Raw genomic sequence first — 56,427 nt, 5'->3', positions numbered from 1 at the left:
TCCAACATCGACGAGGTCATCACGGAGCAGACGAAGATCGTCTCCTTCACGCTGGTCTCGAACATCATGGGCACCATCAACCCGGTCGAGACGATCATCCGCCGCGCCCAGGAGGTCGGCGCGCTGGTCTGCATCGACGCCTCGCAGGCCGCCCCGCACATGGTGCTGGACGTGCAGGCGCTCCAGGCCGACTTCGTGGCCTTCACCGGCCACAAGATGTGCGGCCCGACCGGCATCGGTGTGCTGTGGGGCCGCCAGGAGCTGCTGGAGGACCTCCCGCCGTTCCTCGGTGGCGGCGAGATGATCGAGACCGTCTCGATGCACTCCTCGACCTATGCGCCCGCGCCGCACAAGTTCGAAGCCGGTACGCCCCCGATCGCCCAGGCCGTCGGCCTCGGCGCGGCCGTGGACTACCTCGCCTCGATCGGCATGGACAACATCGCCGCGCATGAGCACGCGATCACCGAGTACGCCGTCAAGCGGCTGCTGGAGGTCCCCGACCTGCGCATCATCGGCCCGAGCACGGCCGAGGACCGCGGGGCGACGCTCTCCTTCACGCTCGGCGACATCCATCCGCACGACGTCGGCCAGGTGCTGGACGAGCAGGGCATCGCGGTCCGCGTGGGTCACCACTGCGCACGGCCGGTCTGCCTGCGCTACGGAATTCCTGCGACCACGCGAGCGTCGTTCTATCTGTACTCCACCCCCGCCGAGGTCGACACCTTGGTCGAGGGCCTGGAGCACGTCCGCAACTTCTTCGGTTAAACAGACACAGCCGGTTACCAAGCACAGCGGATGAGGACGAGGACTGACTGAGCCGTGAAGCTGGATTCCATGTACCAGGACGTCATCCTGGACCACTACAAGCACCCGCACGGGCGCGGTCTTCGGGACGGCGACGCCGAGGTGCACCATGTCAACCCCACGTGCGGTGACGAGATCACGCTGCGCGTGCGGCTCGACGGCGCGACGATTGAGGATGTGTCCTACGAGGGCCAGGGCTGCTCCATCAGCCAGGCCAGTGCGTCGGTGCTCAACGACCTCCTCGTCGGCAAGGAGCTCGGTGAGGCGCAGAAGATCCAGGAGACGTTCCTGGAGCTGATGCAGTCCAAGGGCCAGATCGAGCCGGATGACGCCATGGAGGAGGTACTGGAGGACGCGGTGGCGTTCGCCGGTGTCTCGAAGTACCCCGCGCGAGTGAAGTGCGCGCTGCTCAGCTGGATGGCCTGGAAGGACGCCACGGCCAAGGCCCTCTCCGAGGAGGCGAAGACCGCATGACCGACACCCCGACCACCACCAAGCCGGCTTCCGAGGAGGAGGTCCGCGAGGCGCTCTACGACGTCGTCGACCCCGAGCTGGGCATCGATGTCGTCAACCTGGGGCTGATCTACGGCGTCCACGTCGATGACGCCAACATCGCCACCATCGACATGACGCTGACCTCCGCGGCCTGCCCGCTGACCGACGTCATCGAGGACCAGGCGAAGTCCGCCACGGACGGCATCGTCAACGAGCTGAAGATCAACTGGGTCTGGATGCCCCCGTGGGGCCCGGACAAGATCACTGACGACGGCCGCGAGCAGCTGCGCGCGCTGGGCTTCAACGTCTGAGACGTCGCCACCCGCAAGACCCGCCGATACGGCCGTGCCCACCGGATATCCCGGAGGGCGCGGCCGTATCGCTGTGCCGGGGCCCGGTGGGTCCCGCCGCGGGACGGACCCACGAAAGTTATGTACGGCCGTACGCAACGTTGTGTACGCTCGTCCACATGGTCTACGTGACGCTTGCCTGCGCGATCCTCTCCGAGATCCTCGCGACCACCGCGATGAAGTACAGCGACGGCTTCAGCAGACTGTGGCCGTCGCTGGCCACCGCGCTGGGTTATCTGCTCGCCTTTGCGCTGCTGGCCCAGACGCTCAAAACGATGAGCGTCGGCACCGCGTACGCCATCTGGTCCGGCGCCGGAACGGCGGTGATCGCGATGATCGGGATGGTCTTCCTGGGGGAGAGCGCCACTGCGCTGAAGCTCCTCGGGGTGCTGCTGGTCATCGCCGGGGTCGTGGTGCTGAATCTGGACGGGGCGCACTGATGGCCCGGCGCTACGATCCGGACCGGCGGCAGCGGATCATCGATGCGGCGATCGCCGTGGTCGGTGAGCGCGGGATCGCCGGGCTCAGCCACCGCGCCGTGGCCGCCGCGGCGGATGTGCCGCTCGGCTCGACCACCTACCACTTCGCGACCCTGGACGACCTGCTGGTCGCCGCGTTGCGGCAGTCCAACGTCGTGTGCCTGGACGACTTCGCACGCTGGGTCGACGGCATCGATCCGGCGGCACCGCTCGCCGAGAAGGTCGCGAGGCTGGTCGAGGACACGCTCACCGGTGACCGCAGGCGGATGGAGCTGGAGTACGAGCTGTATCTGGCGGCGCTGCGGCACGAGGCGGTGCGGCCGATCGCCGCCGAATGCCTGGACGAGATGGTGCGGCTGCTCGGACAGCGGATCGGCGATCTGCGCACGGCGCGGACGGTGGTGGCCCTCGTCGACGGGCTGGTGTTGCAGCATCTGCTGACCGGGCAGCCCTTCGACCCCGAGGCGGTGCGGGCCGGGCTGGCCGGGGTGCTGGACTGAGCCGTCCGGCAGCGGGCCGTCTTCCGGGCCCGGCGGGCGGGGTGGCGCGACCCGTGCGGAGGGGGGCCCGGTCGTTGAGACCGGTTCGCCTCGGCGGGCGCCCTCCGGTTAGGTTTCGGACATGACCGATGCTGCTGTTTCCGCTTCCCTCCCCCAGGCCCTGAACGGGCTGGGAGGTGCCCCCATCCCCGGCGCCGTCGCCGCCGGGCTCGCCACCGTCACCTCCGACGGCACCGTTCTCGACACCTGGTTCCCGGCGCCCGAGCTGGTCGCCGTGACGGCCGAGGGCCCCGGCCCGGCCGGCACCGAGCGCCTCGACGACGCGCGCGCCACCGAACTCCTGGGCGCCACCGTGCTCAAGGCGATCGGTCCCGACCCGGTCCGTGATGTCGAGGTCGTCGCCGTGCGTACGGTCATCGCCTCCCTCGACGACAAGCCGCTGGACGCGCACGACGCCTACCTGCGTCTCCACCTGCTCAGCCACCGGCTGGTCAAGCCGCACGGGCAGAACCTGGAGGGCATGTTCGGCCTGCTGGCCAACGTCGCCTGGACCTCGCTGGGCCCGGTGGCCGTCGACCAGGTGGAGACGGTGCGGCTGAACGCCCGCGCCGAGGGGCTGCACCTGATGGTCACCAGCATCGACAAGTTCCCGCGGATGACCGACTATGTCGCGCCCACCGGGGTGCGGATCGCGGACGCCGACCGGGTGCGCCTGGGCGCGCACCTCGCGGCCGGCACCACCGTCATGCACGAGGGCTTCGTCAACTTCAACGCCGGGACGCTGGGCACCTCCATGGTCGAGGGCCGGATCAGCGCGGGCGTGGTCATCGGCGACGGCTCCGACATCGGTGGCGGCGCCTCCACCATGGGCACCCTCTCCGGCGGCGGCAAGCAGATCATCTCGATCGGCGAGCGCTGCCTGCTGGGCGCCGAGTCGGGCATCGGGATCGCGCTCGGCGACGAGTGTGTCGTCGAGGCGGGCCTGTACGTCACCGCCGGCACCCGTGTCACGCTGCCCGACGGCCAGATCGTCAAGGCCCTGGAGCTCTCCGGCGCGGACAACATCCTCTTCCGCCGCAACTCCACCACCGGCACCGTCGAGGCCCGCCCGAACAAGGCGACCTGGGGCGGCCTCAACGAGGTGCTGCACAGCCACAACTGAGCGCACGGCCGTCACCGGGCGCACAGCGGCAAGTGAGAGCTCAGCCGCGGCTGAGCGCACCGGCACGGCCGGCCGTGCGCAAGTGACCGTGCGCAACTGACCGTGCACGGCCGAGTGTTCACGGTGGCGGCAGCGGCCCGGCGGGAGAACCGCCGGGCCGCTGCCCTTTTCCGCTTCCGCGCAGCCCCTGTGCCCGGCCCGGCCGGACGCCGATAGGCTTTGCGTTATGCGTGATCTTGTAGCGGGGATGCGGTATCTGGGCAAGGGGCAGCGCTGGGTCGCCCAGCACGGCCGGTGGTGGGGATTCGGGCTGATTCCGGCGTTGATCGCGCTGGTGCTGTACGCCGGGGTGCTCACCGTGCTCGCCCTCTGGTCCGGCGATATCGCCGCCTGGGCGACGCCGTTCGCCGACGACTGGGGCTCGCCGTGGCAGGGGCTGCTGCGCGGGGTGTTCGTGGGGCTGCTGTTCGCCGGCGGGCTGATGCTGTCGGTGCTGACGTTCACCGCCGTCACCCTGCTCATCGGCGACCCCTTCTACGAGTCGCTGTCGGAGAAGGTCGAGGAGTCCGAGGGGTACTGCCCGCCGTCCCCGGACCGCCCGCTGTGGCAGGAGATCTGGATCGCCCTGCGGGACAGCGTCCATGTGCTGCTGCGGGCCGCCGGTTTCGGGATCCTGCTGTTCGCCCTCGGGTTCGTGCCGTTCCTCGGCCAGACCGTGATCCCGGTCCTCGGCTTCTGTGTCTCCGGCTTCTTCCTCGCCGTCGAGCTGACCTCGGTGGCCATGCAGCGCCGGGACATTCCGGTGCGCGAGCGGCTGCGGCTGCTGCGGGGCCGCAAGGCGCTCGCGATCGGCTTCGGCACCCCGGTCGTGCTGCTGTTCCTGATCCCCTTCGTCGCGGTGGCGCTGATGCCGGGCGCGGTGGCCGGCGCGACGCTGCTGGTACGGGACCTGGTGGACGAGGAGGAGCCGCCCGCGCCGGACCGGGGCGAGGGCCCGTACGGGCAGGACCGGGCCGGGGCGCCGTACGGGCAGCCGGGCGGCTTCGGGCCGGCGCCCGGCCCGTTCCCCGCTAGCCAGGGACAGCCGCAGGCACCGCAGTACCCACATCCGCCGTCCGGTCCAGAGTCGTCCGCAGCGCGTCCGCCAGCCGGCTGGTGAGCTGGGCGTCCGCCGCCAGCAGCGGACCGCGGACCGGTCCCGCGGGCAGGCCGAGGTGGTTGAGCAGCGCCTTCGCGGTGACCGTGCCGGGGTGCTCGCCGCCGGTCACCGCCTCGATGAGCGGGAGCAGCGCGAGCTGACGGCGGGTTGCCTCGGCCGTGTCGCCGGCGTCGAAGGCGTCCAGTACGGCACGTACCGCCCGCGGCGCGGCATTGCCGGCGGTGCTGACACAGCCGCTGCCGCCGAGCGCGCGGAGCGGGAGGATCTGCTCGTCGCAGCCCGCGTAGTAGGCCAGGCCGGTCGAGGCCAGGACCTTCGCGGACTTCAGCGGGTCGTAGGCGCAGTCCTTGACCCCCGCGATCCGTGGATGGGCGGCCAGTCGCAGCAGCGTCGCGGCGGTCAGTGCGGTGCCGGTGCGGCCCGGGATGTCGTAGAGCATCACCGGCAGTCCGGTGGCGTCCGCGACCGTCCGCAGGTGGTGGGCGACGGCCTCCTGGGCGGGCCGCGAGTAGTAGGGCGTGACCACCAACAGGCCGTGGGCGCCCGCCCGTTCGGCGCTGCGGGCCAGTGCGACGGAGTGTTGGGTGTCGCTGGTGCCGACCCCCGCGGTGATCCGTGCCCGGTCGCCGACGGCCTCGGCCACGGCCCGCACCAGGGCTTCCTTCTCGGCGTCCGAGGTGGTCGGGGACTCCCCGGTGGTGCCGCTCAGCACCAGTGCGTCGCAGCCGCCGTCGTCGACGAGATGGGTGGCGAGCCGCTGCGCGCCGTCGGTGTCGAGCGCTCCGTCGGCGGTGAATGGGGTGATCATGGCGATGGCGGTACGGCCGAAGGGCGGTGCGGCCACCGGGGGTGCCAGGGGGGTGGTCATGGTCTCCATGCCAGGAGTCTGAGGGCGCCTCATATTTCACGTCCACTTAGTTGTACTGGCTGATTTGTTAAGCAGCGCTACGTCCAGCGCGGGGCCGGAACGTGAAGCGGCCGCCGCGCCTTCCGGTGCGACGGCCGCTCGGGCATCACAGGCCCATCACGCGCCAGTCAGGCCATTCCGCGAACGCTTCAGGTCCTGGGTCCGCTCGGCGGCGGACTCCTCCGACGACTTCGGCTTCCGCTGGTCGGTGCGCCGCTCGGCGGCACGGTCCTTGTTGCCCGACTTACGGTTCTGGGACTTCGGCATGATGACTCCCTAATGTCTCGCCGAATGTTTCTTACGATCCCAGTACCGCACCCCCTGCGGCAGTTGGCCCCCTGGCGTGGGCCGGACGGGTGACGGGAGCGTCACACGCGGTGACGTGCCGCGGAGGCTACGGCTTGATGCGCAGCACCTGCGGATCGTGGTCGCTGGCCTGGTCCGCGTACTCGGCGTTGATGTGCACGATGTCGTAGTCGGCCCGGGTCAGCCGCCGGCTGGTGAGCATGTGGTCCAGCACCTGCGAGTTGCCGTTGTAGACATAGCCGTAGCGCTCCGCGGCGGGCAGCCGGCCGACCTGGTCGGTGAGCACACCCCCGGCGGTGAGGCTCTTCAACGCGGGGGAGAACTGGTAGTCGTTGAGGTCGCCGGCCACCACCACATCAGCCTTCGGGTCCTTGGCCAGCAGATCCTTGACGAACGCATTGACCAGCCGGGCCTGGGCGGTGCGCTGGGTCTCCGAGCTCCGGGCCGGTGGCTGGAAACGGCTGTCCAGGCCCTGGTCGCCGCCCTTGGAGTTGAAGTGGTTGGCGATCACGAACACCCGGCTGTCCGGGCGGCTCTTGAGGGAGAACTGCCCGACGAGGGGCTTGCGGCTGGCCTTCCACGCCGGGTCGGCGGGCGCGATCCGGCCGGGGGAGGCGGACAGGGTGGCCCTGCCGTGGTCGGCGACCACCTGCACCGGGGTGGTGGCGTCGCCGCCCTTGACGTCCGTGAAGGACGCCCGGTCGGGGTTGAACAGGAACGCCACGCGGATATTGCCGCCGGGCTGACCGCCGTCCTGGTCGTTGACCGGGTCGATCTGCCGCCACTCGTACGCCGGGCCGCCGGCCGCCTTGATGGCGTCCGTGAGCTTGGTGAGGGTCTCCCCGGCGGTCACCACCCCGTTGTCCTTGGCGCCGTTGTCGTCCTGGACCTCCTCCAGCGCGACGACGTCGGGGGAGGACAGGTTGTGCACCAGCGCCTTCGCCAGCCGGTCGAACTTGGCCTGCGGGGTGGTGGGGGCCAGGTTCTCGACGTTGTAGGTGGCCACGGCCAGCTCGTCGGACTTCTGCTTGCGGGTGGTCTCCGGCGCGGGGCCGTGGTCGGTGAGTGTGCCCAGCTCGGTGGCCTGGAGCGAGTAGCCGCCGAAGCTGTCGTAGTCCAGCGGGCCGGCGGTGGTGCCGGTCAGCTTGTCGCCGACGTCGGCCACCGGGAAGGGCCGCTCGGAGAAGGGGATCAGCGACGTCACCTTGACCCGGCCGCCGTTGGGGTCCGCGTACGAGCGGTAGAGCGTGCCGCCGCGCGCCGTGCGCTGGTGGCGGGGCTCGGCGGTCGCCCACAGCTCGTTGTGGGTGTTGGTCGCGCCGACGACCGGGGCGTCCGACACCGAGACGCGCATGCCCTCCAGCGACTCGTAGCGGTCCAGCGCGTACGAGCCGGGGCGCAGCTTGAGGGACTCGATGCTCTTGCCGTCCGCGGTGGGGGCATACCGGTTCGGCACCGAGGACGGGGTGAGCTTGAAGGCGGCCGGCACCGGGGCGCCGGAGGAGTTCACCGTCCAGGTGGCGCCGGTGATCTCGGTGACGGACTGGAGGCCGGCGTCCTTGCCGCCGGGGTAGTACTCGCTGACCGTGCCGGAGAAGGTGAGCGCATCGCCGACGGCGACCTTCGGCGTCTCCTTGCCGGTGAAGACGAAGACCGCCTCGCTGGTGGCCGGGTCGTTGTCCGGGTGCGGGTCCTGCACCCAGAAACCGCGCGCCGAGCCGAACGACCGGACCGCGGTGACCGTGCCGGGCACCTCGCTGACCTGCTGTCCGGCCAGCGGGGATATGCGGGTGCTGCCCTGGATGTCGTGGATCCGGGCGCCGGCCGCGGAGGCGGACTGGGTTGCGGTGAGCAGTCCGCCGGCCAGGGCGGCGCAGGCCACCGCGCTGACGGCGACCGGTCTGCGGAGCGAACGACGGGACGGCATGGATGCCTCCGAGGGTGATGGGGGGTGGCTGGAATGTGCGTGCGGGAGCCGGACCGGTGCGCTACGCGCGTCGATCTGCGTCAATCTCTTGTGCACGCACGGGAGTTGTCAAGCTTCTCCGGGTGACCGGGAGGGGGCGCGGGGGTGAAGCGTCCGAGTTACGGGGAATTCCGTCTACGCTTGGGCGGCGCAACGAGCCGTAGTCCGTCCGAGGAGCTGAGCACCCGATGTCCGCAGACCGCCCCACCCTGCCGCCGGTGCGGCTGCACTCCGAAGCGGAACTGGCCCGCGAGGCGCTGAGCGCCCCCCTGCTGGCCCGGGCCGCGAAGCTCGCCCGCTGGGCCGAGCGGGGCGTCCCGGTCGGCGTCGGCGGCGAGATCCTCGAAGAGCCGCTGGCCGCCGCCACCGAGCACCTCGGCCTGGCCGGTGACGAGGACGGCCCCGCCTACACCGCCGAGGCCTGGCAGCTGGCGGTGGACACCGGACTCGTGGAGATCGAGGAGACCACCGACGGCGAGGACGGCGCGGACCTCCCCGACGACGCCGCGGCCGGCACCGCCACCCCCGGCGACGAGCTGGGCCTGCTCACCTCCGGCAGCCCGCAGGACATCCTCGACATCTGGCTCGGCGGTATGGAGACCGTGCTCGCCGACGCGGCCGCCCCCGATCTCGCCGATCTCGCCGACCAGCTCACCGAGAGCGGCGAACTGGACCTGGACGCGATCGACTGGAACCCGGAGGAGGAGGCCGAGCTGCTCGACGGCATCCTCGGCAACCTCTATCTGCTCACCGCCCTGAACGAGGGCCCCGACCAGCAGGTTCCGCTGCCCGCGCTGGCCGCCTCCATGATCGTCCCGGACGATATGGAGGAGCCCACCGACGACATCCTCGAAGAGGTCTCCGAGGCGATGATGCGCCTGGACGACCAGTTCCGGGTGCTGGAGCCGATCGGGCTGGTCGCCTACCAGCCCGTCGACGAGGCGCTCATCGAGGAGCTGGACGAGGACGGCGAGACGGTCCTCTCCCCGGGTGCTTCCGGGGAGCCCACCGCCGAGCCGCTCACCGACGAGGACGTCTCCCGCTACGGCCTGGTCCGCCTCACCCCGCTCGGTGTCTACGCCGTACGCGCCCGGATGCTGGATGCCGGGGTGCACGCCCCGGCGGTCGGCGACCTCACCGACAAGGGCGCCGATGTCCTCCTGGACGCGCTGCCCGACTACCCCGAGGCGCTCGCCCAGGCCGAGTCCGAGCTGTGGCTCACCGCCCGTACGCCCCTGGACGCCGCCCGGGACCTGCTCGCGGCCGCCCGCGGTGACGACGAGCGCGCCCCGCAGCGCCGGCTCGCCGCCCAGCAGACCCTCTCGCTGGTCTCGCCGGACGCCGAGGCCGCGCTGCGCGACGTGCTCGACGACCGGCAGCTCGGCGGCCTGGCCCGGGTCTGGCTCGCCGAGCGCGCGCTGCCCGGTATCCCCGAGCCGTCCCAGGAGATGATCTTCTGGCTGACGGTGGACACCATCGCGGCGCAGCTGGACAGCGCCGACGAGGACGCCACGGGCGAGCTGCGCGACCTCGTGCAGGGCCTGACCGATCAGCACAGCGGGTTCTTCGACACGGCCTGGCGGGTGGACCACCCGGGCACCGCCGACGTCCTGGAGGCCATGGGCCGGCTGCACCCGGACAAGAAGGCCGCCAAGGAGGCCCGCAAGGCCGCGTTCAAGGCACGCTCGCGGCAGTCCGGCTGACGGACACCGGACACGGCAGGGGCGGATCACGTACGCCCGGGGCCGGTCCGGCGGATCAGGACCCACCCGGGTTCCGGTCCGCCGGACCGGCCCCAACTGCTTCCTGGATGTCGCGCCGCGTTCAACTGGAGTTCGACGACGCACGAGAGCGTGTGCGACGCAGGCACAGGGGAGAAGAAACCGGCCCTCCAGGAGATGACCATGCCGCTCACCCGCAGAGACTTCGCCAAGCGTTCCGCCCTCGCCGGCGCGGGCGTCACGCTGGCCGGCAGCGTCGGGGTGCTGGCCACCGCGCCCGGAGCCCTCGCCGAGGAGGTGCCGGACGCCGGCCGGGACGGCGCGGCGGACGGCCACGGCATCGGCTACGGCCCGCTGGTCCCGGACCCGGACGGCATCCTCGCGCTGCCCGCAGGGTTCTCGTACAAGATCATCACCCGGACCGGGGTCACCACGCTCGACAGCGGTGAGTCCACCCCCTCCAACCACGACGGCACCGGCACCTTCGAGGGCCACCGCGGCACCACCCTCCTCGTCAACAACCACGAGCTGAAGGGCCCGCGCGCCGACTGGCCGCACCCGGTGCCGCTGACCGAGGGGCTGGTCTACGACCCGGCGGCGGCCGGCGGCTGCACCGTCGTCGAGGTCGCCAAGGACGGCACACCGGTCGGCGAGCGGGTCGGTATCGCCGGTACGTCCACCAACTGCGCGGGCGGTACCACCCCTTGGGGCACCTGGCTCACCTGCGAGGAGAACGAGGACAAGGCCGGCCAGCACGGCATGACCAAGGACCACGGTTATGCCTTCGAGGTCGACCCGCACGACCTGCGGGCCGGCCGCGACCCCAAGCCCGTCAAGGCGCTGGGGCGCTACGCCCACGAGGCGGTGGTCGTCGACCCCAAGCGCGGCCACCTCTTCCTGACCGAGGACGCCGACACCCCCAACGGCCTGTTCTACCGCTGGACCCCGCCGCACGGATTCCGGCACGGCCGCGGGCAGCTGCGCACGCTGGCCGAGGACGCGGGTGTGCTGGAGGCGTTCAAGTGCTTCGACTCCGGTGGCCGGTTCGTCGACGACCTCTCGCGTGCCACCAAGGCCGGCACCGTCTACGGCGTCGACTGGGTCGAGGTCCCCGACCGTGACGCCCGCAAGGTCTCGGTGCGCAAGCAGTTCAAGGACGGTCAGGTCACCCGCGCCCGCAAGCTGGAGGGCCTGTGGTGGGCGGACGGCGGCGCGTACGTCGTCTCCTCGTACGCCCGGGACGAGAGCCCGGTCCAGCACGACGGGCAGGTCTGGTTCTACGACCCGCGGCGGCGAACCCTGACCCTGAAGGTGCTGCTGGGCGTCAACCAGGACCCCGCGAAGGACGGTGCGCTGGACGGCCCCGACAACATCACCGTCTCGCCCTACGGCGGGCTGATCATCGCCGAGGACGGCGAGGGCGTGCAGCACCTCTTCGGGGCCACCGACGACGGCCGGACCTATCCGATCGCCCGCAACGACCTCAACATCGGCACCGCGGACGAGCCGGAGTTCAGCGAGTTCACCGGGCCGGTGTTCTCCCCGGACGGGCGGACGCTGTTCGCCAACATCCAGGAGCCCGGCATCATGCTCGCCATCACCGGACCCTGGAAGCGGCAGCGCCGGCAGAAGTAGCCGTCAGAAGGAGCCGTACCCCGGCGGCGGGGCGGGTGCCTCAGCCCGCTCCCGCCGTCAGCAGGTAGTAGTCCAGCAGCCCGGTCTCATAGGCCGTCAGATAGCGGCGCGGCCAGTCGTCGCGGAGCTCCGGCTGCTGGGCCATATAGCGGTCGTAGTACTCCCAGACCCCGTCGCCGACCGACCGCACCCGGACCTCGCGCAGCCCCGCCGCGGTCAGCGTCCCGGCGACCTCGTCCACCACATGCGGGACGTCCAGGCCGTCGGCGTACGGGGGCAGCAGCGCGGGCAGCTCCCGGGCGGCCGACCGCGTGCGCGCGAAGAAGGTCGTCAGCGCCAGCCGGCCGCCGGGGCGCAGCACCCGCGCCGCCTCCCGGGCGAAACCGGCCAGATCGCGGAAGTGCTGCGCGGCCTCGACGGAGAAGAGGCAGTCGACGCCGTCGTCGGGGAGCGGGATGCGCTGGGCCGCGCCCTGGACGAACTCCAGCCGCCCGGAGGCCGTTGCGGACGCGGTGAGCAGCGCCGCGTTCGCCTTCCGGGCACGGGCGATCTGGTCGGGGTGCGCGTCCAGCCCGATGACCGTCCCCAGGCCGAATTCCCGCAGCGCCAGCGCACAGCCCAGCCCGCGCCCGCAGCCGACGTCCAGGGCGGTGCGGCCCTGCGGCCGGTCGAAGGTGCCGAGCACCAGACGGTAGAGATCCTCTTCGCTGCGCACCCGGTCGGACTCGGTCAGCAGCCGGTCCGCGGGACCGGGCAGGCCCGACCAGTAGCCGAAATTGATGAAGCCGCCGGCGAAGGCGGGGACGGTGCTGAGGTCGAGCTCGCCGTAGATCCTCACCACCCGGTCGGGAAGGTCTGGGGGCGCTGGGCCGTCCGGGGGGTCCGCGGGGCCGGCCGGCGGCTGCTGCGTCATCGAACGCTCCTCGTGCGTGCCGTGGGGGATGCGCCGCGACGGGCTGGGCCCGTGGACGGGGCGGGCTGAAGGGCGTGGCGGAGAGGGGAACGGCGGGGGCGGGCGGACGGGGAAAGGGAGGCGGTGAGCTCGACGGATACGGACGACACAATTTTCGGCCCTGGGCCGTTCCCGCACCAGGGCAGGCCGTCCGGCGGGGGCGGCGCGGCGGGACACCGCGGACCTGAGGCAGCGGTGGGACGGTCCGTGGGCGGGGCCGCCGCCGCGCGGGCCCCGGCCCGTCCCTGACGGGCCCGAGGGGCCGTCAGGGACGCGGGCGTCAGCGGCTCACAGGGCCTTGGCGGCCGGTTTGACCATGCCGCGTACCGTGCGGGAGTCGACGAACTCGCCGAGCGCGGTCATTTCCCACTCGCCGGAGAACTGGCGGATGAGCTTCGCCATCATCACGCCCGTACGCGGCTCCGCGTGGGTGAGGTCGAAGCGGACCAGCTCCTCGCCGCTCTGGGCGTCCAGCAGGCGGCAGTACGCCTTGGCGACGTCGGAGAACTTCTGGCCGGTGAAGGAGTTCACGACGAAGACCAGGCCCGTCACCTCCGGGGGCAGCCCGCCGAGGTGGACGGTGATCGCCTCGTCGTCGCCGGCGCCCTCGCCGGTGAGGTTGTCGCCGGAGTGCTGGATCGCGCCGCCCAGGATCATCAGCTTGCCGAAGAAGCAGTTGTCGATCTTCTTGCGGTCCGGGCCGAAGGCGATGACCGAGGCGTCCAGGTCGATGCTCTTGCCGCGGAAGGCGGGCTCCCAGCCGAGGCCCATCTTGACCGAGCTGAGCAGCGGACTGCCGCCCTTGACCAGCGAGACGGTCTGGTTCTTCTGGAGGCTGACGCGGCCCTTGTCGAGGTTGATCTTGCCGGAGCCGGGGGCCGGGGCGGCGGCCGCGGCCGGTGCGGCCGGTGCCGGGGGAGTGGCGGCCGCCGGCGGGGCGACCGGGGCCGGTGCGCCGGCGGGCGGTCCCCACTGGCCGGCGGGGGCCGGGGGAGCCTGCGGCGCCGGGGGAGCGGGGGGTGCCTGCGGGGCGGCGGCGGGGGCGGCCGGCTCCTCCACGCTGACGCCGAAGTCGGTGGCGATCCCCGCCAGGCCGTTGGCATAGCCCTGGCCGACGGCGCGGACCTTCCAGGCGCCGTTGCGGCGGTAGATCTCGACGACGACCAGCGCGGTCTCGGGGCCGAGCTGCGGCGGGGTGAAGGTGGCGAGGACGCTGCCGTCGTCGGCGTTACGGACCGTGCCGGTCGGTTCCGTGCCGGCGAAGGTCGCGCCGGGGGCGTCCGGACTCGCGGTGACCACGATCTTCTCGATGCCGTCGGGGACCGCGGCGGTGTCCACCGTGATGGTGTCGCCGCCGCCGGCCGCCGCGGAGTGCGTCACGCCCGGTCCGCTGGGCTGGTTGTAGAACACGAAGTCGTCGTCGGAGCGCACCTTGCCGTTGGCGGCGAGCAGCAGGCCCGAGACGTCCAGCCGCACGGGGGCGGTGACGTCCACCGCCACCCGCACGGCGCTGAGCGGGAGGTTCGAGCCAGGAGTCATAGCGGTCATGCCGGGCTCAACGATCGGCTCGCCTTTGCGGTTCCATTACCTGTGGCCTCGTGGCCGCCCGGCCCGGTCACCGGCGTTCGCGGGAGTTGCCGAAGAGCAGCCGGTAGGCGATCAGCAGGACCAGGGCGCCGGCGATCGAGGCGATCCACATGGAGGGTTCGCCGAAGTCCTTCGGGATCGGGCGGTGCAGGATCTTGGTGGAGAGCCAGCCGCCGATGAAGGACCCCACGATGCCGATCAAGGTCGTGCCGACGATGCCGCCCGGGTCCCGTCCCGGCAGCAGGACCTTCGCGATGATGCCCGCGATCAGCCCGAGTACGAGCCAGCTGACGATGCCCATGATGCGTTCCTCGTTCCTGCGCGGTAGGTGGGTACACAGAGCAGGACGCCGGCCGGGCGGCGGGGGTTCCGCGGCGTGGCGGGAGCCGCGCCCCTTACCGCCGCGGGGGCGCCCGCCAGGGCGGTTCCGTCAGTGCGGCCACCGGGGCGGGTCGGTGCAGAAGGCGCCGCCGAGATGCGCGTGTTCGGGGTCGCCGGGGTCCAGTGGGCCCTGCGCGGCGAGCAGCGCCGCCGCGTACGGCTCGGAGTCGTCCTGCGGCTCGTACCCCAGGGCGCGGGCGGTCGACAGGTCCCACCACAGGCGGGTGTTGGCGGAGGAGCCGTAGACGACGGTGTGGCCGACGTCCGGCGCGGTGAGCGCGGCGTGCAGCAGCCGTGCGCAGTCGGCCGGGCTCAGCCAGAGGGACAGCATCCGGACCGAGGTCGGCTCGGGGAAGCAGGAGCCGATACGGACCGAGACGGTCTCGATGCCGTGCAGATCCCAGTACAGCGAGGCGAGGTCCTCGCCGAAGCCCTTGGACAGCCCGTAGTAGGTGTCGGGGCGGCGGGGTGTGCCGACGGGGATGGCGGCGGAGCCGTCCGGGGGACGCGGGGTGAAGCCGACGGCGTGGTTGGAGGAGGCGAAGACGACCCGGCGGACGCCTGCCTCGCGCGCCGCCTCGTACAGGTGGTAGGTGCCCTCGATGTTGGCGCGCAGGATCTGCGCGAAGCCGGCCTCCAGGGAGATGCCGGCGAGATGGATGATCGCGTCGACCCCGTGCACCGCCTCGCGCAGCGCCTCGGTGTCGGCCAGCTCGGCGGTGATCGCGTCCGGTTCACCGGCCCCGGTGTCGACGGGCCGCTGGTCGAAGAGGCGCAGCCGGTACCCGTAGGGCGGCAGCAGTTCGCGCATCAGGGTGCCGAGCCCGCCGGCGGCGCCGGTGAGCAGGACGGTGCGGGGTGCGGGCATGGGCGGTTACTCCTCCGGCTGAACTCCAAGGCTGATGCGCGGGCCATTCATATGTGTGGACACGCTAGAGAGCTGGATCTTGGCCGGTCAAGACGCTTGACGGGCCCGGTAAATCCGCTTGCGGCACGGCAGTTGTGGACCCTTGACCGGCCCAGGACGGCTACTCTAGCGTGGCCACGTTCAGAAACGTGGACGCTGATCAGAGACATGCACGTGCATGCCAGGGAGAGCCCGTGACCCCAGAATCTCCGCTCGCCGACCGCCTCGACGGACTGCTGTTCTTCCCCGTGACCGCGTACGCGCCGGACGGCGCCCTGGACCTGGCGGCCTTCCGCGCCCATGTACGTGCCGGCATCGACGCGGGCGCGGCCGCCGTCTTCGCCTGCTGCGGCACCGGCGAATTCCATGCGCTCACCCCCGAGGAGTTCACCGACTGCGTCGCGGCCGCGGTCGAGGAGGCCGACGGCCGGGTGCCGGTCGTCGCCGGTGCGGGCTACGGCACCGCGCTCGCCGCCCGGTTCGCCCGTCTCGCCCACGAATCGGGCGCCGACGGGCTGCTCGCCCTGCCGCCCTACCTCGTCGTCGCCGACCAGCAGGGACTGCTGCGGCACTACACCGAACTCGCCGCCGCCACCCCGCTCCCCGTCATCGTCTACCAGCGGGACAACGCCGTCTTCACACCGGCCACCGTCGCTGCCCTGGCCCGGACCGAGGGCATCATCGGCCTCAAGGACGGCGTGGGCGACCTGGATCTGCTCCAGCGCATCATCAGCACCGTCCGCACCGAGTCCCCCGACGAGGACTTCCTCTACTTCAACGGGCTGCCCACCGCCGAACTCACCGGCCCCGCCTACCTGGGCCTGGGCGTCCGCCTCTACTCCTCCGCCGTCTTCGCCTTCGCCCCCGAGATCGCCCTCGCCTTCCACCGGGCGCTGACCCGCGGCGACGACCACACCGTCCAGCGGCTGACGGACGGCTTCTACCGCCCGCTGGTCGAACTGCGCAACCAGGGCCGCGGCTATGCCGTTTCGCTGGTCAAGGCGGGCGTACGGCTGCGCGGCCTGGCGGTCGGCGAGGTCCGGCCGCCGCTCAGCGAACCGGCCCCCGCGCACGTCGAGGAGCTGGCCGGGCTGATCGAACGGGGCCTGGCCCTGGTCGCGGACGCGCCGGGGACCGGCGTCTGATGCGCACCGCCGCGTTCCTCTACCCCTGGGACGTGGTCGGCGACCCGGCCGCCGCGGACCGCCTCGCCGGCCTCGGCATCCAGCAGGTCACTCTGGCCTCCGCCTATCACTCCACCCGCGCCCTCACCCCGCGCCACCCCCGCCACCGCATCGTCACCGCCCGGCACTCCGCCGTCCTGTATCCACCGGACCCCGCCCGCTGGGCCGGCCGGGCGCTGCGCCCCGCCACCCAGGACTGGACGGCCGGACCGGACCCGTTCGGCGCGGCCGCGCGGGCGCTGGCCGCCGCCGGTCTGGAGGTGCACACCTGGGTCGTCCTGGCGCACAACTCCCGCCTGGGCGCGGAGCATCCGGCCGTCGTCGTACGCAACGCCTATGGCGACCCGTACCCGTGGGCGCCGTGCATCGCCCGGCCCGAGGTGCGCGAGTACCTCGTCGACCTGGCGGCCGAGGCGGCCGTACGGCCCGGCGCTGCGGGCACCGAGCTGGAGTCCTGCGGCTGGTACGGACTGGCCCATCTGCACGCCCACGACAAGACCGGCGGAGTGCCGCTGACCGGCGCCGCGCAGTATCTGATGTCGGTGTGCTTCTGCACGGTGTGCGCCGTGGGGTACACCCGGCTGGGCGTGCCCGCACAGGAGGTGCGGGCCGCCGTGGTGCGGGCCCTGGAGCCGCAGTGGTCCGCCGGCCGGGCCGGACCGGGGGACCGGGAGGGGGCTGGGGGCCGGGACGGGGAGTGGGCCGCGGTCGAGGAGCTGCTCGGTGCGGAGCTCGCGGGGCTGCTGCGCAGCTGGCGGGACGGGGCCGCCCGTACGTTGCAGCGCGCGGCGGTCCGTGCGGTACGGGACGCCGCGGCGGACGGGTTCCGGGTGCTGCTGCACGCCGATCCTGCCGCACACCGCTGTGGTGCCAACGTCGGTGTCGACCCGGCGGACGTACTGGCGCAAGCCGACGGAGTGGTGCTGCCGTGCACCGGCGACGCCGCCGCCCGCGCGGACGTACTCGGCCCGTTCGCCGACGGCCGGGCCGGGGGTGCCGATTGCCGGGCCGGGGGCGCTGACCGCCCGGACGGGGGAGCTGGCCGCCCGGACGGGGGTGCCGATCGTCCGGCCGGGGCCGCCGCGGCCGCCGGGGCTTCCGTGACCACTGGGGCTTCCGTGACCACCGGGGCCTCCGCCGCAACGATCGCCGCCAATTTCACCGTGGTCTCCGGCCTGGGCGGCAGCCCCGGCACCCTCGCCGCCGATGCCGCGCACGCCGCCGCGCTGGGCGCGACGGAACTGCGGCTCTACCACGCGGGCCTGGCGAGCGACCGCGATCTGGCGGCCGTAGGGGACGCGCTGCGCGAGATCGGGGACAACTCCGGGAAGCGGACCGCCTGCTGACCCGCCCCGACGGGCAGGCCGGATACCGGGGGCCCGGTCACCCCGTAGGGGCACCCCGTACGGGCCGTACGGCGTGCCCCTAGCGCTCCCCCGAGCTCACCCCGGCCGGACGAACCCGCACTCGTACGCGGCGATCACCGCCTGGGTCCGGTCCCGCACCCCGAGCTTGGCCAGCACCCCGGCCACATGCGTCTTGACCGTGGCCGGGCCCACCCCCAGCCGTTCCGCGATCTCGGCATTGGTCAGCCCGGCCGTCATCAGCCGCAGCACCGCACGCTCCCGCTCGGACAGCCGGGCCCGCAGGGTACGGGCCGTGTCCGCCGCGGCCCGCTCCCCGGCGTGCCGGGCGGCCAGTTGGCGCACCGCCGCCGGGAACAGCAGCGAGTCGCTGCGCGCCACCAGCCGTACGGCCTGGATCAGGTCCTCCGCGCCGGACCGCTTGAGCAGGAACCCGCTGGCGCCGGCCCGCAGCGCGTCATAGACGTAGGCGTCGTTCTCGAAGGTCGTCACCACGACGATGCGCGGCGGCTCGTCCATCCCGGCGAGCACCTGCTCGGTCGCGCGGATCCCGTCGATCTCCGGCATCCGGACGTCCATCAGCACGATGTCCGGACGCAGTTCACGGATCAGCGGCACCGCCTCGGCGCCGGTCGACGCCTCGCCGACGACCTCCATGTCCGCCTCGGCGCCCAGGATCACGCGCAGCGCGGTGCGCACCATCCGTTCGTCGTCGGCGAGCACGATGCGCAGGGGGCGCGGGACGTCCCCGTCGTGGGTCCGGTGGTCGTCGTCGTCCTGCTTCGTGGTCATGCCCCGCTCACCCTGTCTCCGCTCACCCTGTCTCCTGTCACCTGTCCCGGGTCTCCGGTCACCCTGTCCTGGGTCTCCGGTCACCCTGTCCCGGGCTTTCGGTCCTGTGTCATTCGTCGGCCCCGCTCATCGGGCCGCCCATCGCGCCGCTCGTCGCGCCCTCAACGCCAGGCTCAACACCCCGCTTATCGCCCCGTAGTTCCCCCGGGCGGCAGCCGGACCGTCAGCCGCCATACGCCGTCATCGGCCGCGGCCGTCGCCTCGCCGCCCAGCAGCCGTGCCCGCTCGGCGATCCCCCGCAGTCCGCGGCCCCCGCCCGTACGGGGTGCCGCCGTGGGGGAGCCGCCCGCGGGGCCGGGCACCGGATTCTCCAGCCGGATCGCCAACTCCCCCTTTTCCACCCGGAGATGGAGCCGGACCGGTACCGGCCCGGCATGCCGCAGTGCGTTGCTGAGGCCTTCCTGCACGATCCGGTAGGCCTCCCGCGAGACCACCGGCGCCAGCGTCGCGCACGGCCCCTCGACCGTCGCCTCCACCGCCACGCCCGCCGCCCGGGTCCGGCCGAGCAGGGCCTCCAGGCCGTCCAGGGTCGGTGCGGGCGCGGCCGGATCGGCGCCGTCCTCCTCGCGCAACAGGCCCAGTACGGTGTCCAGTTCGGCGACCGCCTCGCGGGTGGTCTCCTCGATGGCGGCCAGTGCCTGGCGGGCGAACTCCGGGTCCGCGTCCAGGACCCGGCGGGCCGCGCTCGCCTGGAGGGTGACCGCGCTCAGCGCATGTCCGACGGCATCGTGCAGTTCGCGGGCCAGGCGGTTGCGGGACGCCAGATCGGCCGCCCGGCGTTCGGCGGCGGCCAGCCGGTCGGCGGGCGTCGGCCCCAGCAGCACCGGGGCCCAGCGGCCCAGCAGTGCCCCGGCGCCCCAGGCGGTGCCGGTCACCAGGGCCAGCAGCGCGAGCCCGGCGAGCGGTCCCAGCACGCTGTGGAAGGCGTCCGGCCACCCCAGCGCGGTGTGCCGCAAAGGGTCGGAGAAAGGCAGCAACATCAGCAGGACCGCGGCCGGCGGCGCGGACAGCGTCATCCCGCTGACGATCCCTCCGGCCAGCAGATGCGCCACGAACCACAGCGCCGTACGCCGCCGGGCCGCCCACGAGACGGCGGGCCCCTCGGCCAGCCGCTCCGCGGGCACCCCGCACAGCGACCGCACGGCGGCCACCTCCAGCGGCCGCAGCAGCGGGAAGAGCAGTGCGGCCAGGGCGGCCGGCGGCAGCGCACAGCCGAACGCGACGAACTGCCAGCCCACTTGGCGCAGCGGGTCGGCACCGTCCGCGACGAGCGGGAGAACGACCGAGGCCAGCAGGAAGAACGGCATCAACAGCGCGCCGCCCAGCACCAGATGGACCCAGCGCCGGCCCGTCAGCCGCACCGGGCGGCCTCGCGTTCGGCGAAGAATGCGGCGAAGAAATGGGCCCCGGCCCCGGCCACCATCGTCCCGACGATCATCCGGACAGCGTAGGTGAGGCTCATCAGCGGTGTGGGCGGCTCCGGGTACGTCTCATGACTCACGGCGACCAGCCTTGCCGCGGCCGCCCCCGCGCGCCTCGGCCGCGACGACGATCCCCCTCCGCCGTACGGGGGAGGGGGCACTCAGTCGTACCGAGCGGGAGGGGATGCTCAGCCGGACCGACGGGGGAAGAGACGCTCAGCCGGACCGGCGGAGGTGTCTCACAGCCGCCGGGTGGCCAGGGTCAGCCGGTCGCGGGCGTCGAACAGGGTGTCCTTGATCATCTGCTCATGGGCCGGGGTCAGCCGGGCCACCGGCACCGAGCAGCTGATCGCGTCGCGCGCCGGGGTGCGGTAGGGGATCGCGACGCCGAAGCAGCGCAGGCCCAAGGTGTTCTCCTCGCGGTCGACCGCATAACCCTGCTCGCGCACCGCATGCAGCTCCTCGATGAGCTGCTCGCGGTCGGTGAGGGTGTGCTCGGTCAGCTGCGCGAGGGTCGGCGGCAGCATCGCCCGTACCTGGTCGTCGGTGTACGTGGCGAGCAGCGCCTTGCCCAGCGAGGTGGAGTGCGCGGGCAGCCGCCGGCCGACGCGGGTGAAGGGCCGCAGATAGTGCTGCGACTGACGGGTGGCGAGGTAGACGACGTTGGTGCCGTCCAGGCGGGCGAGGTGGATGGTCTCGGTGGTGTCGTCGGAGAGCCGGTCCAGCGTCGGCCGGGCCGCGGCCACCACCTCGTCGCCGTCGATGTAGGACGTGCCGACCAGGAGCGCGCGGACGCCGATACCGTAGCGGGTGCCCGTGGCGTCGGTCTCGACCCAGCCCAGGTCGACCAGGGTGCGCAGCAGCATGTAGAGGCTGGATTTCGGGTAGCCGACGGCTTCCTGGACGGAGGCCAGACTGTGCATACCGGGACGACCCGCGAAGTACTCGAGCAATTCCACCGTCCGCACCGCGGACTTGACCTGAGATCCACCGGTCTCGGCAGCTGACATCGCCCTTGACCCCTCTGTTCGGACAGCCATAGAGTCCCAGTTGTTCACTATCTGGGACAACGTTCAGCATATCGAACGCGTTCCGAAGTGCGGCAGGACTCGGAAAGACCCGGCAGGCATCGTCCGGAAGGAATGCACGGTGGCAGCAGCACCAGTCTGGAGTGTCGATCCCCGAACCGGGAAGCAGCGGGAACAGGTTGCGGTGGAGGCCACAGCCGACGAGGTGGATACCGTGGTCCGCGCGGCACACGCCGCCCGCGGCACGCTCGCCGACCGTGCCGTACGCACCGCCCTGTTGCGCCGCGCCGCCGATCTGCTCGACGAGGCGGGCGAGGCGGTCATCGAGGCCGCCGACGCCGAGACCGCGCTCGGCCCCGGCCGGCTCACCGGCGAACTCGGCCGCACCACCTACCAGTTGCGGGCCTTCGCCGACCTCGTGCAGGAGGGCGCGTTCCTCGACGTGCGGATCGACCACGCCGATCCCGGCCTCGCCCCGCCCCGCCCCGACCTGCGCCGTTACAAGATCCCGCTGGGTCCCGTCGCGGTCTACTCCGCCAGCAACTTCCCGCTCGCCTTCTCGGTGCCGGGCGGCGACACCGCCAGCGCCCTCGCGGCCGGCTGCCCCGTCGTGGTCAAGGCACATCCCGACCACCCGGCCACCTCCGAGCTGTGCGCCGCACTGCTGCGCCGCGCCGCCGCCGAGGTCGGCCTGCCGGAGGGCGTGCTGAACCTGGTGCACGGCTTCCAGGCCGGTATCGACCTGGTGCGCCACCCACTGATCACCGCGGCCGGGTTCACCGGCTCGGTGCGCGGCGGCCGTGCCCTGTACGACGCGGCCGCGGCCCGCCCGCACCCCATCCCCTTCCACGGCGAGCTGGGCAGCCTCAACCCCGTCGTGGTCACCGAGGCCGCGGCCGGGGAGCGCGCCGAGCAGATCGGTGCCGGGCTGGCCGGGGCGATGACGCTCGGCGTCGGCCAGTTCTGCGTCAAGCCGGGCCTGGTCCTGGCGCCCGCGGGCGCCGGCGGCGACCGGCTGCTGAAGTCGCTGACCGACGCGGTCAGCAACAGCGAGGCCGGGGTGCTGCTCGACCACCGGATGCGGGAGGCGTTCCTCGAAGGGGTCCGTACCCGTGCCGCCCTCCCCGACGTCGAGGTGCCGGTGACGCCGGGCGCGGGCGGCGAGCACACCGTCAGCGCCGGCTTCCTCGCCGTCCCCGCCGCCCGCCTCGCCGCCGAAGGGCCGCACGACCTCCTGCTGGAGGAGTGCTTCGGCCCGGTCACCGTCGTCGCCCGCTACGCCGACGAGGCCGAGATCGGCTCCGTACTCGCCCGGCTGCCCGGCAACCTCTCCGCGACCCTGCACCTCGGCGACGCGGAGGGCGCCGGCACCGACGACGAGGGCCGCGGTGCCCGGCTGCTGGCCGAGGTCACCCCGCTCGCCGGACGGGTGGTCGTCAACGGCTGGCCGACCGGTGTCGCGGTCGCCCCCGCCCAGCACCACGGCGGCCCCTACCCGGCCACGACGTCCACCTCCACCTCGGTCGGCGGCACCGCCGTCGAACGCTGGCTGCGCCCGGTCGCCTACCAGGACACCCCGCCCGCGCTGCTGCCGCCCGAGCTGCGCGAGGACAACCCGCTCGGCCTGCCACGCCGGGTCGACGGCCGGCCCGAGGGCCCCTAGGCCCCGTGCACCCCACCACCCACGACGCCTCCGTCCAGGTCCGTGCGGCAACCCGCGCGGACCTGGCGGCGATCGCCGCCCTGCACACCGGCGCCCGTGCCGCCTCGCACCGCGCGCGGTTCCCGGACACACCCTTCGACGTCCCGGCCGAGCACGCCCGCGAGCACGAGGCCTGGTCGCGCACCCTGGAGCGGGACGACACCCCCGCGCTCTGCGCCGCCCGGCACGGCACGGTCGTCGGCGCGGCCTCGTACCGGCACCGTGACGGACACCGCCGGCCGGCCGTCACGCTCCACCAGCTCCATGTCGACCCGCGCCACTGGGGCACCGGCATCGGCCGCGCCCTGCACACCGCCTGTCTGAGCGCCTGGCGCACGGCCGGTTTCTCCCGGGCGGTCCTCGACGTCCGCTGGTACAACCACCGCGCCCGTGCCTTCTACGACGCCCTGGGCTGGTGCCCCGACCCGGAGCGCCGCCCCGCCCCGGACGCCACCCACCTCAGCCTGACGCTGGACCTGGCGGCGACTGCGGCGCCGCCGGCTCCCTGCGGGCGATGAGCTGAAGCCGCTCCGCGGTCCGCCCGTCCAGCGTGCCCACCACACCCACCCGTTCCTTCTGCACCGAGAAGCCCGCCTCCCGCAGCAGCCCCCGCAGCCGCTCCGGCGGATGGTGCCGGAACACCCCGCCATCGGGCGTCTCGAACACCCCGTACGTCCCGTAGCGCTCCGCGAACCGCGCATACCGCTCCCGGTTGAGCGCATCGTTCTGCAACGGCACATCGCTCAGATACAGCACCCCGCCGGGCCGCACCAGCCGCCCCAGCTCCCCGACGATCGCGGTCTGGTCCGCGTCCCCGGGAACGCAGGTGAGCACCGCGAACAGCAGCGCCGCGTCGAAGGCGCCGTCCTCGAACGGCAGCGGGAACCCGGGGCACCGCATCAGCTCCAGCCCCGGATGCTCCCGCCGCCCCCGCGCGATCAGCGCCGCCGAGACATCCACCCCGCGGACCGCGCCGTACCCGAGCCCGGCCAGCTCGGCGGTCAGCCGCCCGTAGCCGCAGCCGTAGTCCAGCACCCGCGCGCCCCGCGGTACGTAGGCATCCAGCAGCGCCGGATCGAGTGGATGGGTGAAGGTCTTGGCGGACCCGGTCGTCTCCCAGAAGCCGAGGAATCCCTGTGGCGAGGTCATGTCCGGACGCTACCCGCGGAATAGCCCGCCGCCCCCCGAGGTTGCACCGGGACACTTCACGACGAGGAAAGTCAGCTCATGCGCGTCGAAATCTGGTCCGACATCGCCTGCCCCTGGTGCTACATCGGCAAGGCCCGCTTCGAGGCCGGGCTCGCCGGCTTCGCGCACCGCGACGGTGTCGAGGTGGTGCACCGCTCCTTCGAGCTGGACCCGAAGGCGCCGGCCGCCACCGACATCCCGGTGCTCGACATGCTCGCCACGAAGTACGGGGTGAGCCGTGAGCAGGCCGAGGCGATGGAGGCCAGGGTGGCCGATGCGGCCGCGGGGGAGGGGCTGGACTACCGCTCCGACCGGATCCACGGCAACACCTTCGACCTGCACCGGCTGCTGCACGCCGCGCGGGCGCACGGCGTCCAGGACGCCCTGCTCGACGCCTTCTACCGTGCCAACTTCGCCGAGGCCAGGACGCTCGGCGACCCCGCCGTGCTCCGCGCGACCGCCGTCGGCGCGGGGCTGCCCGCCGAGGAGGCCGACCGGGTGCTCGCCGACCCCGGGGCGTACGCACAGGAGGTGCGCGCCGACGAGCGCGAGGCCGCGGAGCTGGGCGCCACCGGTGTGCCGTTCTTCGTCATCGACCGCCGCTACGGCATCTCCGGCGGGCAGCCCGCCGAGGTCTTCCGGCAGGCCCTGGAGCGCGCGCACGCCGATGGCGTGGTGCGGATCCCGGCGGACGGCGAGGCCGCGGTGTGCGGTGACGACGGCTGCGCCGTGCCCGGGAAGTGAGCCCGGGCCGGCCTGCCCGCACCCCAGGTGACCTGCGCCGATAAGGCACGGTGGTGGCCCGGCCCAGCAGATTCGCCATGGACGCGGCGTCGATCGCCGAGCACAGTGGGGGCATGTATCGACGTGAGCCACTCGGCGGGGCCGAATTCGCGCCCGAGACGACCTATCTGAACTCCGCCTCCAGCGGACTCCTTCCACGGCGCAGCGCCGACGCCCTGCGCGCGGCCATCGAGGAGTCCGCCTCCCACGGCACGATGGGCCGCGACTACCTCGCCGCCGCCACGGCCTCCCGTGCCGCCTTCGCCCGGCTGCTGGACGTCCCCGCCGAGCGGGTCGCCGTCGGCAGCTCGGTCGCGGTGCAGTCCGCGTTCGTCGCCGCCTCGCTCCCGACGGGCGCCGAAGTGCTCGCCCCCGAGGGCGACTTCAGCTCCCTGGTCAATCCGCTCGCCGCCCACCCGGGGATCAAGCTGCGCACCGTGCCGCTGGAGACGCTCGCCGATGCGGTGCGCCCCGGCACCGCGCTGGTCGCCTTCAGCGCCGTGCAGTCACTGGACGGCCGGATCGCCGACATGGCGGCGGTCCGCGAGGCCGCGGCGGCCCACGGGGCGCGCACCTACCTCGACATCACCCAGGCCGCCGGCTGGCTGCCGCTGCGCGCCGCCGACTTCGACTTCGTCGTCGCCGGGGCCTTCAAGTGGCTGCTGTGCCCGCGCGGGACGACCTTCATGGCCTTCGGCGGGGAGTACGGGCGGGGCGAGGAGTGGCCGGCCGCGCTCCATGCGGGCTGGGTCGCCGGGGAGGACGTCGGCGAGTCCAACTACGGGCTGATCCAGCCGGCGGCCACCGCCCGGCGCTTCGACGAACCGCACGCCCACTACTCCTACGTGGGCGCCGAGCAGTCCCTCGGCCTCCTCGGGGAGCTGGGTGTGGAGGCCGTCCACGCCCACAACACCGCGCTCGCCGACCACTATCGCGCGGGGCTGGCCGAGCGCGGTCTGACACCCCGCCCCGCGCCCGGCTCGGCGATCGTCTCCACCCCCGGGATCGCGGACGCGGAGCACCGGCTGACCGAGGCGGGTGTGCGGATCTCGGTGCGCGGGGGGCTGCTCCGCGCGGCTTTCCACCTCTACAACTCGACGGACGACGTGGACCGGCTGCTGGCGCTGCTGGACTAGGGCCTGTCTTCAAAGTCCCGCCTGCCTCGCGACGCCTGGCACGCACTCCCCCACGCCTGAACGGCGCGGGGGGACCCCCATCCGCGTTGTCGGGCTCATCCCGGTACACCCAGTACCGGGACGACCCTCCGCCTTGCGATCGCACGCACCAGACGCCGCGAGGCCCGCCCTACGGGCGAACGACGGGACTTTGAAGACAGGCCCCAGGACGCCGGGTGAATGCGGGGCGGGGAATACGGGGCGGAACGCGGGGCGCTGAGGCAACTGATGTAATGGGCAACGACCATGTCCCGAGTAGCAGTTGAGAGGCCCTCAGTGACCACCGCGTTCGACCCCGCAGACCTCGCCGGTATCCCGCTCGCCAACCGCATCGTCATGGCCCCCATGACCCGCAACCGGGCCACCGAGGGCGGCGGGGTGCCGACCGACTCGATGGTCACGTACTACACCCAGCGCGCCTCGGCCGGGCTGATCATCACCGAGGCCAGCCAGACCTGTGCGGTGGGCCAGGGCTACCCCTTCACCCCCGGCCTGCACACATCCGAGCAGATCGCGGGCTGGCGCCGGGTGACGGACGCGGTGCACTCCGCCGGTGGCCGGATCTTCGCGCAGCTGTGGCACGGCGGCCGGATCGGCCACCCGGTGCTGCTGCCGGACGGGCTGATACCGGTCGGCCCGTCCCCGGTGGCCGCCGCCTGCCAGGTCTTCACCGAGGACGGCATGGCGGACTGCGTCACCCCGCACGAGCTCACCGACGCCGAAATCCGCACGACCGTGGCGGAGTTCGCGGCCGCTGCCCGCAACGCCGTCGAGGCGGGCTTCGACGGGGTGGAGATCCACGGCGCCAACGGCTACCTCGTCCACCAGTTCCTGGCCCCCAACAGCAATCTGCGCACCGACGACTGGGGCGGCTCGACCGAGGGCCGGATCCGCTTCGCCGTCGAGGTCACCCGGGCGGTGGCCGAGGCGGTCGGCGCGCACCGCACCGGTCTGCGGCTCTCCCCGGGCAACCCCTTCAACGGCATCGAGGAGCCCGCCCCCGAGCCGCTCTACACCGCGCTGCTCCAGGCCGTCGCACCCCTCGGACTGGCCTATCTGCATCTGTGCGACGTCCCCGACCACGAGCTGATCGCCCGGCTGCGCAAGCACTTCACCGGCACCTTCCTGCTCAATCCGGCCGACGGCGGGCGCCCCACCGGCCTTGAGGACCTGCCGCTGATCGAGGACGGCACGGCCGATCTGCTGGCCTTCGGGCGGCAGTTCCTCGCCAACCCGGACCTGCCCCGGCGGCTCGCGCGCGGCGGCCCCTTCAACACCCCCGACCGGGCGAGCTTCTACGGCGGCGATGACACCGGCTACCTCGACTACCCGGCGCTGGACGTCTGAAAGACCGGCGGCCGGACGGGCGGAGCGGCCCGTACGAGCGCCCCGTCCGTCCGGCCGCCGGACACACGACAGCGCGGCCGCCGCACAGACCCTGCTGTGCGGCAGCCGCGCCACCCGTGCTTCGCCGCGACTACTTCACCGGCGTGAAGTCCCGGGCTCCGATGTACTCCGGGCGCCGGACCGGCGCCGCGAACGGCTCCACCGCTTCGTTGTCCACACTGTTGAAGACGATGAAGACATTGCTGCGCGGGTACGGCGTGATGTTGTCACCCGAGCCGTGCATCGCATTGCAGTCGAACCAGGTCGCCGAGCCGGCGTGGCCGGTGAAGAGGCGGATGCTGTGCTTGTCCGCCATCTTCGTCAGCACCTCGTCCGACGGGATGCCCGCGTCCTGCATCTGGAGCGACCGCTTGTAGTTGTCCTTCGGCGTCGCACCCTCACAGCCCACGAAGTGCTGGTGCGAGCCGGGCATGATCATCAAGCCGCCGTTGGTGTCGTAGTTCTCCGTCAGCGCGATCGAGACCGACACGGTGCGCATGTTCGGCAGACCGTCCTCGGCGTGCCAGGTCTCGAAGTCCGAGTGCCAGTAGAAGCCGGTGGCACCGAACCCGGGCTTCACATTGATCCGCGACTGGTGGACGTAGACGTCCGAGCCGAGGATCTGCCGGGCGCGCCCGACCACACGCGGGTCGGAGACCAGCTTGGCGAACACCTCGCTGATCTTGTGCACCTCGAACACGGTCCGTACGTCGCCTGACTTCGGCTCGACGATGGAGCGCGGGTCGGCGCGCATCGTCGGGTCGAGGACGAGACGGTCCAGTTCGGCGCGGTACACCGCGACTTCCTCCGCCGTGAGCAGTTCCCCGATGGCGAAAAAGCCGTCGCGTTCGAAGTCGCTCAGCTCGGACGGCGCGAACGGGCCGGCCGTTCCGGGCTGCGACCACACCACCGGGTCCTTCCGCGGGGTGATGACCTCGGCGGTCCCACGGGTCGGGTACAGGTCGGCGGTGCGCTCGGGTGCGGTGGTCATGGTGTTGCCTTCCTCTCCTCTCGTACGGGCTCTTACTTTCGTGCGTGTGGGCGTGCCTTCCTCAGCTGCCGGACGGGGCAGGCGGGCGATGCCAACGCCTCAGACCGTCTCGGGCTCCGGGTCGGGCTCGGTGAGCAGCGGGTAGACGCCGTTCTCGTCGTGGTCCTCGCGGCCGGTGACCGGCGGGTTGAAGACGCAGACGCAGCGGAAGTCCTTCTTGATCCGCATGGTGTGCTTCTCGTGCCCGTCGAGCAGGTACATCGTGCCCGGCGTGATGGTGTGCTTCTCGCCGTTCTCGTCGTTCGTGAGCTCGGCCTCGCCCTCTACGCAGAGTACGGCTTCGATGTGGTTCGCGTACCACATCGACGTCTCCGTACCGGCGTACAGGGTGGTCTCGTGCAGCGAGAAGCCGACGCGCTCCTTGGCGAGCACGATGCGCTTGCTCTCCCAGGTGCCCGACTTGGCCTTGACGTGGCGGTCGGTGCCTTCGATGTCCTTGAAGGATCGGACGATCACGGTGACTCGGTGCCTTTCTGTGGAACGGTAAGGAGCTCTGGAGTGGTCAGGCGCAGTCGCGGACCGCGCGGGCGAGGACGCGAAGGCCCTCGTCCAGCTCCTCGGGTGTGGTCGTCAGTGCGGGCAGCAGCTTGACGACCTCGCTTTCCGGGCCGGAGGTCTCGATCAGCAGACCCAGCTCGTAGGCGCGCTTGGCGATCTTGTTGGCCAGGGGCTTGTCGATGCACTCCAGGCCCCACACGAGACCGCGGCCGCGGTACTCGGCGATGGCCTGCGGGTGCTCCTCGACGATGGCCTTCAGGTGTGCTTCGACGATCTCACCGCGGGCGAGAGTCTGCTTCTCCATCTGGCCGTCGGCCCAGTAGGTGTCCAGCGCGGCGGCGGCGGTGACGAACGCCGGGTTGTTGCCGCGGAAGGTGCCGTTGTGCTCGCCCGGCTCCCAGATGTCCAGCTCAGGCTTGAACAGGGTGAGCGCGAGCGGCAGGCCGTAGCCGCTGATGGACTTCGAGACGGTGACGATGTCCGGCACGATGCCCGCCTCCTCGAAGGAGAAGAAGGCACCCGTACGGCCGCAACCCATCTGGATGTCGTCGACGATGAGCAGCATGTCCCAGCGCTCGCACAGGTCGGCGAGGGCGCGCAGCCACTCGGGACGGGCGACGTTGATGCCGCCCTCGCCCTGGACCGTCTCGACGATCACGGCGGCGGGGGTGTTGAGGCCGGAGCCCTGGTCCTCGAGCAGCCGCTCGAACCACAGGAAGTCCGGGTAGGTGCCCTCGAGGTAGTTGTCGAACGGCATCGGGGTGCCGTGCACCAGCGGGATACCGGCACCGGCCCGCTTCATGGAGTTACCGGTGACGGCGAGCGCGCCCAGCGACATGCCGTGGAAGGCGTTGGTGAAGGACACGATCGACTCGCGGCCCTTGACCTTACGGGCCAGTTTGAGCGCGGCCTCGACCGAGTTGGCGCCCGTCGGGCCCGGGAACATGACCTTGTAGGGCAGGTCACGCGGCCGCAGGATGATGTTCTGGAACGACTCCAGGAACGCCCGCTTGGCCGTGGTGGACATGTCCAGGCCGTGGGTGACGCCGTCCCGCTCGATGTAGTCGATCAGGGCGCGTTTGAGGGTCGGGTTGTTGTGGCCGTAGTTGAGCGACCCGGCGCCGGCGAAGAAGTCGAGGTAGGTGTGGCCGTCCTCGTCGGTCATGCGGCTGCCCTGCGCGCGGTCGAAGACCGTGGGCCAGCTGCGGCAGTAGCTGCGGACCTCGGACTCCACGGTCTCGAAGACGCTCAGATCGGGCTGGGTGATGGTCACAGCATGCTCCTGGGAGATGAGTGGCGAAAAGGATCAGGAAGTCTTGGGGGGCTGGGCGGTTGCCGGCGGTGTCACGGGTGTGGTGCCGGGTCCCGCACGGCCGCTGCGGCACGGTGGCCGGGCGGCCCTGGGAGCGTCAGTGCTCCGGGCGGGCTGGTGGCTCGAACGGGCCGATGAGGTGCAGCACCTCCGGCTCGTGGCCCTGCTCCGGGAACAGCCCTGCGTCGAAGAGCACCTCGCGCTTGAGGGGCACTGAGTGCCGCTCGGCGAAGGACGCGAACAACCGGTTGGATGCGGCGTTGTCGGGGGTGATGGTGGTCTCGACGAAACGCGCGCCCAGCTCGTCCACGGCACGGGCGGTGAGCCCGTCCAGGAGTGCGGCCGCCAGCCCCTGGCCACGGTGCGCGTCGTCGACGGCGACCTGCCAGACGACGAGCGTGTCCGGGCACTCGGGGCGGATGTATCCGGTGACGAAGGCAGCCGGCTCGCCCTCCGTGTCGCGGGCGACTACGGAGGTGGCGGCGAAGTCGCGACACCACAGGAGGTAGCTGTAGGAGGAGTTGAGGTCCAGTGCCTTCGAGTCGCGGGCGATACGCCAGATCGCGGCTCCGTCCTCCACGCGTGGGGTGTCGAGCTTGAAGCCCTCCGGAAATTCTCTGATATCGCTTCGGGCACCTGCATGGTCTGCTTGTGCGGCGGTCATAGAAATTAAATTTACCCAGGGAAAAGCGAAATTGCATCGCGGGCAGGGGTTACGGAAGCGCCGAAGATGTGTTATCGCGCGGGGGCGCCCGGACGCGCGATGCCACCGCGGGATGACCCGATTTGACCTGGATGTTCGGGGCGAAACGGACACGTTGTGTAGTCGGTCACAGCTCCGTAACGCCTACGAGATCCGTCCGAATTATGGAACTTGCCGCTAGCAAAATCTTGGCGTTTGAGGTGCGGAAAAGCGGGCAGAAGAATACGGGAAGCTGTACGCGCAAGGAATTGGGAATTCGCCCCCGGAAGCCTTGGCGTAAGGCCCATCGAAACCTGCGGGGCAAGCCCATGGCAAGGCCCGCAAGAACATGCGCGGGACAATGGCTGGAAGCCTGCGGAGAACGTACGCGAAACGGTGCGGAGAACGGTCGGAGAACGTACGCAGAACCGCACCGAAGCGATACGGAGAGCGACCGGGGCGAATAGTGCGGGCGGCGCGCGGCTTTCCGGGAAACGGCGGGGTGAGGCGGTCGCGGAGCGTGTGCGACGGCCGCGTCCGTACGCTGGGTGACGCCGCCTACAGTGCCTGTATGACGTCCATGAGTGAAGGTGCGGCGCTGCACCTCAAGGGGAGGGTCCTCGTCGGGCCGGACGACGTGCGCGACGAGCTGTGGGTCGTCGGCGGCCGGGTCACCTTCGACCGGCCGGCCATGGCACGGGATGCCACCACCGTGACGGGCTGGGCGCTGCCGGGCCTGGTCGACGCCCACTGCCACGTGGGCCTGGACGCACACGGCCCGGTGGACGCCCCCACCAGCGAGAAACAGGCGCTCACCGACCGTGACGCCGGCACGCTGCTGATCCGCGACGCCGGGTCCCCGTCCGACACCCGCTGGATCGACGACCGGGAGGATCTGCCGCGGATCATCCGCGCCGGCCGTCACATCGCCCGCACCAAGCGCTACATCCGCAACTACGCGCACGAGATCGAGCCCGAGGACCTCGTCGCCTACGTCGCCCAGGAGGCCCGCCGCGGCGACGGCTGGGTCAAGCTCGTCGGCGACTGGATCGACCGCTCCACGGGCGATCTGGAGGCCTGCTGGCCCCCCGGAGCGGTCGAGGCGGCCATCGCCGAGGCCCACCGGCTGGGCGCCCGCGTGACGGCCCACTGCTTCGCGGAGGACTCCCTCGCCCCGCTCGTCGAGGCCGGGATCGACTGCATCGAGCACGCCACCGGGCTCACCGAGGAGACCATCCCGCTGTTCGCGGAGCGTGGCGTCGCCATCGTCCCCACGCTCGTCAACATCGCCACCTTCCCGCGGCTCGCGGACGGCGGTGCGGGGAAGTTCCCGCGCTGGGCGGACCACATGCGGCGCCTGCACGCGCGGCGCTACGACACCGTACGGGCGGCCTACGACGCGGGGGTGCCCGTCTTCGCCGGTACGGACGCCGGCGGCTCGCTCGCCCACGGTCTGGTCGCCGAGGAGGTCGCCGAGCTGACCAAGGCCGGTCTGAGCGCCGTGGCGGCGCTCTCCGCCACCACCTGGGGCGCCAGGGACTGGCTCGGCCGCCCCGGCCTCACCGAGGGCGCCCCGGCGGACCTGGTGGTCTACGGGAGCGATCCGCGCGAGGACGTCCGGGTGCTGGCCGCGCCGCGCCGGGTGGTGCTGCGCGGGCAGGTCGTGGGGTAGCCGGCAGCCGGTTTCCCGGGCCGCCCCGATGGGGTGACCCGGGGAATCCCGCCCGGTCAACCGGGGTCACCCGAGCGGTGGGGCCGCTGTTGCGTGGGTGGTGCCCCGTGTCACAGGAATCGAATAAATACCCGGAAACCACCCATTGGGGTGAACTGACGTCACGTGGCTGCCCGTTCACCCTCCGTGCGGACACGATGTGCGGGTCGAGGTCGTCGGCCCGCGTGATGTCCCCCATTGGCGCGGCCGGCGGCTCCATTTCTCCTGTGAGGGTTCCACACTCGTGTCCACCAGTCCCACCTGCTCCTTCGGCATGCCCCGGCGCCTCGCCGCGACCTTCGTCGCCACCACACTGACGGCCGGCTCCGCCCTCCTGCTCGGCGCCGTACCCGCGCATGCCACCGGAGACCACGGCCCGGCCCGCGGCACCGCCGACGCGGTCGTGCTGCGCACCGGCCTGAACGTCGGGCTGCTCAACAAGACGCTCGACGTCCCGCTGAACGCCGTCCTGAACGAGGTGCACGCCCCGGCCTCCGCGGACAAGACCGCGCTCACCGTCAACCTCGACGGCATCAACCACGGCAAGCCGTTCAGCGTGCTGCGCGCCGATGCCGCCACCGCACGGGCCACCACCGAGAGCCACGGCACCGAGGGCTACGCGAACCTCGTGAAGGCGAAGGTGCATCTGCCCGGTCTGCCGCTGCTGTCCCTGATCGAGGTGCAGCAGGTGACCGCCAAGGCGGTGTGCGAGGCGGGCAAGCGGCCCCGGGCCGAGTCGAACGTGCTGGGCAGCGTTCTGGTCCTGGGCAAGCGGGTCACGCTCACGGCGGGCGGCACGACGGACGTCAAGGTGCCGGGCGTGGGCGAGGTGCGGCTCGACCTGTCCAAGAAGAGCGTCCTGTCCAAGAGCGCCGCGGCCACCGCGCTCGACCTGAAGGTCTCCCTCAACCCGCTGAAGCTGAACGTCGCCGACGTGCAGGGCCGGGTCACGCTGGCCCGTGCCGCCTGCACCGCGCCGGGCGTCAAGGCGCCCGAGCGGCACGACGACGGCCAGGCCGGCGGCACCAAGCCGGCCGGCGGCAAGGGCACCGAGGTGACGCAGACGGGCTCGCGGCCCAGCACCCAGAACCTCGCGGAGACCGGCGGCAGTTCGGCCACCCCGTATCTCGCCGGGGGCGCGGCCCTGCTCGTCGCCGTGGGCGCCGGAGCGGTCGGCTTCGCCCGCCGGCGCCGCGGCGCCGCGCAGGGCGGCAACAGCTGACGGACCCCGTACACCGCGCCGGTGCTGTGGGGGCGTCGCGCGCGGTGTACGGCCCGAGGCGCGCCGTATGGCCGAGCGGCCGGTACGGCGCACCTCACCCTCGCCGGGGACCCATGCGTGGTGTGTCGGGGCCCCGGCGAGGCCTGCCCCTAGGGGCCCGTGCTACCGGGTGCGCCCGGCTCCTCCCGTCCGAGGTCCCTGGGCAACGGCGGCGGGCGGTACGGGCCCGGTCAGCCCGCGCTGCCGTGCGGGCACGCTGACGGGGCCGGCGGTGTGGCGTGCGGGCGTGCCGGGCGCAGCGGCCGGAAGTAGTGGGCCAGGGTCCAGCCGCCGATGCGGCTGCCGGCCTCGCACCCGTCGATGTCGGCGGTCCGGAAGTGGATTCCGCCCCAGACACGGGCGTCGATCATGTCCCCGTTGAGCCGGGCGGCCCGGTCGTAGTGCCGTGTGGTGCCGGTGGCCTCGGAGGAGAAGGTCAGGTCGAGGTGCGGGGTGCCGAGGATCCCGGTCAGGGTCCGGACCACGGCGCCGGTGACCGTGGTGTGGCCGCTGAGGTAGTCGGGGTGCGGCGGGGTGACGAGCAGCGGCTGCCACTGCGGGTCGGCCTCGGTCGCGGGGTTGCCGTCGGTGCCGGCCAGCTGGACCGCGGTGACCGGCCGCCAGAAGCCGTAGTGGAGCTTGGCGTCCCATGCCGTGACCACGGCGTCGGTCGCCGACGCGTTCGCCGCGGCGAACAGCCGGGCTGTCTCGGCGATGTCCAGGTGGTGCCGGGCGGAGTGGTCCCGGAACGCCGACTGGAGCTGCACCGTCAGGTTGCCCCCGAAGAACAGCGCGGTCTCGGTCTGCCGCGCGGTGCGGGGCGATCCGGTCCTCGAGCCCATGGACTTCACCTCGTTGACGTCCCGGGCGTAGCGGGCCGAGGGCAGGGCGGGCGGTCCGCCGGGACGGAACTGGGACGGGGAGGCCAGCACCATGGGGCGCAGTCTGCCGAGCCAGGGGTCGATGAAGGGCTGATGGGCGGGCGGAGTGGGCCGCCAGACGCCGGGCGCGGGCGCGGCGGTGAACTCCACCGGGGCGAACCGGCCGTCTCCTTCGCGCAGTGCGACGAGGTGGCCGGCGGCGCGCTCCCCGAAGGCCACGCCCTGCCGCTTCGCGGTGCCGTCGGGGATCCTGGCGAGCGAGGCGGCGTAGGCGGTATCGAGCGGGGCCTGCGAGGCGGGGAAGTACGTCAGCAGTACGCGGTGTGCGGCGGTCACGGCCGCCGCCTCGGGCGAGGCGGTGGCGGGCCCGCGCGCCCGCCATTTGTACGGGGCGTAGCGGCCCTGGATGCCGACCACGGCGTTGTAGACGGCGGCCGAGACGAACCCGTGCCAGATGACCGCCTGCCCGGAGGGGCGGGTGGCGCCGACGTGGGCGCTGATGGCGTCGGTGGCGAGGGCGTTCCAGTCGCGCACCGCCTGGGGGTCCGCCGCCGGCGGCACGTGGCCGGCGGCGGTGGCGGTGGCGGCGGGGCCGGTCACGGCCGTGAGAGCGAGGAGCAGGAGGGAAGCGAGGGCGCCGAGGGCGGTCCGTCCACCCGAACGAGGAGTATCCATAACTGACTTAACAGCCAAAAGGGTGAACGGTCACACCGATGCGCCAACGGGAAGGGGTGCGCCGGTGCACTCGGTTTCCGGGCCCCGCCCCGTTCCTCGCTCCGCGCGGACCCGCTCGGCATCCTTTACCCGAGTACCTCGCCCAGCGCCGCCACGAACCGGTCGGTCGTGGCCCGGTCCCGCACCGCCAGGCGCAGCCAGCCGGGGCCCAGGCCGGGGAAGGTGTCACCCCGGCGCACCGCGAAGCCGCGGGCCCGCAGCGCGGCCCGTACCCCGTCCGCGTCCGGCAGCCGGATCAGCACGAACGGGCCCGCCGCCGGGCCGGCCGCCCTGATCTGCGGGAACTCGCCCAGCCGGGCCAGCAGATGAGCCCGGTCCACGGCGATCGCCTCGGCCGCCGCTGCCGCCTCCGCCAGCGCCTCCGGCGCACAGCACGCCTCGGCGGCGGCCAGCGCGGGACTGGAGACCGGCCACAGCGGCTGCGCCCGCTCCAGGGCGGCGACGGTGTCCGCGGCGGCCAGCACATAGCCGATCCGCAGCCCGGCCAGCCCCCAGGTCTTGGTGAGGCTGCGCAGCACGACCAGGCCCGGCAGATCCGTGCGCCCGGCCAGCGCCTCCCGCTCACCGGGCACCGCGTCCATGAAGGCCTCGTCCACCACCAGCGTCCGGCCGGGCCGCGCCAAGCCGGCCAGCACGCCCGCGGGGTGCAGGACGGAGGTGGGGTTGGTGGGGTTGCCGACGACGACCAGATCGGCGTCCTCGGGCACCGCGGCCGGGTCCAGCCGGAAGCCGTCCCGCGCATCGAGCAGTACCCGGGTGACGTCGTGCCCGGCGTCCCGCAGCGCCGCCTCGGGCTCGGTGAACTGCGGATGCACCACGACCGGCCGGCGGGCCCGTACGGCGCGCGCGATCAGCACGAACGCCTCCGCGGCCCCCGAGGTCAGCAACACCCGCTCCACGGGCAGACCGTGCCGTGCGGCCACCGCCCGGCGTGCCGCACGGCCGTCGGGATACGCGGCGAGGCCGTCCAGCGACGCGGCGATGCGTGCCTTGAGCCAGGCCGGGGGAGTGCCGCTGCGGACATTCACCGCAAGATCGGTCAGATCCGTCAATGCGCCTTCCGTGCCCCGTACTTCGGCATCGCCGTGGTGCCGCAGATCGGGCTCGTGCGGCGGGGCGTCCGCGGCGGCGTCCCGCGGCGGTGCGGACCCGGTGTGCGCCGGCATGCTCACCGCTCCCCGCGGTCCGTGGACAGCGGAGCGCTCCGCTCCGGTGCGCCGTCCGTCTCCCGGGCGTCCTCCGCCGCCGCCCGGTCACCGCACGGCGCACCGCTCAGCAGCGGATCGCCCGCCACCGTCGCGTGGTAGCGCTCCATCACCACCGCGGCCACCTCGGCCGCGGGGCCGATCGCCTCCGCGCCGTACACCTCCGAGCCGGGGTGCGCCGCGGACCAGCCCTCGGCCTGCATGTGCAGCCGCTCCAGCAGGTCGCCGGGGAAGAGGAAGTAGGGCAGGACCACGATCCTGGCCGGCCCGCGGGCCCCCGCCGCCAGCGCCAGGCACCGGTCCAGGCCGGTCGGCACATCGGGCGCCGCCTGCGAGACGAACGCGGTCTCCACGCCCGCGAACCCGCGCCCCTCCCACAGCAGCCGCGCGGCGCGCGCGACCTCGGCGTTGGCGTACGGATCGGCCGCGCCGCGCCCCACCAGCAGCACGGTGGTGCGGGCCCGGTCCTCGGGCTTGCGGGCGCCGCTGCCCAGTGCCTCGTCCAGCCGCCGCTCCAGCACATCGAGCACCTTGGGGTGCGGCCCCAGCTCGGCGCCGCAGGCGTAGCCGAGCCCGGGGTGGCGCTCCGCCGCCCGCTCCAGGGCCGCGGGCAGCGCTTCCGGTACCGGACCGGTCGGGGCCAGCAGCAGCGGTATGACGGCGAGCCGGGTGGCGCCCCGCTCGACGAGCCCGTCGACGGCGTCGCCCAGCGGCAGCGGAGAGGCCGGAACACCGAAGAAGCCGCCGGCGACGGGCACGTCGGGGTGGCGTTCGCCGAGCACACGCACCAGCGCGCGCAGAGCCTCGGCCCCGCCTTCGTCACGGGTGCCGTGACCGGCGATGAGCAATGCGGGAGAGGTGGTCACTGGGTCTCCTTGGTACCGGTGGTTGCGCTCTCGGGCGCCGGGTCGCCGACGACCCCCGTCCGCCGATCCGGGCCACGGCGGGGCGGGTTGGGGGAGGTCATGACGATAACCGCCCCCGTACAGGGCACGGCGGCCGCTCCCTCCCTACCAGCGGTAAGGGCACCGGAGTCTGTTACTGCCGGCCCGGCGAGCGCACAGGTCGCCCGGGCCGGCGGCGGTGACTTCCGCTTGCCGGCGACCAGTGCGGCACCCGGCCCCGCGGCGAGCAGGGCGGCCGCCTCGGCCACGCTCGGCGTCCCGACGGCGGCGTCCGCGGCCGCGGACGGCTCCGGTCCCCGTACGGCCGCCAGCGCCTCCGCCGGGAACGACCGCAACGGCACCCCCAGCGCCCGCGCCGCCCCGGTCAGCCCCGGCTCCGCCGCCTTCGCCGTCACCGTCGCCAGCGCGACGACCTGCGAGGAGGCATATCCCGCCGCCGCGCAGGCGGCCGTGATCAGCTCCAGCACCTCGGACACCGGGACGCCACGGCGCGCCCCCACGCCGGCGACCAGCGGCGTGGACGGGCCGCCGGCCTCGTCGGCCGCCCGGTGTCTCATACCGCGACGGCTCCCCGGCCGAAGGCGACCCGGCCGTGCCGGCCCGCCAGGACGGCGGTGAGCCCGGTGGGCCCGGCCGTGACCGGCTCACCCGGCCACCGGACGCCGAGCGCCGCCGGCTCGGCGCGGGCCACTCCCGGGTCGGGGTGCGCAGCGGTGAGCGGGACCAGCGGCAGCACCGGCAGGGCGCTGCCGGACGGGTGCGGGGTATCGCCCCGGTCGAGCAGGAACGGGGCCAGGCCCGCGCCCGTCCCCGGCGGGGTCAGCTGCCAGGCGGGACGGCCGCCGTCGGGGGTGCGCCGGGACATGGCGACCGGGGTGCCGGGGTCGTGGCCGTGCGCCCGTGCCGCGGCCACCCGGGCCGTGATGCCGGTGACCCGGACCGCCCAGGTGACCAGCCGCGGCCCGGTCAGCGCATCGATGCCGAACCACCGCGGCCCGTCCGGGTCGGGCTGCTCCGGATCGGGCCCGATGATCTCGAAGTACGCCCCGCCGCCCAGCCCCAGCAGATGGATGGGGGCGCCTCCCATGCCCTTCAGGCTATGGGGGAAGGTGCCCCGGCCCGGGTGGCTGCCGCCGGGCACCGGCCGTACGCCGGTCAGCCCGGCGATCTCGGCGAGGGTGCGGTCCAGGTCGGGTGTGGCGTGGACGAGATGGTCGAGGACGGCGGGGGACCCGGCCTCCGGGGGCTCGGCCTCCGGGGCCCCGGTCTCCTCGCTGCCGCTCCCGCGCGTCACCGGACGGCGCTCCCGGCCGGTGCGGCCTGCGCCGCGCTCGCCACCAGACGCCCGGCCAGCGACGGCTCGGCGGCCCAGTGCACATGCAGATACGAGGCATGCACCCCGCCGCTGACGAAGCCCTCCAGCCGCCGCTCCGGGTGCGTCAGCCCCCACGCCGGGTCCGCGCCCGCGCCCGGCTCCAGCACCGTGCGGTGGAACTCATGGCCCCGCACCCGGGTGCCGGCCGCCGCCAGCGCGTTGTCCCGCAGGGCCACCGCCTCGCGGTAGCCGAGGGTGAGCCGTTCGGTCATCCGGGACTCGGCGGGCAGCACCCCGCACATCGGCTTCCCGTCGAGCGACCGGGACAGGTAGAGCAGCCCGGCGCATTCGGCGGAGACCGGTGCCCCGGAGGCGGCCAGGGCGGCCACCTCCGCGCGCAGCGGGGCGTTCGCCGACAGGTCCGGGGCGTACATCTCCGGGAAGCCGCCGCCGATCACCAGCCCCTGGGTGCCGGGCGGCAGTTGTTCGTCGCGCAGCGGGTCGAAGGGGGCCACCTCGGCGCCCGCCGCGGCCAGCAGCTCGGCATGCTCGGCGTACGAGAAGGTGAACGCGGCGCCGCCCGCGACGGCGATCAGCGGCTTCTCCGGGGAGGCCGCCCCGCCGGCCGGGGCCAGCTCCGCCGCCGGGTCCCAGGGCGCGTCCGGCAGCTCCGGCACTGTGTGCGCCAGCGCCAGCAGGGCCTGGAGATCGCAGCCCGCGCGGACCCGCGCGGCGAGTTCGCCCACCGACTCCACGGCCTCGGCCCGCCGCTCGGCGACCGGCACCAGGCCCAGGTGCCGGGAGGGCGTACCGGCCCGCCCGTCCCGGCGCAGCGCGCCCAGCACCGGCACACCGGAGGAGTCCATCGCCTCCCGCAGCAGCTCCTCGTGACGGTCCGAGCCGACCTTGTTGAGGATCACCCCGGCCAGCCGTACCTCCGGGTCCCAGGAGGCGAAACCGTGCACCAGCGCGGCCACCGACCGGGACTGCGAGGACGCGTCCACCACCAGCACCACCGGTGCCCGCAGCAGCTTGGCCACCTGCGCCGTCGAGGACAGCTCGCCCATTCCGGACGCCCCGTCGAACAGCCCCATCACGCCCTCGACGAGCGCGAGATCGGCGCCCGCCGCACCGTGCAGGAACAGCGGCGCGATCCGGTCGGGCCCGCACAGATAGGCGTCCAGATTGCGGCCGGGACGGCCGGTGGCCAGGGAGTGATAGCCCGGATCGATGTAGTCGGGTCCCACCTTGTGCGGCGAGACCACGAGCCCGGCCTCGGCGAACGCCGCCATCAGGCCCGTGGCCACCGTCGTCTTCCCCGCCCCCGACGACGGGGCGGCGATCACCAGCCGGGGGATCGAGCCACCGCTCATGCCGCGCACCCTCTCGTCACCATTCGATGCCCCGCTGGCCCTTCTGGCCCTCGTCCATCGGGTGCTTGACCTTGGTCATGTCCGTCACCAGATCGGCGAACTCCAGCAGCGGTTCGGGGGCGCCCCGTCCGGTGATGACGACATGCTGCGTACCGGGACGGTCGCGCAGCGCCGCCACCACCTCCTCGGTGTCGATCCAGCCCCACTTCAGCGGATAGGCGAACTCGTCCAGCACCAGCAGCTTGTACGTCTCCGCCGCCAGGTCCCGCTTGACCTGCTCCCAGCCCTCGCGCGCCGCCTCCTCGCTGGAGGAGATGTCGCGCTGCACCCAGGACCAGCCCTCGCCCATCTTGTGCCAGGCGACCGTGCCGCCCTCGCCGGAGTCACCGAGCACCTTCAGCGCCCGCTCCTCGCCGACCTTCCACTTCGCCGACTTCACGAACTGGAACACCCCGACCGGCCAGCCCTGGTTCCAGGCGCGCAGCGCCAGCCCGAAGGCGGCGGTGGACTTGCCCTTGCCCTGGCCGGTGTGGACGAACACCAGCGGGCGGTTGCGGCGCTGGCGGGTGGTGAGCCCGTCGTTCGGTACGACGGACGGCTGTCCCTGCGGCATTACGCGGCCTTCCTGTTGCCTTGCACGGTCCGTACGAGCGCGGAGACGCTGTCCGCGCGCAGTTCGTCGAGGGTGATCGCGGTGCCCTGGAGCTCACGGGCCAGCTCGCCCGCGAGGCCCAGCCGCACCGGGCCCGCCTCACAGTCCACGACCACCGAGGCGGTGCCCTCACCGGCCAGCAGCCGGGCCGCGCGGGCGGCCCGGCCGACGGGCTCCGGGCCGCCGGTGGCCCGTCCGTCGGTGACGACCACCAGCAGCGGCCGCCGCGAGGCATCCCGCATCCGCTCGACCCGCAGCACCTCATGGGCCCTCAGCAGCCCCTCCGACAGCGGCGTACGGCCGCCTGTCGGCAACTGCTCCAGCCGCGCCGCGCCCGCCTCGACCGAGGACGTCGGGGGCAGCGCCAGCTCGGCGCCGGTGCCACGGAAGGTGATCATGCCGATCTTGTCGCGCCGCTGGTAGGCGTCCAGCAGCAGCGAGAGCACCGCGCCCTTGACCGCGCTCATCCGCTTCCGCGCCGCCATCGAACCGGACGCGTCCACGACGAACAGGACCAGATTGCCCTCCCGCCCCTCGCGTACCGCCTCGCGCAGATCGTCCCGGCGCACCACCAGCCCCCGCCCGCTGCGGCCGCGCGCCCGCTGGTGCGGCGCCGCGGCCTGCACGGTCGCCGCCAGGTGCAGCTTGCCCAGGGCGCCGTGCGGACGCCGGGCACCGGTCGTCCGGCCGTGCGCGGTCCGCGCCCGCGACCTGCGGCCGTCCGCGCCCTCGCCCAGGCCCGGCACATCCAGCCGCCGGGTACGGAACGGCTGGGTGGCGCCGACCGCCGCCTTCTGGCCGCCCGCGCCCGGGGCGCCCTCCTGGGACTGCTCGGGAGCGGCCGGCTGCTCCTGCCGCTCGGGGGCCTCCGGGGCCTCGGGGCCGTCGGGGGCCTGGGGAGCCTCCTGCTCCTGCTGGTGCGGGAGTTCGGGGCGCTCCGTACGGGGATCCTCCTCCGGCCCACCGTCCTGCGGCGGCTGTCCGCCGCCGTCCGGACCGCCCCCGTCGGGGCCGCCGTCCGGCCCGTCCGGGTCCGGATCGTCCTCGCCGTCCGTGCCCTCGTCCGCCCCGCCGAACTCCTCCAGCGTGCGGTCGAGCTTGTCCTCGTCCAGGCCGGGCGCGTCGAAGGGGTTACGGCGCCGGCGGTGCGGCAGCGCCAGCAGCGCCGCCTGCCGCACGTCCTCCTCCAGGACGTCCGTCCGCCCGGCCCATGCGGCCAGCGCCGTGGCGGTACGCGCCATCACGATGTCCGCGCGCATCCCGTCCACCTCGAACGCCGCGCAGGTCGCCGCGATCTGCCGCAGCGCCGCGTCCCCCAGCGTCACGCCCGGCAGCAACTCCCGTGCCGCGGCGATGCGGTGGCGCAGCTCGTCCTCCTCGGCCGCCCAGCGTGCCGCGAAGCCCGCCGGATCGGCGTCGTACGCCAGCCGGCGCCGGACCACCGACACCCGCTGGTCGGGCTCGCGCGAGGCGGCGACCTCGACGGTGAGCCCGAACCGGTCCAGCAACTGCGGCCGCAGCTCGCCCTCTTCGGGGTTCATGGTGCCGACGAGCAGGAACCGGGCCGCATGCCGTACGGACACCCCCTCGCGCTCCACGTACGAGGCGCCCATGGCGGCCGCGTCCAGCAGCAGGTCCACCAGATGGTCGTGGAGGAGGTTGACCTCGTCGACGTACAGGATGCCGCGGTGCGCATCCGCCAGCAGGCCCGGCTCGAAGGCCTTCACGCCCTCCGACAGCGCCCGCTCGATGTCCAGCGCGCCGACCAGCCGGTCCTCGGAGGCGCCGACGGGCAGTTCGACCATCCGCGTCGGGCGGTCCTCGACGGCACCCGTCTCGTGCGGCCCGTCGGGGCAGCCGGGGTCGGGCGCGTCGGGGGCACAGGCGAAGCGGCAGCCGCCGACCACGTCCACATGCGGCATCAGCGCCGACAGCGCCCGCACGGCGGTGCTCTTGGCGGTGCCCTTCTCGCCGCGGACCAGTACACCGCCCACCGCGGGGCTGACCGCGTTCAGCAGCAGCGCCAGCCGCAGATCGTCCATCCCGACCACCGCGGTGAACGGGTACTGCGGAGTCGTGTTGTGAGCGGTTGTCATGCTGTGTCGTCCTCCTGGTCGTCGGCCGGCTGCTCTGCTGCGTCTTCTGCGTCCGTCGCGGTCCTCCGTTGCGTACCCGTCATGGCGCTCCCGGAGGCACGAACGGCAGCCCCTCCGGAACCCCTTCCTCGATCAGCCGGAGCAGCGCGGCGGTGTCCGCGTGCTCCTCGATCAGATCGCCCAGCCGGTCCAGCTGCTCCTCGCGCAGGGTGGCGAAGCTGGTGTCGGGGGCGGGCACGAACGCCCGGCCCGCGTCCGCCGCGACCCGCCGCAGGAAGGCCCGCCGGAAGCTGTCGCTCTCCAGCGAGCCGTGCCAGTGCGTGCCCCATACGGAGCCGGCCCGGCAGCCGTCCAGGCCGCGTCCCCGGCCGTCGGAGATGAACTCCTCGTCCCCGCCGGTCACTTCGGCGACCCCGTGGTGGATCTCGTAGCCCGCCACCGGCTCGCCCAGCGCCTCGCCGACCGGCCGCGCCAGGGTCTTCTCCGCCGCGAACCGCACCCGTACGGGCAGCAGCCCCAGCCCGTCGACCGTGCCGGCCTTTGACTCGATGTCGTCCTCGATGCGCTCGCCCAGCATCTGGTACCCGCCGCAGATGCCCAGCACCGGGCGGCCCTCGGCGGCCCGCCGGGCGACCGCGTCCGCCAGCCCGCGCTCACGCAGCCACTCCAGCGCCCGGACCGTGCCCCGGGTCCCCGGCAGCACCACCAGGTCCGCGTCGGCCAGTTCCTCGGCCCGGTCCACGAACCGCACCACCACGCCCGGTTCCGCGGCCAGCGCGTCCACGTCCGTGAAGTTCGACATCAGCGGTACGGCGGCGACCGCCACCCGCAGCACCTCCGCGCCGTGCGGCGGCGTCACCACGCTCTCACGCACCGCGCCCCGCAGCGACACCCTCAGGCCGTCCTCCTCGTCGATGCCGAGACCGTGGGAGAAGGGCAGCACCCCCAGCGTCTGCCGTCCGGTGAGGCCGCGCAGCATCTCCAGTCCCGGCTCCAGCAGCGTCACATCGCCCCGGAACTTGTTGACCAGATACCCGGCGACCAGCGCCTGGTCCTCCTTGGACAGCAGCGCGGTGGTGCCGAAGAAGGAGGCGAACACCCCGCCACGGTCGATGTCACCGACCACCATCACCGGAATACGGGCGGCCCGCGCCAGGCCCATGTTCACGATGTCGGTACGCCGCAGATTGATCTCGGCGGGGCTGCCGGCGCCCTCGCAGATCACCGCGTCGTACGTCCGCCGCAGCTCCTGGAGGCAGTCGGTGACCGTGCCGAGCAACTCCTCCCGGCGCCCGGCATACAGCGCCTTCCCGGCGGACGACCCCCCGGCCTCCCCGAAGTACCCCCGCGCGCTGAGCTCACCCACCGGCTTCCCCAGCAGCACCACCTGGCTGCTGCGGTCGCTGCCGGGCTTGAGCAGTACGGGATTCATCAGCGCGGTCGGCTCCACCCGCGCCGCGGCGGCCTGCATCGCCTGGGCCCGTCCGATCTCCGCGCCCTCGCGCGTGACGAACGAGTTCAGCGACATGTTCTGCGCCTTGAACGGCGCTACCCGGACGCCCTGCCGGGCCAGCCAGCGGCAGATGCCCGCCGTCACCACGCTCTTGCCGGCGTCGGACGTCGTACCGGCCACCAACAGGCCACCGCCGACGGCCCCTCCGGATGCCTTGAACCGCCCGTTCACCGGGTCCTCCTCATGCGCCGGGACCCCGGCTGTCGTGAACCGTACGCGCCACCGCACCCGCGGCCCTGCGCGTCACTGCACCTGCGGACGGGCGGGCCGTACGCAGCAGGGCCCGCCGCACGGCGCCGAACGCCGGCCGCGCGGCCACCGTCGTCACCAGCGCCAGCGCGCTCACCCGGCGCGAGAGCCGCACCGCCCGTTCGATGTCGGCCACCGCGACCGGCGGCGCCCCCTCGTTGAGCACCGGACGGTGTTCCACCCGCCCGCCGTACGCCAGCGTGCCGCCCAGCCGTACGCCCAGCGCGCCCGCGAACGACGCCTCCACCGGGCCCGCGTTGGGGCTCGGGTGCGCGCCGCCGTCCGCCCGCCAGGCCCGCAGCGCACCGCGCCGGTCGGGGCCCGCGAGCACGGTCAGTGCGGCGGTCAGCCGGGAGCCGGGCCAGCCGGCGAGATCGTCGAGCCGGGCCGAGGCCCAGCCGAAGCGGAGGTGGCGCGGCGACTTGTGCCCCACCATCGCGTCCAGGGTGTTCACCGCCCGGAACGCCACCAGGCCGGGCACCCCGCCCAGCGCGCCCCAGACGAGGGCGCCCACCACCGCGTCGGAGGTGTTCTCGGCGACCGACTCCACCACCGCGCGGGCCATCTGCGGCCCGTCCAGCGCCTGCGGATCGCGCCCGCACAGATGCGGCAGCCGCTCCCGTGCCACGTCCAGATCACCCGCCGTCAGCGCCCCGCCGACGGCCCGCGCCTCCCGGCCGAGCGAGGTGCCGCCCAGCACGGCCCAGACCGTCGCCGCGGTCAGTGCGACCCGGGCGCCGTTGCGGAGGGGGGACGGGGAAACGGCAGCGCCCTGCACGGCACGCTGGAGCAGCGCGGCGCCGGCGGCGGCACCGCCCGCACACACCACGGCATGCGCCGCCCCGTATCCGCGGTGATCGCGCCACAGCCGGCGCTCGACGGCGCCCGCGGCCCGGCCGAAGGCGGCCACCGGATGGCCGCGCCGGGGGTCCGCCGCGATCAGGTCGGCGAGAAAGCCGAGGGCCGCGCCACACACATATCCCGCGTGTTCGCCGCGCATCGGATCAGACGTCCGTCATGCCTCGAAGGGCCCCTGCGGCAGCGGGCAGTGGAGATCTGGCAGGGCGGCCGGGCATGGCGGTATGTCCTCACTCAGGGTCCGCGCCCTGGCTCGACGTGACGGCGACAAGAGTCTCCTGGCTCCCCGGATCGGCGAGTCCTCCGGCCTTCCAGTCCCGGTGTACGTCATCGGACGTACGCGAGGCGGACCGTGGCCTTCGTTGGAGGAACGCTCCCCGGTGACAGTGGCGGGACCGCGCCGGATTCTCACCGGACTTCCTCATCTGTCGCCGAATGGCTCCGGCAGTCCACCACGCCCCGCGAATGCCCGTCAACTCACCCTTGACCTGCGACGCTGTCCTGTGGCACGGGCTGTGGCGCACGCCACAGCGTGGCAGCCACGTCACAGACGGTTGCCCCCGCCCCTGATCTCACGTCACTATCTGGTGCACGGCGGCGACGGGGCCGCCGGAAGGGGGCCGGGGGATGCCGCAGAGCGCTGACCGCCACGAGATCCGTATCAGGATCACGGGCACGAACAATCCTGACCAGGACATCGAGGACCTCAAGGCGTGGCTGGAGCGCGAACCGTGGCTGGACCGGAGCCGCCACGACTGGCTGCTGCGCCCGCGGCCGCAGGACGAGAGCGACGACGGCCCCGGTGACATGGCCGTCGGCGTCGACGACCTGATCCTGGTCATCGTCGGCGCCGTCGCCGCCGAGATGACCAAAAGTCTCACCATCGCCCTTCAGGAGTGGCTGCGACGGCGCCGGGAGGAACGCGACACCGGCGAGCGGCCCACCGTCGCGGTCGGGAGCGGCGACGGGGACCTGCGCGCGCTCGGCGACGCGGGCCCGGGCGCCGTGGCCCCCGAACACCCCGATCCCGGCAGCCCGGCAGACGGGAGCGGCCGCACCGCCGGGGACTGAGCCGGATGTCCGAATACGACGCACGGGGCAAGGTCAACCGGGCGCTGCTGATCTGTGTCGACGACTACCGCACGCTGCGCCCGCTCCCCGCGGTGAAGGACAACGCCCGGGAACTGGAGCGGGCCCTGCTCGCCCCCGGCACCGATCTGTTCACCAAGGGCGAGGTCGTCACCTGCCGGCCTCAGGAGCCCTGGGAGGTGGAACAGGCGCTGGACACCGTCGTCCAGGAGGCGCGCGGGCTGCTGCTGGTGTACTTCTCCGGCCACGGCCGGGTGGGCCGCGACGGCGGCAATCTGCAACTGATGGTCGGCGCCTCGGAACGGCGTCACAAGACCGTCTCCTGGCAGGACACCGTGCTGTCCTATCTGGACAACGCGCGGGCCGACCGGATCGTGATCGTCCTGGAGTGCTGTTACGCCGGCAACGCGAGCGAGGCCTTCCACTCCTGCCGCAACCCCACCTCGCTGCTGATGGCCGCGCAGCCCAACCGCCGTATCTTCAGCGGCGAGGAGCCCACCGGGGGCAGCGTCTTCACCCGCGCCCTGGTGCAGACCCTGGAACGGGGCATCCCCGGCAAGCGGTTCGTCACCTTCGAGGACCTCGTCCGGGCACTGCGCGAGCAACTGGCCGGTGAACGGACGCCGATGGGCGATGTCTGGGAGCCGCGCTCGGCGAAGCAGAACACCGTCGACGACGTCATCCTGTCCTTCGCCACTCCCGAGGACCGCCCGCCGACCCCGCTGCGGATCCGCTTACGCCGCTGGCTGAAGTCGTACTTCCGGCACTGGCCCAGACTCCTGCTGATCCTGGCGATCATCTTCGTCCCGGCCACCACGGGCGTCGTGCTGCTCCAGCTCGCGGACGGCGCGGCGCCCTGCCCGCCCGCCCTCGAACTGCGGCTGCTCACCGCCCCCGAGGCCGAACCCGCGCTGCGCCAGGCGGCCTTCGACTACGAGATGTCCCAGGCCAACACCCGGCCCCTCAGCGGCGAGGGCGACCTCCCCGACGGCTGCCGGCGCGCCCAGATCACCGTGTACTCCGCCGCCAAGGACCAGGTCGACCAGGGCTTCGCGGCCGCCGACCGCTGGCAGGGCGAGGCACACGGCACCGGCAAGGAGCGGCCGGGCGACCAGGGCATCGACCCCCTCCACCGGCCGGGACCGCAGCCCGACATCTGGATCCCGGAATCCACCGCCGACTACTACGAGGCCCGCCGCGGCATGCCCGCCACGGGCTCCCCCGCGACCCTGCACTACGCCGCCCCGGTCGCCTACACCCCCCTGGTCGTCGGCATCCCGGCGCGCCGGCGGCTGGACGACGTCGAACCGGCCGGCGCCTCCTGGCAGGAGCTGCTCGCCGGAACCGACAGCACCCACCACGACCTCAAGCTCCTGCGGCCGAGCCCCGTGCTGTCCGGCACCGGTCTGCTGCACACCCTCGGCCTCTACCTCGCCCACGACGGCTCGGGCACCGCAACGGGCGCGCCCGACCTCACCCTCGCCCGGCACGCCGAGGAGCGGCTCGCCGCCCCGGGCAGCCAGTACGCGGGCAGCACCGAACTGCTGTGTTCGCTGCGGCCCGACACCGACGCCGCCGGTTCCGTCGACCGGACCAGGTCCGCGCCCCTGGTGTCGGAGAAGTCCCTCGCCGACTACAACCTGGGCCGCGCCACCGGCAGTTGCCCGGCCCTGGACGCCCCGCTCCCGCTGCGCGCCCGCTACGTCGCCTACTACCCCGCGAACGTCCCCGCGCTCGACCACCCCCTGGTCCGCGTCGACTGGCAGGGCGCCACGGACGCCACCCCGCGGCAGGCCGCCGTGGCGGGCTTCGCGCAGTGGCTTCGCGCCCGGGACGGCGGCCAGCGCACCCTGACCGCGCAGGGCTACCGCGGAGTGCGGGACAGCGGCCCGCGGCAGGGTTCACCGCTGCTCGACAGCCGCGCGGACGTCAGCCCCCTCGCCGCCACGGTCCCCTTCACCGCGGCCCCGGAACAGGTCTCCCGGGTCCTGGACGGCTACGACAAGGCGCAGCGGTCCAGCCAGCTGCTGATCCTCATGGACGCCTCCACCTCCATGGCGGACGGCGGCAAGCTCCCGATCGCGCTGAGCGCTGCCGGACGCGCCGTGGAACTGGTCGGCGCCCGGCACACCTACGGCCTGTGGACCTTCCCGGACCGCGCCCATCCCGAGGACCGTGACGCGGTACGCGAGCTGGTCCCGCTCGGCAGCGCCGACCCCGCCCCGGGCAAGGCCGCGCTGGAGCGGATCGCGGGCAGCCCGCACGGCGAACTGGTCGACCACGGCGCCGCGATGGAGGAGGCGCTGACCCGCGCCGTGCGGAAGATGAAGACGTCCTCGGCCACCAACAAGGCCATCGTGCTCATCCTCGATCAGGACGACGGCGCGGGCGCCGGGCGCGCGGCGGGCGTGGAACGCACCCTCAGCGCACTCGTCAAGGAGGGGCCCCGCGTGCCCATCCTGGCACTGGCGATGGGCAGATCGGGCTGTGACACCTTCGCCCTCCAGCAACTGGCCGACGCCTCCCACGGCCAGTGCGTGCCCGGCGGTCCGCAGGCCGTCGACACCCTGGCCGGGCGGATCGCCTCCATCGGCACGGCCACGAAGGGGGACCGATGACCACCCCGCGCACCAGGGCGGCCGCCACGCTGGTCGCTCTGGCACTGCTGCCGGCGGCCGGCGGCTGTACGGGGGAGGAGCGGACCCTCCCGGAGCAGGGCGCGATCGTCCTTGCCACCGGCAGCGACCTCAGCAGCTCCGGCATCCGTCAGGATCTGATCCACGCCTGGGAGAAGGAGCACGGCCGCGAGGTACGGATCGTCCGGCTCCCGGACACCGCCGACGGCCAGCGCAGCCAGCTGCTGGCGGCGGGCCAGTCCGGCAACGGCGGCTATGACGTGCTGAACCTCGATGTCGCCTGGACCGCGGAGTTCGCCGAGGCGGGCGTCATCCGTCCCTGGGCCACCCAGCTGGACGGCGACTTCCTCGACAGCGTGGCCAAGACGGTGGAGTACGACGGCAAGGTGTGGGGAGTGCCCTTCAACACCGACGCCGGACTGCTCTACTACCGCAAGGACCTCCTCAAGGAGTACGGCCGTCCCGTCCCGTCCGACTGGGACGAGCTGGAGAAGACGGCGCAGGACGTGGCGGACGACTACAACCGCAAGGCCGCCGACGAGGCAGACGGGCACCACAAGAAGCGCCCCACGATGTACGGCATGGTCGCCCAGCTACGCCCCTACGAAGGGCTGACCGTCAACACCCTGGAGTCGGCCTGGGCCAACGGCGGCGACCCCGACGCCACCAGCTTCACCAAGGACGAGCAGGTCGGCGCACTCCAGCAGGGCGTCACCGACCTCAAGGGCCGGCTCGACTCGATCATGCCGCACGAGGCCACCACGATGGACGAGACGGAGAGCCGCCGCTGGTTCGCCGACGGCCGCGCCCTGTTCATGCGCAACTGGCCGGTCGAGTACGCGTCGGTCGCCGAGAAGCTCACCCCCGGCGAGCAGTTCGACGTCACCCAGCTGCCGGCCCGCCGCAGCGACGGCAAACGGATGTCCGTACTGGGCGGCCAGAATCTCGCGATCTCGGCCGGCAGCAAGCGGCCGGCCGGCGCCCGGTCCCTGATCGAGGCGCTGACCGGCCCGCGCAGTGAGCGCTGTCTGCTGGAGCGGGGGTTCGCGGCGACCCGCGAATCGGCGTACCGGGAGAGCGCCGAGGCGCCGCGCTGCCCGCCGCGGGGCGGTGCGGAGCGCGGCGAGCACGGCGCCGCCGGGCAGCCGGAGCCGCGGCCCGACACCCGCACCCTGCACGAGGCGCTGCTGGCGGCCGAACCCCGCCCGCGCAGCGCCCACTACCAGACCTTCAGCAAGGTCGTTCAGCTCGGGGTGTCCGCCTTCCTCAACGGCCGCGGCGGCACGGCCATCGCCGACCGGCTGGCCAGGGAGGCCGATGACGCGCTCGGCGGCCGCGGTGTACCAGCGACGAGGCGCCCGGCGGACGACGGCTGATGCCGTGGTCCGCCGGGCGCCTCGCCCGGTCCGTCGTCGCTGCCCGCTGCCGTCTCCGGCAGGGTCAGGCGGCGACGATCAGATAGATGCCATAGGCCACGGCCGCCGCGCACAGGGCGAAGGCGGCCACCGCACCGGCCCGCGCGCCCGTACCCGGCACGGCGAGCGCGACCGCGCCGCCTTCCTGCTGCGGCTTGCGGGACGTGCCGACGATGCCGACGGTGAACAGGCCCACGATCCCGACCGTCACCACGAGGGTGACGCCGAAGACCTGGCCGAGAGCTGCCCAGTCGATGCTCATGGTGTTCCTTCAGGTGATGACAGCTAGCGGGAGACCGTTGCGGCCTTGGCGCGCGGGGCGGATGTCGTGGAGGTGTCGGTGCCGGATGCCGGGGCCGGCACCTCGGCGGTTTCCGGTGCGTCGGCCACCGGGGCCGGCTGGCCTGCCGGGGGAGGGGAGACACTGCGCAGCGCGGTGGTCACCACGCCGGCCGGCTCGACGGCCGGGCCTTCGTTGACGTTGGTGTGGTCGATCGGCTTGCGCCGGGAGGCGGCCCAGATCGCGCCGCAGATGCCCAGCGCGAGGATCGCCACCGCCGCCACGCCCCAGTTGCCCTGGCCGGCGAGGAACGCGGCGCCCGCCGCGACCGCACCCGCGGCCGGCAGCGTCAGGCCCCAGGCGAGGACCATCCGGCCGGCCGTGGACCAGCGCACCACGCCGCCCTTGCGGCCCAGGCCCGAGCCCATCACGGAACCGGAGCAGACCTGGGTGGTGGAGAGCGCGAAGCCGAGGTGGGAGGAGGCCAGGATGGTGGCCGCGGCGCCGGTCTGGGCGGCGAAGCCCTGCGGCGGCTGGATGTCGGTGATGCCCTTGCCCATCGTGCGGATGATCCGCCAGCCGCCCAGGTACGTACCGAGCGCGATGGCGAGACCGGCCGAGGCGATGACCCACAGCGGCGGGTCGGCGTGCGGGGCGACCACTCCGCCGGTGATCAGCGCGAGCGTGATCACACCCATCGTCTTCTGGGCGTCGTTGGTGCCGTGGGCGAGGGAGACCAGGGCGGCGGAGGCGATCTGCCCCGCGCGGTAGCCCTTGGCGGTGTCCGCCTCGTCGCGGTTGCGGGTCAGCCGGTAGGTGAGCCGGGTCGCCGCCATCGCGGCCAGACCCGCGACGACCGGGGCGGCCACTGCCGGGATCAGCACCTTCATCACGACGGCGTCGCCGTGCACCCCGTTGGTGCCGACGGACACCAGGGTCGCGCCGATCAGACCGCCGAAGAGAGCGTGGGAGGAACTGGAGGGGAGGCCCGCGAGCCAGGTCAGCAGGTTCCAGACGATCGCGCCGACCAGGCCGGCGAAGATCACTTCAGGTCTGATGCCGGCGCCCTCGTCGATGATCCCGCCGGAGATGGTCTTGGCCACCTCCACGGACAGAAACGCACCGACGAGGTTGAGCCCTGCCGACATCGCCACCGCGGTCTTGGGTCGCAAGGCCCCGGTGGAGATGGTGGTGGCCATTGCGTTGGCCGTGTCGTGGAAGCCGTTCGTAAAGTCGAACACCAAGGCCGTGACGATCACGATCCCGATGAGAAGCGTGATGTGTTCCATTCACCCAGGCAATCAGTTCGAAGGTCAGTGTCGTTGGGACCGTACGGAGAGTGGGTGAACGGAAAGTGAACTGGGCCGGGCGCAGTGGTGACACCCCCGCAGTGTTCACGCGGAGGCGTCTCTGACGTCACTCCCGTACCACCCGTTGGCCAACTGCATGCGCTGTGCCGGTGCCCCGTACAGGCGGCCCGGCTGTCGTCGCCGTACCTGGACGACGCTAGCGGACGAGCGGCGCACGATGCCTCAACTCCGGCCAATCATCCATAGTCGGGCAGATGGCCCTAAATGGCGGATGCCGGCCGGGCGGGCCCCGGGCGTACAGTGCCCCGGCCTGCTCGTACGGTGTCGCGCACCACATCCGCTTTTCGCCGCACCGCGCCGGAGGACCCATGAAGGACCACGCCGACCGCCTCGCCGAAGCCTGGGGCGAACTGGTCGCCACCGCCCGCAGAACCGTCGCCGACGGCCTGGTCGTCGGCACCTCGGGCAATGTGTCACGCCGCATCAAGGACCTGGTCCTGGTCACCCCCAGCGGCGTCCCCTACGACCGGCTCGGGCCCGGCGACACCACCGCGGTCGACCTCGAAGGACACCAGATCATCGGCACGCTCCGGCCGACCAGCGAACTCCCGATGCATCTGGCGGTCTACCGCAGCACCACGGCCACCGCCGTCGTCCACACCCACGCCCCGTACGCCACCGCCGTCTCCACCCTGGTCCCCGAACTCCCGCCGGTCCACTACATGACCGCGGCGCTCGGCGGCCCCGTACGGGTCGCCCCCTATGCCCTGTACGGCAGCGACGAGCTCGCCGCGCACATGCTCGACGCGCTCCGCGACCGCACCGGCTGCCTGTTGCGGAACCACGGCACCCTCACCTACGGCGACAGCCTCGACCAGGCACTGGACCGCACCGCCCAGCTGGAGTGGATGTGCCGGGTATGGCTCACCGCGAGCTCCGTACCGGGCCATACGCCGAGCCTGTTGTCGGCCGGTCAGCTCGACGCGGCCGCCGCACAGCTGCGCGGCTACGGCCCGCAGGGCTGACGGCCCGCCCAGGGCCTGTGGTCAAAGCCCCGTCGTTCGCCCGTGGGGCGGCGGCCCGGCCCCCGGCGCCGCCTCGCCGGTCACCCGCCCGTCTGTGCCAAGTGGCCGCCTCCGGCACCGCTGCGCACACTGGTGAGGTGCGCCTGGTTACCGCGGCGGCCGTGGCCGCCACCACCGTGATCGGTGCCGGGGCGGCCGCCGTGGCGGTCGGCCGGTACGCCAGCGACATTGCCCTGAAACCATCGCCCGACGACCCCTTCCCGGGCGACTCCCGTCTCACCGTGCACTCCGCCACCGAGGAGCGCATCGCCCTCACCCGCAGTCTGGCGTCCCTGCGCCCCGGCACCTACGGGCTCACCGGCTCCGGCTGCCATGCGGTGATCGGCGACGTCATCCACGGCGTCCCGCACCCCGCCGATGCGGTCGTACGCCGCCTGGTGCGGGTCACGCACGGCATCCTCAAACCGGGCAACCGGATGCGGCTCACCCCACAGGTGCACGTCGGCAACCCCCGCGACGCCCTCGGCCTCGACTGCGCCGACGTCGACATCCCCGGTGAACTCGACACCCTCCCGGCATGGTTCCTCCCCGGCGTACGCGACACCTGGGTCATCACCGCACACGGGCTGGGCACCACCCGCGAACACCCCATGGTGCTCATGCCGTTCCTGCACCGCCATCAGCTGCCCGTCCTCGACCTGGGCTACCGCAACGACATCGGTGGCCCGCGTACCGCCGACGGCATCAGCCACCTCGGCGACAGCGAGTGGCGCGACCTGGACGCGGCGATCCGCTACGCGGTCCGCTACGGCGCCCAGGACGTCGTCCTCTGCGGCTGGTCCACCGGCGCGACCATGGCGCTGCGCGCCGCCGCCCACTCCGCGCTGCGCGCCCGGATCAGCGGCCTGGTCCTGGACTCCCCGGTCCTCGACCGCAACGCCACCATCCGCGCGCTGGCCACCGCCCGGCGCGTCCCGCGCGCCCTGCTGCCGCTGGTCGTACGCGCCGCTGAGGGCACCACGGGGGTGCCCCTCGACCGGCCCGCCGACGCCGTCGACCCGGACGTGCTGAACGTCCCCATCCTGCTGTTCCACGGCCCGGACGACATGATCGCCCCCTGGACGGCCTCCCGCTCCCTCGCCGCCCGCCGCGCCGACCTGATCACTCTTCAACCGGTCCCGCACGCACCGCACGCCGCGATGTGGAACGCCGATCCGCCGAGCTACGAAGAGGCCCTGCGGCGCTTCCTCACCCCGCTCATGTAGCTTCCGGGCCGGGACTGCCCCGGCCCGGAGCAGGGCGGGAACCGGGGCCCACCGGACCGCCGCCGCCCCGCCGGGAGCCGCCGCCCCGATGACGCGTGGGCATACGGGGGGACAACTCCCCTCATCAGGGATGGGTCGGCAAGGTGGCGCGGCCCCGGAAGATCGCAAGCCGGGTTCCGATTGGGCTTTCGGGCCGACAGCGGCAACACTGCTCCTGTGACGTCCCGTACCCCGCGCGACTCCCGGCTCCGACTCGTCCCCCGTCAACCGGTTGCGGCCGCCCGCCAGGCGGTGACAACCCGGACCAAGCGTCCGGCGCCCCGCCCGCCCGAGGGCACGCCGCCGCCCGCGGAACTGGCCCGGCAGGCCCGTGCCGTACTGGCCGGCGCGGCGCGCCTCGCCCGCTGGGCCGACGGCGCCGCCCTGCGCGCCGGCCCGGACGGGGCGCTGCCGAAGGCCGCGGCGGAACGTGCCGCCGAGGCCCTGGGCCTGACGCCGCAGCAGGTCCGGGCCGACTGGGACCGGGCCCGGCTCGCCGGACTCGTCGAGCTCCATGACGGGCTCGCCCGCCCCGGCTGGCGGCTGCGTGCCTGGGACCGCGACGACACGGCCGTGCTGCGCGGCTGGGTCGCGCTCTTCGACGCCTGGTCGCTGGCCCGCCCCGCACCGCCCGGCGCCGGCCCCGCGATAGTCGCCGAAGTCGTCGAGGCGCTGCCGCAGTTGCTGTCCCTGCTGCATCTGTCGGCCGGCCCGGTCCGGCTGCCGCAGCTGCTCGACATGCTGGACCAGCGCGTCGCCGAGCTGCGGACGGAACGCTGCGAGGTCCCCTACGGCCAGGACCCGGCCCCGGGCAGCACGGACGATGCCGCGGTGGCGGCCGACGACGCCGCGGGGGCGTCGCTGGCCGAACTGCTGGGCTGGGCGCTGGACGCGCTGCTGACCGTCGGCGCGCTGGTGCCGCCGGACGGTGCGCACGACGGCGGCTACGCGGCCGCCCATGACGCGTCCGAGGCGCAGTTGACGCCGCTCGGCAACTGGTCGGTGTGGGTCAAGCTGGAGCAGATCTGTGTCGCCGCGCAGGGCCCGGCCGGCCATATCGAACAGTCCGCGGAGGCGATGCTGCGCGGCTGCGCCCGGCTCACCCCCGGCCCGGCCCGCGCCGAATACCGCGCCTGGCTCGCCGCCCGCTCCGTCGGCGCCGCCGTCGAGGAGCTGCTGACCGTGGCCCGCGGTGAGGACGCGCTGCTGCGCGGCCTGGCCTTCGAGGCGCTGCGGGCGGTCGGCGCCCCGGCCGAGCCCGCCGTGCGGGCCGCGGCCGACGAGCCGGGCCTGCGGCCGTACGCCCTGCTGTGGCTGGTCGAGCACGAGGGCGGCGACCCGGAGACGGCGCCCGATGTGCTCACCCGCGAGGAGTCGACCTGGCTGTGGGTGGACACCGCGGCGGCCGTCGCCGACCACGGCGAGACCCAACTGCTGGTCCGGCACCTCGATTCGGCGGTCCAGGGCTCGGTGCCGCGCCTCCTGGCGGAGGTACGCGCCATCGGACACCCCCGTACCGTCCAGGTGCTGGTGGCACTGGCCGCGGCCCACCCCGACCCGGCGCTCGCCAAGGCGGTACGGCGCGCGGCGTTCCAGGTCCACACCGGTGGGGTTTGATCCCACGTTTTTGGCTTTCCCGCCGTGGTGGTGTCTCGCCGTTGCTCCCCCACTGCCTAA

Annotated in this window: 52 protein-coding genes and 1 riboswitch (1 of these 53 only partly in view); of the genes, 24 read left to right on the top strand and 28 right to left on the bottom strand. The window is 73.2% G+C overall.

Features of this window, described 5'->3' with window-relative positions; translation table 11 throughout:
- From M8I34_RS31360 to M8I34_RS31330, 7 genes are all read left to right on the top strand, one after another.
- Window positions 1–765, top strand: the 3' portion of a protein-coding gene (locus M8I34_RS31360; RefSeq protein WP_030988496.1) for a cysteine desulfurase. The gene continues 492 nt to the left of window position 1, outside the view; 765 of the gene's 1,257 nt are visible here — the last part of the coding sequence; the start codon falls outside the window, past its left edge; it ends in the stop codon at window positions 763–765.
- Between the two features lie 54 nt (window positions 766–819).
- On the top strand, window positions 820–1,278 hold the full coding sequence (gene sufU, locus M8I34_RS31355; protein WP_030086263.1) for a Fe-S cluster assembly sulfur transfer protein SufU: 459 nt from the start codon (window positions 820–822) through the stop codon (window positions 1,276–1,278).
- The gene (locus tag M8I34_RS31350) at window positions 1,275–1,610 is read left to right on the top strand and encodes a metal-sulfur cluster assembly factor (protein WP_030086261.1); all 336 of its coding nucleotides are present in this window, start codon (window positions 1,275–1,277) and stop codon (window positions 1,608–1,610) included. The genes sufU and M8I34_RS31350 overlap by 4 nt, the downstream gene beginning before the upstream one ends.
- Before the next feature lie 158 nt (window positions 1,611–1,768).
- Window positions 1,769–2,089: a multidrug efflux SMR transporter gene (locus tag M8I34_RS31345; protein WP_250055203.1), complete on the top strand. Its 321-nt coding sequence runs from the start codon at window positions 1,769–1,771 to the stop codon at window positions 2,087–2,089.
- Window positions 2,089–2,628: a TetR/AcrR family transcriptional regulator gene (locus M8I34_RS31340; RefSeq protein ID WP_250055200.1), complete on the top strand. Its 540-nt coding sequence runs from the start codon at window positions 2,089–2,091 to the stop codon at window positions 2,626–2,628. Before M8I34_RS31345 ends, M8I34_RS31340 begins: the two co-directional genes overlap by 1 nt.
- A gap of 121 nt (window positions 2,629–2,749) precedes the next feature.
- The gene (dapD, locus tag M8I34_RS31335; RefSeq protein ID WP_250055198.1) at window positions 2,750–3,790 is read left to right on the top strand and encodes a 2,3,4,5-tetrahydropyridine-2,6-dicarboxylate N-succinyltransferase; all 1,041 of its coding nucleotides are present in this window, start codon (window positions 2,750–2,752) and stop codon (window positions 3,788–3,790) included.
- 226 nt (window positions 3,791–4,016) lie between these two features.
- On the top strand, window positions 4,017–4,949 hold the full coding sequence (locus tag M8I34_RS31330; RefSeq protein WP_250055196.1) for an EI24 domain-containing protein: 933 nt from the start codon (window positions 4,017–4,019) through the stop codon (window positions 4,947–4,949).
- Here the strand turns inward: M8I34_RS31330 and dapA are convergent.
- From dapA to M8I34_RS31315, 3 genes are all read right to left on the bottom strand, one after another.
- A complete protein-coding gene (gene dapA / locus M8I34_RS31325; RefSeq protein WP_250055194.1) occupies window positions 4,861–5,826 on the bottom strand; it encodes a 4-hydroxy-tetrahydrodipicolinate synthase in 966 nt (321 codons plus the stop codon). The genes M8I34_RS31330 and dapA overlap by 89 nt on opposite strands.
- Before the next feature lie 147 nt (window positions 5,827–5,973).
- Complete coding sequence (locus tag M8I34_RS31320) at window positions 5,974–6,123, bottom strand: hypothetical protein (RefSeq protein WP_018091848.1); 150 nt, start codon at window positions 6,121–6,123, stop codon at window positions 5,974–5,976.
- Window positions 6,124–6,250: 127 nt separating this feature from the next.
- Window positions 6,251–8,089: an endonuclease/exonuclease/phosphatase family protein gene (locus M8I34_RS31315; RefSeq protein ID WP_250055191.1), complete on the bottom strand. Its 1,839-nt coding sequence runs from the start codon at window positions 8,087–8,089 to the stop codon at window positions 6,251–6,253.
- 227 nt (window positions 8,090–8,316) lie between these two features.
- Between M8I34_RS31315 and M8I34_RS31310 the strand changes: the two genes are divergently transcribed.
- A complete protein-coding gene (locus M8I34_RS31310) occupies window positions 8,317–9,831 on the top strand; it encodes a hypothetical protein (RefSeq protein WP_250055181.1) in 1,515 nt (504 codons plus the stop codon).
- Window positions 9,832–10,032: 201 nt separating this feature from the next.
- The gene (locus M8I34_RS31305; RefSeq protein WP_250055179.1) at window positions 10,033–11,484 is read left to right on the top strand and encodes an alkaline phosphatase PhoX; all 1,452 of its coding nucleotides are present in this window, start codon (window positions 10,033–10,035) and stop codon (window positions 11,482–11,484) included.
- A 40-nt stretch (window positions 11,485–11,524) separates the two neighbouring features.
- Here M8I34_RS31305 and M8I34_RS31300 read toward each other — a convergent pair whose 3' ends face one another.
- The 4 genes from M8I34_RS31300 to M8I34_RS31285 form a co-directional block, all read right to left on the bottom strand.
- Window positions 11,525–12,397: a class I SAM-dependent methyltransferase gene (locus M8I34_RS31300; RefSeq protein WP_250055169.1), complete on the bottom strand. Its 873-nt coding sequence runs from the start codon at window positions 12,395–12,397 to the stop codon at window positions 11,525–11,527.
- Between the two features lie 327 nt (window positions 12,398–12,724).
- Window positions 12,725–13,975 (bottom strand): TerD family protein, encoded by a 1,251-nt coding sequence (locus M8I34_RS31295; protein ID WP_250055256.1) that lies wholly within the window; start codon window positions 13,973–13,975, stop codon window positions 12,725–12,727.
- Window positions 13,976–14,051: 76 nt separating this feature from the next.
- Entirely contained in the window at window positions 14,052–14,324 is a 273-nt protein-coding gene (locus M8I34_RS31290) for a GlsB/YeaQ/YmgE family stress response membrane protein (RefSeq protein WP_244415598.1), read from the bottom strand.
- A 129-nt stretch (window positions 14,325–14,453) separates the two neighbouring features.
- The gene (locus M8I34_RS31285) at window positions 14,454–15,272 is read right to left on the bottom strand and encodes an NAD(P)-dependent oxidoreductase (protein ID WP_250055166.1); all 819 of its coding nucleotides are present in this window, start codon (window positions 15,270–15,272) and stop codon (window positions 14,454–14,456) included.
- 233 nt (window positions 15,273–15,505) lie between these two features.
- Between M8I34_RS31285 and M8I34_RS31280 the strand changes: the two genes are divergently transcribed.
- Complete coding sequence (locus M8I34_RS31280; protein ID WP_250055164.1) at window positions 15,506–16,456, top strand: 5-dehydro-4-deoxyglucarate dehydratase; 951 nt, start codon at window positions 15,506–15,508, stop codon at window positions 16,454–16,456.
- Complete coding sequence (locus tag M8I34_RS31275) at window positions 16,456–17,841, top strand: hypothetical protein (protein WP_250055162.1); 1,386 nt, start codon at window positions 16,456–16,458, stop codon at window positions 17,839–17,841. The genes M8I34_RS31280 and M8I34_RS31275 overlap by 1 nt, the downstream gene beginning before the upstream one ends.
- A gap of 96 nt (window positions 17,842–17,937) precedes the next feature.
- Here the strand turns inward: M8I34_RS31275 and M8I34_RS31270 are convergent, their stop codons facing one another.
- The 4 genes from M8I34_RS31270 to M8I34_RS31255 all read right to left on the bottom strand — a co-directional run bounded on the left by M8I34_RS31270 (window position 17,938) and on the right by M8I34_RS31255 (window position 21,142).
- Window positions 17,938–18,651 carry a response regulator transcription factor gene (locus M8I34_RS31270; RefSeq protein WP_250055160.1) on the bottom strand — a complete coding sequence of 238 codons (714 nt, stop codon included), beginning with the start codon at window positions 18,649–18,651 and terminating at the stop codon, window positions 17,938–17,940.
- A 185-nt stretch (window positions 18,652–18,836) separates the two neighbouring features.
- A complete protein-coding gene (locus M8I34_RS31265; protein ID WP_250055254.1) occupies window positions 18,837–20,018 on the bottom strand; it encodes a sensor histidine kinase in 1,182 nt (393 codons plus the stop codon).
- Between the two features lie 44 nt (window positions 20,019–20,062).
- Window positions 20,063–20,212, bottom strand: coding sequence for a hypothetical protein (locus M8I34_RS31260; RefSeq protein WP_250055158.1), 150 nt, complete (start codon window positions 20,210–20,212; stop codon window positions 20,063–20,065).
- A 159-nt stretch (window positions 20,213–20,371) separates the two neighbouring features.
- Window positions 20,372–21,142: an IclR family transcriptional regulator gene (locus tag M8I34_RS31255; protein WP_250055156.1), complete on the bottom strand. Its 771-nt coding sequence runs from the start codon at window positions 21,140–21,142 to the stop codon at window positions 20,372–20,374.
- A gap of 139 nt (window positions 21,143–21,281) precedes the next feature.
- Here M8I34_RS31255 and M8I34_RS31250 point away from each other — a divergent pair, with 139 nt between their 5' ends.
- A complete protein-coding gene (locus tag M8I34_RS31250; protein ID WP_250055154.1) occupies window positions 21,282–22,823 on the top strand; it encodes an aldehyde dehydrogenase (NADP(+)) in 1,542 nt (513 codons plus the stop codon).
- Window positions 22,824–22,828: 5 nt separating this feature from the next.
- On the top strand, window positions 22,829–23,380 hold the full coding sequence (locus M8I34_RS31245) for a GNAT family N-acetyltransferase (protein ID WP_250055152.1): 552 nt from the start codon (window positions 22,829–22,831) through the stop codon (window positions 23,378–23,380).
- Here M8I34_RS31245 and M8I34_RS31240 read toward each other — a convergent pair.
- Window positions 23,322–24,011, bottom strand: a complete 690-nt coding sequence (locus M8I34_RS31240) for a bifunctional 2-polyprenyl-6-hydroxyphenol methylase/3-demethylubiquinol 3-O-methyltransferase UbiG (RefSeq protein WP_250055150.1) — start codon at window positions 24,009–24,011, stop codon at window positions 23,322–23,324. The genes M8I34_RS31245 and M8I34_RS31240 overlap by 59 nt on opposite strands.
- 78 nt (window positions 24,012–24,089) lie before the next feature.
- Here M8I34_RS31240 and M8I34_RS31235 point away from each other — a divergent pair, with 78 nt between their 5' ends.
- From M8I34_RS31235 to M8I34_RS31225, 3 genes are all read left to right on the top strand, one after another.
- Entirely contained in the window at window positions 24,090–24,794 is a 705-nt protein-coding gene (locus M8I34_RS31235; protein WP_250055147.1) for a DsbA family oxidoreductase, read from the top strand.
- Between the two features lie 113 nt (window positions 24,795–24,907).
- On the top strand, window positions 24,908–25,969 hold the full coding sequence (locus tag M8I34_RS31230) for an aminotransferase class V-fold PLP-dependent enzyme (RefSeq protein WP_250055146.1): 1,062 nt from the start codon (window positions 24,908–24,910) through the stop codon (window positions 25,967–25,969).
- A 315-nt stretch (window positions 25,970–26,284) separates the two neighbouring features.
- Window positions 26,285–27,355 (top strand): alkene reductase, encoded by a 1,071-nt coding sequence (locus tag M8I34_RS31225; protein ID WP_250055144.1) that lies wholly within the window; start codon window positions 26,285–26,287, stop codon window positions 27,353–27,355.
- A gap of 130 nt (window positions 27,356–27,485) precedes the next feature.
- Here M8I34_RS31225 and thpD read toward each other — a convergent pair whose 3' ends face one another.
- From thpD to ectA, 4 genes are all read right to left on the bottom strand, one after another.
- A complete protein-coding gene (gene thpD / locus M8I34_RS31220; protein WP_250055142.1) occupies window positions 27,486–28,385 on the bottom strand; it encodes an ectoine hydroxylase in 900 nt (299 codons plus the stop codon).
- Window positions 28,386–28,484: 99 nt separating this feature from the next.
- Window positions 28,485–28,901 (bottom strand): ectoine synthase, encoded by a 417-nt coding sequence (locus M8I34_RS31215; protein ID WP_250055140.1) that lies wholly within the window; start codon window positions 28,899–28,901, stop codon window positions 28,485–28,487.
- Between the two features lie 46 nt (window positions 28,902–28,947).
- Window positions 28,948–30,216 carry a diaminobutyrate--2-oxoglutarate transaminase gene (gene ectB, locus M8I34_RS31210; protein ID WP_030085045.1) on the bottom strand — a complete coding sequence of 423 codons (1,269 nt, stop codon included), beginning with the start codon at window positions 30,214–30,216 and terminating at the stop codon, window positions 28,948–28,950.
- 136 nt (window positions 30,217–30,352) lie between these two features.
- Window positions 30,353–30,919 (bottom strand): diaminobutyrate acetyltransferase, encoded by a 567-nt coding sequence (gene ectA / locus M8I34_RS31205; RefSeq protein ID WP_030085042.1) that lies wholly within the window; start codon window positions 30,917–30,919, stop codon window positions 30,353–30,355.
- Window positions 30,920–31,517: 598 nt separating this feature from the next.
- Between ectA and M8I34_RS31200 the strand changes: the two genes are divergently transcribed.
- Together M8I34_RS31200 and M8I34_RS31195 are read left to right on the top strand one after the other, a co-directional pair.
- Window positions 31,518–32,609, top strand: a complete 1,092-nt coding sequence (locus M8I34_RS31200) for an amidohydrolase family protein (RefSeq protein ID WP_250055244.1) — start codon at window positions 31,518–31,520, stop codon at window positions 32,607–32,609.
- 313 nt (window positions 32,610–32,922) lie between these two features.
- Window positions 32,923–33,870, top strand: coding sequence for an SCO1860 family LAETG-anchored protein (locus M8I34_RS31195; protein WP_250055242.1), 948 nt, complete (start codon window positions 32,923–32,925; stop codon window positions 33,868–33,870).
- Between the two features lie 230 nt (window positions 33,871–34,100).
- Here M8I34_RS31195 and M8I34_RS31190 read toward each other — a convergent pair whose 3' ends face one another.
- The 10 genes from M8I34_RS31190 to M8I34_RS31145 all read right to left on the bottom strand — a co-directional run bounded on the left by M8I34_RS31190 (window position 34,101) and on the right by M8I34_RS31145 (window position 45,833).
- The gene (locus tag M8I34_RS31190; RefSeq protein ID WP_250055138.1) at window positions 34,101–35,465 is read right to left on the bottom strand and encodes a vanadium-dependent haloperoxidase; all 1,365 of its coding nucleotides are present in this window, start codon (window positions 35,463–35,465) and stop codon (window positions 34,101–34,103) included.
- A gap of 125 nt (window positions 35,466–35,590) precedes the next feature.
- Window positions 35,591–36,691 (bottom strand): Rv2231c family pyridoxal phosphate-dependent protein CobC, encoded by a 1,101-nt coding sequence (gene cobC, locus M8I34_RS31185; RefSeq protein WP_250055136.1) that lies wholly within the window; start codon window positions 36,689–36,691, stop codon window positions 35,591–35,593.
- Between the two features lie 2 nt (window positions 36,692–36,693).
- The gene (locus M8I34_RS31180) at window positions 36,694–37,596 is read right to left on the bottom strand and encodes a sirohydrochlorin chelatase (protein ID WP_250055134.1); all 903 of its coding nucleotides are present in this window, start codon (window positions 37,594–37,596) and stop codon (window positions 36,694–36,696) included.
- On the bottom strand, window positions 37,593–38,192 hold the full coding sequence (locus M8I34_RS31175) for a cobalamin biosynthesis protein (protein ID WP_374211012.1): 600 nt from the start codon (window positions 38,190–38,192) through the stop codon (window positions 37,593–37,595). The genes M8I34_RS31180 and M8I34_RS31175 overlap by 4 nt, the downstream gene beginning before the upstream one ends.
- Window positions 38,189–38,929, bottom strand: a complete 741-nt coding sequence (locus M8I34_RS31170; RefSeq protein ID WP_250055132.1) for a VOC family protein — start codon at window positions 38,927–38,929, stop codon at window positions 38,189–38,191. The genes M8I34_RS31175 and M8I34_RS31170 overlap by 4 nt, the downstream gene beginning before the upstream one ends.
- Window positions 38,926–40,323, bottom strand: a complete 1,398-nt coding sequence (locus M8I34_RS31165; protein ID WP_250055126.1) for a cobyrinate a,c-diamide synthase — start codon at window positions 40,321–40,323, stop codon at window positions 38,926–38,928. Before M8I34_RS31165 ends, M8I34_RS31170 begins: the two co-directional genes overlap by 4 nt.
- A 16-nt stretch (window positions 40,324–40,339) precedes the next feature.
- Window positions 40,340–40,936 (bottom strand): cob(I)yrinic acid a,c-diamide adenosyltransferase, encoded by a 597-nt coding sequence (gene cobO, locus M8I34_RS31160; protein WP_030085021.1) that lies wholly within the window; start codon window positions 40,934–40,936, stop codon window positions 40,340–40,342.
- Window positions 40,936–43,071, bottom strand: a complete 2,136-nt coding sequence (locus M8I34_RS31155) for a putative cobaltochelatase (protein ID WP_250055124.1) — start codon at window positions 43,069–43,071, stop codon at window positions 40,936–40,938. The genes cobO and M8I34_RS31155 overlap by 1 nt, the downstream gene beginning before the upstream one ends.
- A gap of 79 nt (window positions 43,072–43,150) precedes the next feature.
- A complete protein-coding gene (locus M8I34_RS31150) occupies window positions 43,151–44,755 on the bottom strand; it encodes a cobyric acid synthase (protein WP_250055122.1) in 1,605 nt (534 codons plus the stop codon).
- 10 nt (window positions 44,756–44,765) lie between these two features.
- Window positions 44,766–45,833 carry a cobalamin biosynthesis protein gene (locus M8I34_RS31145; RefSeq protein WP_250055120.1) on the bottom strand — a complete coding sequence of 356 codons (1,068 nt, stop codon included), beginning with the start codon at window positions 45,831–45,833 and terminating at the stop codon, window positions 44,766–44,768.
- A gap of 129 nt (window positions 45,834–45,962) precedes the next feature.
- Window positions 45,963–46,116, bottom strand: a riboswitch (cobalamin riboswitch).
- A 202-nt stretch (window positions 46,117–46,318) separates the two neighbouring features.
- On the opposite strand from M8I34_RS31145, the gene M8I34_RS31140 reads away from it, so the two are divergent.
- The 3 genes from M8I34_RS31140 to M8I34_RS31130 are packed head-to-tail and all read left to right on the top strand — an operon-like array spanning window position 46,319 to window position 50,792.
- Window positions 46,319–46,762, top strand: coding sequence for a hypothetical protein (locus tag M8I34_RS31140; RefSeq protein WP_250055118.1), 444 nt, complete (start codon window positions 46,319–46,321; stop codon window positions 46,760–46,762).
- 5 nt (window positions 46,763–46,767) lie between these two features.
- Window positions 46,768–49,398 (top strand): caspase family protein, encoded by a 2,631-nt coding sequence (locus M8I34_RS31135; RefSeq protein WP_250055116.1) that lies wholly within the window; start codon window positions 46,768–46,770, stop codon window positions 49,396–49,398.
- Window positions 49,395–50,792, top strand: a complete 1,398-nt coding sequence (locus M8I34_RS31130) for an extracellular solute-binding protein (protein WP_244415622.1) — start codon at window positions 49,395–49,397, stop codon at window positions 50,790–50,792. The genes M8I34_RS31135 and M8I34_RS31130 overlap by 4 nt, the downstream gene beginning before the upstream one ends.
- Window positions 50,793–50,856: 64 nt before the next feature.
- Here M8I34_RS31130 and M8I34_RS31125 read toward each other — a convergent pair whose 3' ends face one another.
- Entirely contained in the window at window positions 50,857–51,093 is a 237-nt protein-coding gene (locus M8I34_RS31125) for a hypothetical protein (protein WP_244415623.1), read from the bottom strand.
- Window positions 51,094–51,116: 23 nt separating this feature from the next.
- Complete coding sequence (locus M8I34_RS31120; protein ID WP_250055114.1) at window positions 51,117–52,400, bottom strand: inorganic phosphate transporter; 1,284 nt, start codon at window positions 52,398–52,400, stop codon at window positions 51,117–51,119.
- 389 nt (window positions 52,401–52,789) lie between these two features.
- Between M8I34_RS31120 and M8I34_RS31115 the strand changes: the two genes are divergently transcribed.
- The 3 genes from M8I34_RS31115 to M8I34_RS31105 all read left to right on the top strand — a co-directional run bounded on the left by M8I34_RS31115 (window position 52,790) and on the right by M8I34_RS31105 (window position 56,367).
- Complete coding sequence (locus M8I34_RS31115; RefSeq protein ID WP_250055112.1) at window positions 52,790–53,446, top strand: class II aldolase/adducin family protein; 657 nt, start codon at window positions 52,790–52,792, stop codon at window positions 53,444–53,446.
- 137 nt (window positions 53,447–53,583) lie between these two features.
- Window positions 53,584–54,711 (top strand): alpha/beta fold hydrolase, encoded by a 1,128-nt coding sequence (locus M8I34_RS31110; RefSeq protein WP_250055110.1) that lies wholly within the window; start codon window positions 53,584–53,586, stop codon window positions 54,709–54,711.
- A gap of 216 nt (window positions 54,712–54,927) precedes the next feature.
- Complete coding sequence (locus M8I34_RS31105) at window positions 54,928–56,367, top strand: hypothetical protein (protein ID WP_250055108.1); 1,440 nt, start codon at window positions 54,928–54,930, stop codon at window positions 56,365–56,367.
- Window positions 56,368–56,427 lie beyond the last annotated feature (60 nt).

This window comes from Streptomyces sp. MCA2 (assembly GCF_023544705.1).
Lineage (GTDB): Bacteria > Actinomycetota > Actinomycetes > Streptomycetales > Streptomycetaceae > Streptomyces > Streptomyces decoyicus.
Note: the sequence above shows the minus strand (reverse complement) of the source record. Positions and strands in the feature narration are given on the sequence as shown.

Coding starts and splice junctions, on each gene's coding strand:
- M8I34_RS31350 (WP_030086261.1), top strand. CDS start 1,275: ATGACCGACACCCCGACCACCACCAAGCCGGCTTCCGAGGAGGAGGTC.
- M8I34_RS31345 (WP_250055203.1), top strand. CDS start 1,769: ATGGTCTACGTGACGCTTGCCTGCGCGATCCTCTCCGAGATCCTCGCG.
- M8I34_RS31340 (WP_250055200.1), top strand. CDS start 2,089: ATGGCCCGGCGCTACGATCCGGACCGGCGGCAGCGGATCATCGATGCG.
- dapD (WP_250055198.1), top strand. CDS start 2,750: ATGACCGATGCTGCTGTTTCCGCTTCCCTCCCCCAGGCCCTGAACGGG.
- M8I34_RS31330 (WP_250055196.1), top strand. CDS start 4,017: ATGCGTGATCTTGTAGCGGGGATGCGGTATCTGGGCAAGGGGCAGCGC.
- dapA (WP_250055194.1), bottom strand. CDS start 5,826: ATGGAGACCATGACCACCCCCCTGGCACCCCCGGTGGCCGCACCGCCC.
- M8I34_RS31320 (WP_018091848.1), bottom strand. CDS start 6,123: ATGCCGAAGTCCCAGAACCGTAAGTCGGGCAACAAGGACCGTGCCGCC.
- M8I34_RS31315 (WP_250055191.1), bottom strand. CDS start 8,089: ATGCCGTCCCGTCGTTCGCTCCGCAGACCGGTCGCCGTCAGCGCGGTG.
- M8I34_RS31310 (WP_250055181.1), top strand. CDS start 8,317: ATGTCCGCAGACCGCCCCACCCTGCCGCCGGTGCGGCTGCACTCCGAA.
- M8I34_RS31305 (WP_250055179.1), top strand. CDS start 10,033: ATGCCGCTCACCCGCAGAGACTTCGCCAAGCGTTCCGCCCTCGCCGGC.
- M8I34_RS31300 (WP_250055169.1), bottom strand. CDS start 12,397: ATGACGCAGCAGCCGCCGGCCGGCCCCGCGGACCCCCCGGACGGCCCA.
- M8I34_RS31295 (WP_250055256.1), bottom strand. CDS start 13,975: ATGACTCCTGGCTCGAACCTCCCGCTCAGCGCCGTGCGGGTGGCGGTG.
- M8I34_RS31290 (WP_244415598.1), bottom strand. CDS start 14,324: ATGGGCATCGTCAGCTGGCTCGTACTCGGGCTGATCGCGGGCATCATC.
- M8I34_RS31285 (WP_250055166.1), bottom strand. CDS start 15,272: ATGCCCGCACCCCGCACCGTCCTGCTCACCGGCGCCGCCGGCGGGCTC.
- M8I34_RS31275 (WP_250055162.1), top strand. CDS start 16,456: ATGCGCACCGCCGCGTTCCTCTACCCCTGGGACGTGGTCGGCGACCCG.
- M8I34_RS31270 (WP_250055160.1), bottom strand. CDS start 18,651: ATGACCACGAAGCAGGACGACGACGACCACCGGACCCACGACGGGGAC.
- M8I34_RS31265 (WP_250055254.1), bottom strand. CDS start 20,018: ATGCCGTTCTTCCTGCTGGCCTCGGTCGTTCTCCCGCTCGTCGCGGAC.
- M8I34_RS31255 (WP_250055156.1), bottom strand. CDS start 21,142: ATGTCAGCTGCCGAGACCGGTGGATCTCAGGTCAAGTCCGCGGTGCGG.
- M8I34_RS31240 (WP_250055150.1), bottom strand. CDS start 24,011: ATGACCTCGCCACAGGGATTCCTCGGCTTCTGGGAGACGACCGGGTCC.
- M8I34_RS31235 (WP_250055147.1), top strand. CDS start 24,090: ATGCGCGTCGAAATCTGGTCCGACATCGCCTGCCCCTGGTGCTACATC.
- M8I34_RS31230 (WP_250055146.1), top strand. CDS start 24,908: ATGTATCGACGTGAGCCACTCGGCGGGGCCGAATTCGCGCCCGAGACG.
- thpD (WP_250055142.1), bottom strand. CDS start 28,385: ATGACCACCGCACCCGAGCGCACCGCCGACCTGTACCCGACCCGTGGG.
- ectA (WP_030085042.1), bottom strand. CDS start 30,919: ATGACCGCCGCACAAGCAGACCATGCAGGTGCCCGAAGCGATATCAGA.
- M8I34_RS31200 (WP_250055244.1), top strand. CDS start 31,518: ATGAGTGAAGGTGCGGCGCTGCACCTCAAGGGGAGGGTCCTCGTCGGG.
- M8I34_RS31195 (WP_250055242.1), top strand. CDS start 32,923: ATGCCCCGGCGCCTCGCCGCGACCTTCGTCGCCACCACACTGACGGCC.
- M8I34_RS31190 (WP_250055138.1), bottom strand. CDS start 35,465: ATGGATACTCCTCGTTCGGGTGGACGGACCGCCCTCGGCGCCCTCGCT.
- cobC (WP_250055136.1), bottom strand. CDS start 36,691: ATGCCGGCGCACACCGGGTCCGCACCGCCGCGGGACGCCGCCGCGGAC.
- M8I34_RS31175 (WP_374211012.1), bottom strand. CDS start 38,192: ATGAGACACCGGGCGGCCGACGAGGCCGGCGGCCCGTCCACGCCGCTG.
- M8I34_RS31165 (WP_250055126.1), bottom strand. CDS start 40,323: ATGAGCGGTGGCTCGATCCCCCGGCTGGTGATCGCCGCCCCGTCGTCG.
- cobO (WP_030085021.1), bottom strand. CDS start 40,936: ATGCCGCAGGGACAGCCGTCCGTCGTACCGAACGACGGGCTCACCACC.
- M8I34_RS31155 (WP_250055124.1), bottom strand. CDS start 43,071: ATGACAACCGCTCACAACACGACTCCGCAGTACCCGTTCACCGCGGTG.
- M8I34_RS31145 (WP_250055120.1), bottom strand. CDS start 45,833: ATGCGCGGCGAACACGCGGGATATGTGTGTGGCGCGGCCCTCGGCTTT.
- M8I34_RS31140 (WP_250055118.1), top strand. CDS start 46,319: ATGCCGCAGAGCGCTGACCGCCACGAGATCCGTATCAGGATCACGGGC.
- M8I34_RS31135 (WP_250055116.1), top strand. CDS start 46,768: ATGTCCGAATACGACGCACGGGGCAAGGTCAACCGGGCGCTGCTGATC.
- M8I34_RS31130 (WP_244415622.1), top strand. CDS start 49,395: ATGACCACCCCGCGCACCAGGGCGGCCGCCACGCTGGTCGCTCTGGCA.
- M8I34_RS31125 (WP_244415623.1), bottom strand. CDS start 51,093: ATGAGCATCGACTGGGCAGCTCTCGGCCAGGTCTTCGGCGTCACCCTC.
- M8I34_RS31120 (WP_250055114.1), bottom strand. CDS start 52,400: ATGGAACACATCACGCTTCTCATCGGGATCGTGATCGTCACGGCCTTG.
- M8I34_RS31115 (WP_250055112.1), top strand. CDS start 52,790: ATGAAGGACCACGCCGACCGCCTCGCCGAAGCCTGGGGCGAACTGGTC.